Genomic DNA, 57671 nt, shown 5'->3' on the forward strand with positions numbered 1-57671 from the left:
TTGAGCAGATCCGCCCAATAGGTACGCTGCACCAAAGCCACGATCAAATCCTGTGACTGCTCGGCAGCGATGACCTTGGCATACGCCTCATCAAGCATCTCCCTCGTCACATGCGAGGACTGCTCGTAGCGCATGTTTCTGAACTGCCCCGGCAGGTCCAGCCGATCGGCAAGGCCAATGCGGTACGCCAACTGCACTTCTGCTTCATCGTAATGGAGCTTCAAGCGCTTGCGCAGTTTGATGAAGTCTGCGGCGATCGACTCGATTGTGTCGAGGCGGAACTGGGCCCTGCCAAGCCGGAACAAAACATTGGCCTGGTCCTGCACTGGAGCAGCCTTCAGAATGCCGCACTCGTAGACTTTCACCTCAATATCACTGAACACCAGGGCGTAACCGTCCGGACAGGTGTCAGAAACATTGGCCATTTCAAACAGCACACCCCTGAGGGTTTCATCTTCCTGGGCTGCCCTGAGAACATCCGCGACACGTAAACGCAGCTTGCCGGGTTGTAACTTGTACTCCGGTGTACCCAACAGCTTGTGAAGCATCTTGAAAAAAGCCGGGCTTGCGGGCTCTTGTTTGAAATTGCTCCATATCCCGCTCAGTTCATCAGCTGTGCTGGATGTCGAATCTATCCATTGCTCCCGGGCCACATCCCCTGTCGTGTCGACCACCACTTCTTCGTCACTCGTGTCGTATTCCGATCCGTCAGAAGTGGACTCGCCCTCACCAAACTCGTGCTCATAAGTGCGCAATGCCTGATCAAGACTCTCGGTGGTATAACCCAAGCCATGACCGGTTCGCTCCAGATAACTGCCAATCTCATTCAGCTCATCGTCATCCAGGCTGTTGTCCGTGAGATTGATACCCCTGACCAGCTCGCTCGGGACATCACTCAGAAGTCCCTCGGGCAACGCTTCGATCATGTTTTCGCTCAAATTCAGCGTCCTTAGCAAGGGAAGTTGCAGCGCGCCCTCCGGCCAGACGACCAGATTGTTCTCATGCAGGTCGAGCTCGCGCAGATTCCTCAGGGCCGTGACATTGAGTCCCTCCAGCGCGTTCGACGCCAGATTCAATGACTCCAGGGTGGTCAGGGCTGACACGCGAGCCTGCAAGTCCAGTGTGTTGATCATCTCGTTGCGAGCCGCGCTAAGCCGTTTGAGCTGACGAAAGGAGGTAACCGCCTCCGGCAAATTCAACAGGCCATTGGAATCGATCTCTAGGGTGTGGATATGGCTGAATGCGTCGACCAGTCCCTGCAAACCTTGCTCGCTCAGATAAACCCGGTTGCTTTTCAAAGTGCCAACATGGGCAAAATCACCCGCCAATGGCGGAAAACTTCCCAGCGGCATCGATGAAAAATCAAGGGTGTAGGCCCCGGCCGGATGCTCGCCCGCCGCTGCGCCGCGCAGGTTTTGCCGCCAGCACGTCAGCAGTTGATCGGCGGCCCGGCGCCGTTCCAGCGCCGACACCCAAGTCAAAGTACGCAAGTCCCCGACCTGATAGGGCGGTTGTTCGATCCAGGCGTTGAGGCTCTGAACCAGATTCTGGTGCTGCTGCTCCCAGTCCGCGATTTGCCCATCAACGTCTTCTGCGTTCATACCCTTGCTGGAAAGTGCCTCTATGCGTTGTGTCGCCTCCGACTCCAGTAACTGGGCATCCAGTCGCATCAGCCGTGCCACTGGCGCAATTTGTTGTAGTTCCTGGGCTGTGATCGACGGCACTTCAAGCAATAACGCCGGATTGTGCGACACAAACTCAGGAAAATACTCCGGCTCGCCCCCGGTTCGCCCCTCAAGCAATACCGTTCGCTCGATCCCCATTACCTTGGGAGCGGAAGTACTGGCCAGCAAATCCGTTCGCGCCCGGGGTGTCAGCGCACACCCGCTGACATCGACTACAGTACTGAAACCTTCGGTCAGCGCCTGCTCGGGAATGGTCGTGATCGCCGTACGGCTCAAATCCAATTTGCGCAGCCCCGGCAGATCGAGCGCGCCATTGGGCCATTCTTTGATGCCCGTGCGGCCCAGGCGCAAGGTATGCAGATGGGTCATCGCGGTGACATCCAGCGATTCCACCCGATTGAGCTGCAAGTTCAACTGTTGAAGGGCGGCCAGGCGATTCAAGTCGGCCTGCACCGCCGCCGTGACTGAAAGTTGATTGCGCGCCAGGTTCAACTCTGTCAATCGACCCAATGAGCTCAACCCCTGGGGAATCGTGGACAATTGATTGCCGCTCAGATCCACCGATCGCACCTCGGGAAAGTGCTGCACAAAACCGCTGAGATCTTCAGCCGACACCCGCAGGTCCGACAGACCCAACACCTGCACATGGGTAAAACCGGTGGTCGGCAGCGCCGGCAGCTCAGGCAACGAGCCCAATGGCGAGCCTGCCAGATCAAGGAAAGCCGCGCGAAGCGATTGCGCCTGAGGAGCCCCCCATGAAGTCGACGGCTGAGCGACCTGCGCAGTTTCCCCGCCATAACGTTTGCGCAGACCGGCAAGCCAACAACTTCTGATGTCGGAGCAAATACGCTGCGCATTCAGCACAGAGGCGTTAAAGCGATCGCCAGTGGCGAATGATTGATGCCACCGGGACAGCTGCCGCTCCAGACTCGTCTCCTCCAGGTTCAGTTGTGTGAAACGCTGCACCAACATGCGATTGGACATGCCCTCGGCGAGCAACTCGCGCATGACGCTGGCGGAAAATACCGAATCCTCGGAAAGGATGCGTTGCAAGGTCTTGCGGCAATAGCCGTGCACCATGGCGTCGACGTCAAACACGTGTGCAAGATGACTCGATACGTGCTCGAACGCCCGCATGAACTGCTCGGGTTCCAGCGCCATCCAATTGAGTTTAAGGGCGCGCCAGATATTTTCGTGCCCCGTAAACAACTCCTCCGGCAGCGTTGTAATCGAGGTTTGTTCGATGGACAACGCTTCCAGATCAGGTAAATCCAGCACCCCTTGCGGCCAGCCCATGTCCCCGGCCAGCGTCAGGGAGCGCAAACCGGTCATGGCGCTGACATCCATCCCGTGCACCTTGCCAAGCACGTACAAACGCTCCAGTTGCGGCATTGCACCTATCATTTGTTGCGCGCCATCGGCAAACAACGGTCCGTATCCGTAAATCGCGAGTTCGCGCACTTGTGGCAGGCCGGCAAGAACCTCGGCGACCCGTGCCAGATCGTTGGACTCCGTGTAAGTCAGATCAAGCATTGCGACGTTGGGAAAGGCTTGAGAAATGGCTTCGGGGGTTTGAGTGAGCAACAGGTCGGTATCCATGCACACACGGCGCACATGGGAGAAGTCGGCGGCAAGCGCCGGCAGGCTGTCGACGCCGTTCAACAAAATGATCGTGGAGGCCTCGCCATCGACGATACCCCTGGCTTGCCAGGCTTCCTTAATACTTTGCGCCGCATTCTGCAGATTGCGTGGCTCACCCTGCGCAGTCTCCAGCCAGCGGTCGAGCGTTGTACACAGACCCTCGTACTCACGTGCGCGCAGATTCAACAGGTGAGCAATCTGCGATTCGGTGCGCCCATCCAGTATCAGCCTTTCAATCATTTGCGACGCCTGTTCATCGGAGAAACGCGGATAAACATCACGTACTCTCCCGACCAGGGACTGGTTCACTGACGCGCCCGCACCTCTTCCGCTCAAGGGGTACCCGAACCTTGCGTCGGCCAGTCGCTGCGGCCATTTGAAGCGTTGCCTGGCAGCGTTTGGCACCAGCGTCTCGAGCATTTTCTGGCGATGCTGCGTAGCGTAGGCGGTGAGTGTCTCTTGCAGCGCGACACTCTGCCCGACGTGGGGCAGACCCAGCCCTTCGCGGGTAGCGTCGGGCAGAGCGTGCATGATCGAAGAGAAGAAGTTGTCACCCAGCTCCGGCACACTGTTCAGCGCGTTCTCTTGCTGGTCAAAAGCCTGAAACTGATTGGCTTTTCGATGTTGATAGCCATCCTTGACCAGGTACTTGACCTGCGTTGCCGACGGGCTGCCGATGCTGTCGAGCAAGGTGCCGCCGCAGTCGCCCTGGCGCAGCTCGATGCGCAGGTTCTTTGGCCAGCCAGGCAGATTCTGCAAGGCATGCAGGGCCAAACGCTGGCTGTCGGCCGACGCCATACTCTCCAGTGATAATCCGGCCATGGCCTTGTTCAGGCGAGCCAGACGCGCACGCGCTCGTGCCTTGAGTAACAGACTGCCGGGCAGTCGCGCCGTTTGCTTTAAGTGCAAACGCTCTCTGGTGGTCGCTCGAGAAAGTAGTTCTTGTACCGCGTCATTCGACAAGTCGGGAAAGCTGCGCTGCAAGGCCTTGAGTTCAGCCGTTTGCAGCTTTGTTGCGTTGGCGCCCTTTTCGATGCTGTCAAACATTGAGGTTTTATTGGCCGACAAATGATCGGCCAGCTGCTGTCGAAAAACCGCCTCTCGCTCGGCCTCGACCCGGGCGCCTTCGCCACCGAGCAAAGCGGTGATCTCACTCTCGTCCAGCGAGGAAAGCACCCGGTGCGGCAGCTTCCCGAGAGAAACATCCGCGTTTGAAATCCTGATGGCCGGCCTGGTCGGGATTGACGCTTTGCCATAAGTCAATGAAGCGCGACCCGGGTTTGCCTGATCGAAAATCTCGATGACTCGACCCTGCGGCCAACGCGGCATGTTGACCACGTGCGGCAAAGAAATATTAACGAGAGTGTCTGGCACTGATTCGCCCAGACGCACCCGCTCAATCAGTTCGGTGACTTGGCGGTCGGCTTGAAATTGCGCCAGGACATCAGAGAGCACCGATGGCATTGCCCGGTTATCGGTATGCACCTTGCGCAGTGCATTGTCGTCGATGCCACTGAGCTCTGCGATTTTATCCAGGGTTGCAACGTCAAGTCCGTCGGTTGCGTGGCCCAGGCGCCGTAGCATCATCGCTCGACCCCATTCCAAGGGGCGCTCGAAGCGATGACGCCAGGCGCCCTGACCATTGTGTTCCAGCACCGGGTGATAGGCGTGCGGGTTCTTCGGGTGCTTGAGACGCCACTTGCCCAAGGCCGGATCGAAAATTTTCTCGTATGGATCGCCATCGAGTTTGATGTAGGTCTTGCCGTTCAATTCATACTGCCCCGACGTGTTGGGCCTGAGCCCTTCAGGCAACACCACATCGCTCTTGTAAGGGGCCAGGCTGGGGCGCCACAGTTGCTCATCGCCAAACGGCAACTTGATATTGACCAGCCCATCGACAAATGGGTTTGACAGCACTTTTGGCGCTTTGCTGGCCACCGCGCCCATCGCTGCCATAAACGCCAGGTTCGCAGCGACCGACCCCAGGTAGTTCCAGGCCTGATCGGTATCGCCGATGCTCCAGGCTTCAACCCCATGATAAACATCCGTGGTTAGTTGCACGGCCATCACGGCCATCATCACCTCCCCCAGGCCGGGCACAAAAAATGCGCCCACATTGAGTATGTCGAGCCCCCATTCGGCATAGTGGACCATCCTTGCATGCCAGGCGTCGTGGTCGACCTTGACCGTCGGCACGGCGAGTTGTTCGGCCGTGTCTTTGAGGCGGGTCTGGTGCCGTGTGTACAGCTCGCCGAACGGCTGCGTATCAAAGAACGCCTCACTGATGTCCAGAGCCGGTTCGTCCCGGTAGGCATGTTGGTAGATTCCGTTACTGTGCCCCAGCAGGGTCTCCTGGCGGAGGGGGAAGTCAGGGCTCCATTTGAGCGTTTGCAGCGCCGTACTGATCTTGCTCAGAAACTTCCCCGCATCGCCGTGGGGAATCAACCGGAGGAACGCGCGCTGATAGGCCGCATCGCGCAGCCGGTAGCACAAGTCATTTTCAAATGCCTTGAGCGAGGCGTACTCCATGACCGGCGCCAGCGGATCGCCAGGAATGCACACGATGATTCGCGAATCTTCGTAGGTCAGGACGTCAATCAGGTTTACCCCTGGATTCGTCCAGCTGAGATCGATCTTTTTGTTTTTGCGGCGGCTTGCGCCAATGACAAACAATTCACTGACAGGCGAACCCAGCACGTGCAATTGGCTGCACGTGACGCGCTCACCGTCGAGGGTCGGCGATGCGTCGCCGTTGAGCACTGCCAGCAAAGTGTTATAAGCCGACGAAGTGATCAGCGACTTGAGATGGGCGATATGGGCATGCACGCGCAGGCTGTCCTTCCACGCCTGGATCGTTTGGTCTCGTACGGTAGAAACCCGGTCCGCGGCTTCAAACATCGCCGTCAAGTGATTCTGGTAGCGCTTGCCGATGTCCAGCTCACGGCAGAGGGCGGCGAAATCGGCGGGTTTTATCGAGAGCTTCTTGATCCGGTAACGGGTTGACGGCCCCTTTTGCGGGCGGTTCCAACCATAAGGCCCCTTACCGACCTCCAAATAGGGAACCAGAGCACCCCGCTCTGCAATGACGTCTTCGTCATCGAACGGTTGGCCGTCTGCAAAATTGCGCAGTGCCAACTCCAGCAGTGTCTGGTTGGTGGCGAGATCGTCGCTGAGAATCCTCTGATAGAACCAGGTCTGCGTGACATCCACGGTCAACCCGAACCTTTTTCTCAGCGCTGCCTCGAGCAAAGGTTGCGCGAATTCGGTGACCCCTTTGAGTCCTGTCAGTGTTTGCGCCAACGTCTGGTTGGACGTTCGACTCAACGTCTGACTATCGCGTACGCTTTGGCGCTGTTCGCTGGTCGCTTTCTCAAACCAGTCAGGCATAGCGTTTTCGGCCAGACCTCCCGGCGTTCTGGCCCGATCCAGAGCGCTGATATTTGCCGAGGAGAAATGGCGTATCCGCGAGTGCAGTTTTTTCTTGATGAAATGATTGTGCAGGCCTTTTTCCGTGGCCGATGACGTCCCATTCATTTAGCAATACCTGATGCGATTGGATAAGGCATCAGTCAATCAGCAGGTCCGCGACTCCAGGTGGTATATATCTATGGCGGATGTCACAGCCTGTGATCTTTTTTCCGCGGCTTGTCTATGCTTGCCTGAGTCACGCACACAATGAGGGATATATGGACGATCCAGCCGACAATAAACCGCCAACTTTCTGGCAAATGCTGCACAGCGTCCTGGCGGCCGCCTTTGGGGTACAGAGCGGGAAGAACCGGGCCCGGGACTTCACACACGGAAAACCCAGTCATTTCGTGCTGTTGGGCATACTGTTCACGGCAGTGTTTGCCCTGACGCTCTTTGGCATCGTCAAGCTTGTGCTGTTGCTGGCCGGGGTCTGAAACGGCTCAGCGCATCAGACTCTGCAGGTTGAACGGGTAACGCCCCGGTCGATCCCCCACAGAAGTTTCGACATTCGGCCGTCCGAGCCCCTGGAAAATTCGCTGCGCACTATGGCCAGTGAACATTCCCAGAGCGGTGTTTATTCCGGCTTTTGTCAGCCAATTGTCATCGCCGGGCCCGGACGGGGGTCATTTATTGATGGCTGACCCAGAATACCGCTGTCCCCACGACCAGAATGATCAGAAACAAAATCGCCCAGGCATCGACCGTGCTATCGCTTTTTTGTGCTTTGGTTGGGTTGCTCATTGCATCGCCTCTTGTCGGTTTTATCGGTGATTGCATAAAGACTCGATCACAGTAAAGACGACGATTGCCCTCACCACAAACAAGGGTAATGCAACGACGATATTCATTAGGCGATTTGGTTCTTTACATATTCTTAAACATCACTTTTGCGCATAACTGCAAACTGGTATCTTGCCCCGGCTCCGAAGGGAGTGCGCGGCCGTGCGCGCAGAATTGCAGAGGTTTTATCGGACTCCGGCAAGCACAAAAACGCAGCTGTATCCGAGCGACCCAGCCTGAGAACAGGACTTATATGTACGTATACGACGAATACGATCAGCGAATCATCGAGGACCGCGTCAAGCAGTTCCGTGATCAGACCCGACGCTATCTGGCAGGTGAGCTGAGCGAAGAAGAATTCCGCCCCCTGCGCCTGCAAAATGGCCTGTATATCCAGCGTTTCGCGCCGATGTTGCGGGTTGCCGTGCCTTACGGCCAGCTGACCTCGCGACAGATGCGCATGATGGCCAAAATTGCCCGCGACTACGACAAGGGCTATGCCCACATCAGTACCCGTCAGAACGTGCAGTTCAACTGGCCGGCGGTGGAAGACATTCCAGACATCCTGGCTGAACTGGCCACCGTGCAGATGCATGCAATCCAGACCAGCGGCAACTGCCTGCGCAACGTTACCACCGACCAGTTTGCCGGCGTCGCCGCCGACGAACTGATCGACCCGCGCCCATGGTGCGAGATCGTCCGCCAGTGGACCACCTTCCACCCGGAATTCGCCTACCTGCCGCGCAAGTTCAAGATTGCCGTGAACGGTTCGAGCGCTGACCGCGCCGCCATCGAAGTCCACGACATCGGCCTTGAGCCTGTGCACAACGCCGCCGGCGAACTGGGTTTCCGTGTGCTGGTCGGCGGTGGCCTGGGCCGTACGCCGGTGGTGGGTGCGTTCATCAATGAGTTCCTGCCCTGGGAACACCTGTTGAGCTACCTCGACGCCATCCTGCGGGTCTACAACCGTTATGGCCGTCGCGACAACAAGTACAAGGCGCGGATCAAGATTCTGGTCAAGGCGCTGACGCCTGAAGTCTTCGCCGAGAAAGTCGACGCGGAAATGGAGCACCTGCGCGGTGGCCAGACCACGTTGACCGAAGCCGAAGTCCAGCGCGTCGCCAAACACTTCGTCGACCCGGACTACAAGGCCCTGGACAACCAGACCGCCGCTCTGGCCGAGCTCGACAAGGAACACCCGGGCTTCGCCCGCTGGCGCACGCGCAACACCCTGGCCCACAAGAAGCCGGGTTATGTCGCAGTCACCCTGTCCCTGAAGCCGACCGGCGTTGCACCGGGCGACATCACCGACAAGCAGCTCGACGCCGTGGCCGACCTGGCCGACCGTTACAGCTTCGGTCAACTGCGCACCTCCCACGAGCAGAACATCATCCTGGCCGACGTCGAACAGGACAAGCTGTTTACCCTGTGGGGCGAGTTGCGCGAGAAAGGCTTTGCCACGCCGAACATCGGCCTGCTCACCGACATCATCTGCTGCCCGGGTGGCGACTTCTGCTCCCTGGCCAACGCCAAGTCGATCCCGATCGCCGAATCGATCCAGCGTCGATTCGATGACCTGGACTACCTGTTCGACATCGGTGAACTGGACCTGAACATTTCCGGTTGCATGAACGCCTGTGGTCACCACCACGTCGGCCATATCGGCATTCTCGGCGTGGACAAGAAAGGCGAAGAGTTCTATCAGGTTTCCCTCGGCGGCAGCGCCAGCCGCGACGCCAGCCTGGGCAAGATCCTCGGCCCGTCCTTCGCCCAGGAAGCCATGCCTGACGTGATCGAGAAGCTGATCGATGTGTACATCGAACAACGTACCGAAGACGAGCGCTTCATCGACACCTATCAGCGTATTGGCATCGACCTCTTCAAGGAACGCGTCTATGCAGCGAATCATTAAGAACAACGAAGTCGTCGACGAAACCTGGCACCTGCTGCCCAAGGACTTCAATATCGACGAGATCAGCAACTGCGACGACCTGATCGTGCCGTTGAAGTTGTGGCGCGAACATAGCCGCATGCTCCAGGCCCGCGATGGCGGGCTGGGCGTGTGGCTGGATGCCGATGAAGAAGCCGAGGAAATCGGCGATGACGTGGAGCAATTCAAGGTTATCGCCTTGAACTTCCCGGCATTCACCGATGGTCGCAACTACTCCAATGCCCGCCTGTTGCGTGACCGTTATGGTTTCAAAGGCGAACTGCGGGCCATTGGCGATGTGTTGCGCGACCAGTTGTTCTACATGCATCGCTGCGGTTTCGACGCCTTTGCCGTCCGCCCGGATAAAGATCCGTACGAAGCACTGGAAGGTCTCAAGGATTTCTCCGTGACCTATCAGGCCGCAACCGACGAACCGCTGCCGCTGTTCCGTCGCCGCTGATCAAACGAAGCCTTGACCCGTAACGGGTCAAGGCTTCGTTCAGTCGTTGCCTGTCATGCAGGCTGTCGGGCACAACGCCGGTTCAGTGCTCTATCGGAAACGGTTGCCCCAGCGCTACCCAGTCCCGGTAAAGCCTGGCGCGTTCCTCCAGCGCCGCGAATATCGCAAACGGATTGTCCGCATCCATCTCCGCCACCTCGACATCTTGAGTCAGTCGCGCCCAAAGCTGCTCAGAAGCATCTGCCTGGCCGAGCAGTTGCCAGACCCGCGCCTGCAGCGACAGATAATCCACCCGGAAATCCGCGGTCAAAACCAGGCCATCCAGCACTCTTAAAAAGCGCTCGCCCTGCGGTCTTGCTGCCAAACGCTCCCAGATCAATCGTCTGGCCTGCCGTTGTTCTTCGCTGCCCTCGCGCAACCAATCAACAACGTCGCCGTGGGAGAGGCCAAGGTCACTCAACCACAGATTGATTCCGGTGCGCTTGCGGTGTTCCACGATTCGCAACAACGTATCTTCGTCGCTCAACGGATTGCCCTGCAACAGAACGCGGTCACGGCTGATGGCCTGGTTGATGACGGCGGGAGGCACCCGGGTTATCCGGTTAGCCCGCAAGTCCAGCCGATTCAGATACGGCTGATCCATGCTAATAAGCGGACATGCGCTGATCCGCGTGTTTCTCAGGTTCAGCGAACGCAGCTCATTCATTCCCAGCACTACTGGCGGTACCATTAGCGGGTTTTCACTCAAATTGAGTGTCTGCAACTGAACCAACTCACAAAACTGCCCAGCCGTGCTCTCCCTCAATCGCATTTCGGTACTTTGCAGATTCAGCGAAGTGAGATGACGCAACTGCGCAATGGCGGGAGGCAACGAACTTTCCAGTTCGCCATCAATGTTCGGCAGTCGAAGATCGAAGCCTTGCAGATTCAAAGTGCGCAGATTAGGAAAAGACTCCAGGAAGCCATTCAGGCTTTCACGTTCGAACAGGTGAAAACCTTGCATCGTTAACTCGCTCACATCCAAGAGGCGAACATTGAGCGTGGGCAATCGATGGAAGTCTTCAAAGTCCATTTCCATCCTGAACCCGGTCAAGTGAGAGCCTGAATAGTGACTGCCCTGCTCCGGGTTTCGCTTTTGCCAGATGGCGATCATTTCATCTGCCAGTTCGGTTCGGGTCTCGACCTCGTACCTGATCACTTCCTGCAGCATCGCCACATTACGGGCTGAGATCTGCGCCTGGGTCAGCCCTTGCGTTCCTTCTTCGCCGGGAACCAGAAAATCAATGTCCATGTCGGCGGCGTCGTTTGTGGCCTGATCGACCCAACTGCTCAAGTCGGTGTGCAACTGCTGGAGTTGCTGCTTCAACCCATCGATGTGGGCCTGAGCGCCAGCACCTGCCCGTTGCAATACCTGATCGGCATCGGCACTGGAAAACTCGGGATAAACCTCCTTGAGTTGCAACCTCATCATTTCATGGTTCATCGATTCGCCCTGGGCTGTCTGCGGAAAGCCACCTCCCCTGAGCCCTTGGGGCTTGAACGGCAGCTTGCTATCCATGCGCTGCAACCCTTGCATGTAATCACTTCTGGACATTGCCCGATCAGCGAGCTTGAGTCGCAGTTCACTGGCCGGATCACGTGATGTCAATTGCAACGCCGAACGTTCATCGTCCGACAACAAGCCGAGCAGCGCCGTATACAAGTCGGTTTTCCGGTCCCGGAGCCGATAGTGCTTTTCGCTCTTTATCAACTGTCGGACATCCGTTGTAACGGGTGCTCCGATACGGTCCAGTACCCGCCCGCTGGCCGACTCGTCGAGGAGGTCGATTCGCAGACTTTGTGGCCAACCGGGTAGATTATCCAGTGAATGCAAGGCCAGTGTGTCCGACTCCGGGTTGAGCACCGAGCGCAGGTACAGCCCCTCATAGGCGCGATTGAGCCGCACGTGCTGCTGATACTGACGGGCCTTGCTGTCCAGGCGCTTGAACACGTGCCTGGCCTCGCTTACATCGGGCGCCGTGCGAATATCCACCCCATAGCGATCGAGCATTTGTTCGATCGCTCCTGTCGGCAACCCAGGGTATTGCTGTTGAAACAACCGGACCCATTCATTCCCTGATTGCTGGAGCAATTGATAACGGCTATCGAAAAGCTCGGGTTGACCGGCCAGGCCAAGCTCCTGATCGATCCTGAAGCGGCTGATCGTATCGGCCAGCAAAGGCGTCGGTGGGCGCCCTTGCTGCATCAGGCGCAGCATGTCGTCGTCGACCGCGCTGACCTTGGCGATTTGCGCCAGCATTTCATCACTGAATGAAGCCACCGACGGGCCGATGCCACGCAGGAGCGCCACCCGGGTCGGAACGGGAACAGCCGATGGCCGGGCGGGTTCCACCACTGGCGACACTGCCTCGGTTTCGCCCGGGCCCCGTGGCGGTTTAGCCAAGTCGTCGATATCAGCTGCCTCGCGCTCTACCAAAGCAGCGCCGCCAGCCATCGGCAGCGCATTGAGCAAGCCGAACACCGTGCGCGTAACGCCCTCGGACCGCTCATTGGCAGTTTTACCATTCACGGCCTGATCCAGTCCGTAGCCGGCATCAATCAGCCCGGCCAGCGCGAGCAAGCCCTCACCGCCCGGCACAAACAACGCCAAGGCACCGAAGCGGTTGATCCATTGCACAAGCGGCTCGACGAAGGCACTCAAGTTGTCACGGTTGACCTGGGCGTCGTCACGAATGGTTTCCACCCCTGCCTGCGCGGCGCGCTTCATGCAGAGCACCAGTTGCGCGAAGGGATCAGTGGCCGCGCCAGCCTGCTCGAAGCCTATGTACTCGGCCGGATCCCAAGGCCCGTCGTTGTTGAACCAGCCGGCGGTTTCTGTCAGCCAGTGAGTGTCCGGGTATTGAGCCATCGCTTCCAGCGCGGTCAGTACCCCGGCATGAAAATTGCCATCCGTACGATCGTTTTCGGCATAGTGCTGCGCCACGGCGTGCCTGGTGTCTTCGGACCTGCCCTGCGCCACCACCCAGCGTTGCATTTGCGCGGCGTCCGAAAACTCGTGAAAGGGTGATGAATTGCCGGGTATGTAGAACAGAATTCTCGAGCCATTGCGCTCGCGGTATGTCCAGATATCCGTTGCGGTGTAGCGATACACCTCAAGCCGCCCGGCCATGATCGAGCTGGGCATACGGGTCGCTGCCTGCATCTGTTCGAACGTCAATTTGTCCCAGGTTTGACCAGCCGGCAATCCCGCGGCTTGCAGGGCCAGTTCCAGGCCCTTCTGGCTCAAACTGTTTTCGTGGCGCTGCAAAAACGCATTCATGACAAACGCGGCCTTGACCGAAGTTCGCAGCGCATAGGCATGGCTGGCGGTAATTGCCGTATCCGATGGCCAGGCTCGGTCAAGGTACGCCTGATACAGATCCTTGAGTTCCAGGGTCCAGACCCAGTGCTTGAAGTCCGCGGGCCTCAGGGCGATTTGTGTTTGTGGTCCGTAGGTTTGCGGCACGGCGCGGCGATAGATGCCTTCATAGGTGCTGTGATTGCCGCTGCCGCGCAGGGCGAACTCGTCGACGTGCTCGACAATCCGCACCGAAGGCCCGATGTCGTGCGGGGTGACCAGGCCGAAAGCGTTTTCACCGAAGCGGTCGTCACCGACCTTCTGGTAATTGCCCAGCAGCGCCTGGATCAGGGTCTGGAATTTGAATACCTGACCTTGATGGATGCCATCCTGTGGCGGATGGCCCTGGTAGTTGTAATCAAGCGTGACCAGCACGGCTGTTTGCGGATCAATGTCGCGCCCCCATTTTTCATGGAACAGTTGCTTCGCAAAATCGGCGGGGGTTTGTGGTATCGAGCCGTTGAAGGCTGCCTGCAGTTCGTCACGCATCCGGGGCGCGGGAGCCGCGACAGAGCTGAGGGTCGGGTCAGGTACGGGGGTATTCATGGGCAGTCCATTGCAGTCATAAATGAATGACGACAGTAAACCTGCCCGAGTCGGCGGGAAGTCGGAAAGATCCTGAACCGGCGAGGAAAAAATCAGCAGAGCAGAAAGAAACCGCCCCTCCAGAACAAAGAAACCGGGATTTACCCGGTCTCAATGTGTTTCACGTCGCAGTGGCGCCTTCGCACGCCTGCTTGCCGTTACCAGAAGCGTTGCTGGGTCAACCGGCTCCACCAACTGAGCAGGACGCGATCGACCGAGCCACTGGCCGCCATGCCGATACGTTCCGGCAGGCTTTTGCGCTCGGCATAGTGCAAGTGATAAAGCTCGGACTGCTTTGCGCGCTCGGCGAGGTACTCGTCGCTGGTCTTGAGCTCGTCCACCAGTTGCTTGTCGAGCGCCGCGACGCCGAGCCAGATTTCACCGGTCGCCACTTCGTCGATCGCCAGTTGCGGGCGATAGCGGGACACGAAATTCTTGAACAGTTGATGGGTGATGTCCAGGTCTTCCTGAAACTTTTCCCGGCCCTTTTCGGTGTTTTCGCCGAATACCGTCAAGGTGCGCTTGTACTCGCCGGCGGTGAGGACTTCGAAGTCGATATCGTGTTTTTTCAGCAGGCGATTGACGTTGGGCAACTGCGCCACCACACCGATCGAGCCGAGGATCGCGAACGGCGCACTGATGATCTTCTGACCGATGCACGCCATCATGTAGCCACCGCTGGCGGCGACCTTGTCGATGCACACGGTCAGGGGCACGCCGGCCTCACGGATACGCGCCAGCTGCGAGGACGCCAGGCCGTAGCTGTGGACCATGCCGCCGCCGCTTTCCAGACGCAGTACCACTTCGTCCTTCGGTGTGGCCAGGGTCAGCAAGGCGGTGATTTCGTGGCGCAGGCTTTCGGTGGCTGAAGCCTTGATGTCGCCGTTGAAATCCAGCACGAACACCCGGGGCTTGGCCTCGGGCTTCTTCTTCTGTTTTTTCTCGGTTTTACTCTGGGACTTGCGCAGGGCCTTGAGCTGCTCCTTGTCGAGCAGGGTTTGCTCCAGGCGCTCGCGCAGCCCTTTGTAGAAATCATTGAGCTTGCTGACCTGCAACTGGCCCGACGACTTGCGCCGCCCCTTGCTGCGCAACGCCGCAAAGCTGGCCAGGACCACCAGAATGGCGATCACCAGGGTCACGGTCTTGGCCAGGAAAATGGCGTACTCGGACAAAAACTCCACAGGGACTCCTTAAACAATGCGCGGCTGGAACGCGCGGGATACCTCCAGCATACCCATGCACCGGCCTTGCGACCAGTCGTGAAACCTCTGGCAACAGGCCTGTAACGAGCATTTCAAACAAGCGTATGTTTTTTCATTGACAGCTCACCGCCATCCTCATAACCTCGCCAAACCTTCAACGTACCGGGACGACGCGGACGTGGGCAGCATCTACTTGATTCGACATGGCCAGGCCTCCTTCGGTGCAGACGACTATGACGTCCTGTCGCCCAACGGTATTTGTCAGGCAGAAATCCTTGGTCGACACCTGGCCGAACTCGGTATCAGCTTCGATCGCTGCCTGGCGGGCGACCTGCGCCGCCAGCAACACACGGCCACCAGCGCGCTGGAGCAATTCGCGGCGGTGGGCCTGCCGGTGCCGATCCTGGAGACCGATTCGGCCTTCAACGAGTTCGACGCCGATGCGGTGATTCGCGCCCTGCTCCCGGCGATGCTGCCCGACGAACCTGAAGCCTTGAACGTTCTGCGCAACGCGGTGCACAACCGTGCCGAGTTCCAGCGCATCTTCGCCCTGATCATCGAGCGCTGGCTCGCCGGTACCTACGACACGCCGGGCCTGGAAAGCTGGTTGGGTTTTGTCGAGCGCGTCCAGGCCGGCCTGCATCGTATCCTCGACCAGGCCGACAACACCCAGAAAATCGCCGTGTTCACTTCCGGCGGGACCATCACCGCCCTGCTCCACCTGATCACGCAAATGCCTGCACGGCAGGCTTTTGAATTGAATTGGCAAATCGTCAACACTTCGCTCAACCACCTGAAGTTCCGTGGTCGCGAAGTGGCCCTGGCTTCCTTCAACAGTCATGCGCACCTGCAACTGCTGAAGGCCCCGGAACTCATCACGTTTCGCTGAGTCCGGATTATTGTGACCCTGGCTGTAACCACTCAGCTCTAATAACTCAAGAAAGGATCGAACCATGACCTCCGTAGCTGATGCCGTACAAGCAATGAAAGCCAAGTTCAACCCAGCCGCTGCTGCCGGCCTGGACCTGGTCTTCGGTTTCCGCATCGACGACACCAAGAACTTCTCGCTGATCGTCAAGGACAGCACCTGCGAGCTGCAAGAAGGCGAAAACCCGGACGCACAGGTCACTCTGGTGATGGACGGCGAAACCCTGGAAGGCATCGTCAGCGGCGAAACCGACGGCATGCAAGCGTTCATGGGCGGCAAACTGCGCGCTGAAGGCGACATGATGCTGGCAATGAAACTGTCCGAGCTGTTCCCGGCCTAAGCATGCCGCTCCCGGTACCCGGGGGCATGTACGCTGGCAAACGAATCCCGCCCTGGTGGCGGGATTCGTCGTTTTCCAGCCTTGAAATACTCTTACAATGCCTGCACACCCCACACCGGCCAGCCCATGGACATCGACCTCGCCCGCACCTTCCTCGAAATCGTCCGCCACGGCAGCCTTGCCGCGGCCGCTGAAAAACTCCACGTCACCCAGACCGCGATTACCGCGCGGGTGCAGAAACTGGAAAGCCAGCTGGGCAGCACGCTGTTTGTGCGCAATCGCGCCGGGGCGCGCCTGACAGCCAATGGTGAAGCCTTCGTGGTGTATGCCAATCAACTGGTCGAAACCTGGGAAGCCGCGCGCCGGGATCTGCCGTTGCCCGAGGGTCTGCGTGACGTGCTGCACATCGGCGGCGAGGTCAGCCTGTGCAACCCGCTGATGCTCGGCTGGGCCGGCCAATTGCGTGAGAAAATACCCAGCCATGCCTTGCGCATGGAAATCCGTGACGGTGAAAACCTGTTGCGGCAACTGGAGCTGGGGGTTCTGGATGCAGCACTGGTCTACCAACCCGAATACTGGCCACGGCTGCAGGTCGAGCAAATTCTCGAAGAAAAGCTCATCCTGGTGCGCTCAGTCGAACGGCCCGATCCCTACGTGTACATCGACTGGGGAGCGGACTTCCGGCGCCGGCATGACGCCGCCCTGCCGGAAAAGGCCAAGCCGGCGCTGAGCTTCAATCTCGGCCCGCTGGGCTTGCAGTACATCCTCGAGAACGGCGGCAGCGGCTATTTCCGTACCCGCGTCGTGCAGAGTTATCTGCAAAGCGGCGTGCTGGAACGTGTGCCCCGGGCGCCCGAGTTCAGTTACCCGACCTATCTGGTCTACTCCCGCGACCGCGACTCACCCACCTTGCAACGGGCCTTCGACCTGCTGCGCGAGGTCATCGACTCGCACGAGGACTGGTCGCAACGCTGGGACCCGCTGAGCTGAATGCGCTGCGCACCGGAGCATGGCCGTTGTGTCGTCCAGGTTAGCGCAATCAATACGCCGGAATCGACTAATCTGCAGGAGAGAACAATAACGTCAGGTGATTGCAGTGAGGCAGACCACCGAAGCATTCCGCAGCCGCTACCGTGCCGACATTCATCCCCTCTACAACCCCTGGCTGCACGGCGCCTTTGTCCTGTTGTTCGGAGTGCTGGCCATCAGTGTTTTCTGGAGCACCGTGCATCAGGTACTGCCTCTGCAATGGCTGGCTGTGCCTGTAACCCTGTTGTTCTTCAACCTTGGGGTGTATCTGGTGCATCGTCATCTGGGGCATCATAAAAAACCATACGCCCGGCTGTTTTATGCCCGCCATGCCGGCGACCATCACAGTTTTTTCGCCCCCGGCCACATGACCTACAACAGCGCCCGCGACTGGCGGGTGATCCTGTTTCCGGCGTGGCTGATCGTGCTGCACACCCTCGTCATCACCCTGCCCCTGTGGTGGTTGCTCAAGCAACTGGATGCCAACGTCGCCGGGTTGGTCGGCGGTTGCCTGGTCCTCGGATACCTGGCCTACGAGGTGTTTCACGCCTGCGAGCACTTGCCGCCGCACAACCCGCTCACGCGGTTGCCGTGGATCCGCCAGATGCGTCGCCTGCATGAACTGCATCACCGTCGCGAGTTGATGCAGGAGCGTAATTTCAACATCGTTTTCCCACTGATGGACTATCTGTTCGGCACCCTCTATTGGGAGCCTGAACCCCTCGACCCGACGAGAACTCCCATGACCCGCATGCAGCACCAGACCGTCATCGCCGCGCCCCCGATCGCCGTGCTTGCCTACGCCAGCACCGTCGCCCTTTGGCCGCAGTGGCATCCGTCATCGCTGCGCATCGATGGGCCGAAAGGCCCGTTACATGCCGGGGCGCGCTTCGAGGAAGACATCCGCGCCGGCGGGCGCGATGGGCACCTGAGCTGGGAGGTGACGCAGTACCTGCCCGGACGGCGCTGGTGCGCGCGGGCGCAAGGTGATCATGGCCTGTCGCTGCTGCTGACTTACGAGTGCGAAGCCGAGGGCGACAACACCCGGTTTGTGCGCACCTTGCACTACCAGTTCAGCGGCCTGGCGATGCGGATTGCCAACCGGCTGCTGCTCAAGCGCCGAATCGATCACGAATCCGCAGCTTCCATGCTGGCCTTGCGCGAAATGGCGCACCAACACCTCAACGGAGTCAGCGCGTGAAGTGGCGCCACATCGTATTACCGGTGTTCATCGCCATCGGCGGCTTCCTGCTGCTGATGCCGACCAAGGTCAAGCCAGTGGCCTGGACGCCGCAACCGGCGCCCTCCCTCAGCACCGGAGCGTACGCCGACAACCAGCGCCTCAAAGCCGTGGAGCGCGTTGGCGCGGCCGACATCGACGGGCCGGAAGCCTTGCTCCTGGAGGGCGACACATTGCTCACTGGCCTGCACGACGGCCGCCTGATCCGCACCAGCCTGGACGGCAAGAGCACCAAGGTCCTGACCGATACCGGCGGCCGACCGCTGGGCCTGGCCCGACATCCCAATGGTTTGCTGGTGATCGCCGATGCGGTCAAAGGCTTGTTGTCGCTGGATGCCCAGGGGCAGTTGGTCGCGCTGAGCACCGAGGCCGGCGGCGTGCCGTTCGGTTTCACCGACGACGTGGCCATCGACAAGCCCGGTCACTACGCCTACTTCAGCGATGCCTCCAGCCGCTTCGGCTATGGCCACGACGGCGAAGCCATCCTCGAGCACGGCGGTGACGGCCGTTTGCTGCGCTACGACTTCCAGACCGGCAAAACCTCGGTCCTGCTGGATAAACTGCAGTTCGCCAATGGCGTGACCCTGGGCCCGGAAGATGCGTTCGTGCTGGTCAATGAAACCGGCGCCTATCGCATCAGCCGCTACTGGCTCAGCGGGCCGAAGGCGGGCACCCATGATCTGTTCATCGATAACCTGCCTGGCCTGCCAGACAACTTGTCGTTCAACGGTCATGACCGTTTCTGGGTGGCGCTGTATGCCCCGCGCAATGCGCTACTCGACGCCACTGCAGCGCATCCCTTCATACGCAAGACGATCGTACGGGCGATGACCGTGCTGCCCAAGCCCGTGGAGAAACGTGCCTTTGCCCTCGGCCTGGACCTTGAGGGCAAGGTGATTGCCAATTTGCAGGATGCCGGCAGTGACAATTACTCGCCAGTCACCACCGTGCGTGAGTATGGGGACTGGTTGTATTTCGGTTCACTCAAGGCAAGGTACATGGTGCGGTTGCCTTTGAGCAAGGCATTGCAGTAAAGCAACGCCCGTAGTGACGCCATCGCCGGCAAGCCGGCGCCTACGAGGGTTCGTTACCTTCATCCTCCGGCAATTCATCGATGCCCGGCTCCTCCTCGGGATTGACCGTGGTGTGCTCCGGGCTCAAGGGTTCGGGATGGGTGGGCATCGGGTCGTAACCACCGGTTTGTTCGCTGGGGAATTTGGGGTCGGTCATGGGGCACCTCGCATAGAGCCGTAAAATTGCGTCTCAGACCATTCGAGGTGCCGGTTTAGATCGCCGTTCCAACTTTTCAGTCACCGGTCGTCAGTGTCTGATGACGAAACGTCAGGAGCTGGTCTGGAGTTGCTGGACGATCTTGTCCTTGACCTGCAAGCGCCTTTCCTTGAGTTTTTTCAGGGCGTCATCGCTGGGGGCATCCGATGTCGCGGTCTCGGCCTTGACCACGTCGGCATCGGCCTGGGAATACTTGTTCAGCAGTGAATCCAGTAACGGATCCTTGGTGCGTTTTTGCTGGATCTCTTCCTTCGTGCAGCGTAAATCCTGATAAAGGTCATGGGTCACCGGCATGGAACACCTCCGTTTGTTGATCGGCAGCGAAACGCGATCAATTGCGTTCACCAACTATCAGAATGGCCTTGGTTAGCCGGTTCTGTCGACCACCTGTCAGACCAGCGGCCTCCGTTCGTCGTCCTGTCGCAAATGCGATAAAACCTTTAGCGGTAAAAACGCCTCCACAGCATAACGATCAATCGATCGGCCATAAAAACCTGTGTGGAGAATGACCAATGGACGGATTCAACTTGCGCCACCTCGCCCTGGCTGTCGCCCTGAGCACCAGCATGGGCAGCGCTTTTGCTGCCACTTCCAATGACTTCGTCGACAATGCCGCCGCCGGTGGCATCGCGGAAATCGAAACCAGCCGCCTGGCCCTGGAAAAAAGCCAGTCGGCCGACATCAAGGCATTCGCCAACATGATGATCACCGATCATTCCAAGGCCAACGATGAACTGGCGACCCTGGCGAAAAAGCACGACATCGAGGTTCCGGATACCACGACTCTGGTTAAGCAGGCCAAGGAGAAGCTACTCGACATGCGCGACGAGTCCTTCGATTCGGCCTACGCCAACAACCAGGTCAAAGCCCACGAAGACACTATCGAGTTGTTCAAGAAAGAAGCCAACACGGTGACCGACGACAAGACCAAGGGCGCCACCGAACTCAAGGCCTTTGCGCAAAAAATGCTGCCTGCGCTGGAGAAACACCTGGCCATGGCGAAAAAGCTCCAGGCCGCCCACCCGGACAAGTAGCGTCCCCCTGCACTAAAACAGCCGCCTGTTCTGGCGGCTGTTTTTTTCCTGGCGACTGAACATCTTCACTGGAAACAGCCCTTTGCGCCTGCGAAAGACTAAAAAAAACAGATCGCAGGCTTCACAAGCTCCTACAGTTGCTGTGAGCAAATTCAAATTCCTGCAAAAAACGAACAACTATTTCATCCGGCAAATGTCACTGCATTGCGCCGGCCGTTTTTTGGCAACCGGGCCCACACTTTCAAGGAGTTAAAGTCTCATGGCGGCACTGCAAACCAGCACTCTCGATGCGATGAACAAAAGCCAGGCGCAACTGATTGCCGAATGGTCCAAAAGCCTGGAAAACAGTGGGGCCACACGCAATCTCAAAGACGCGGACCTGAGGCAGCAGACCTCGGAGTTCCTGCAACTACTGGTTAGCGGACTGCAGGAGGGCAATGGACAGAACGTGGCAGCGCCGGCTTGGGACGCGATTCGGCAGTTCCTCGAAAAGCTCTCCCACAGCCGCGCCCTGCTCGGCCAGGATTCGCACCAAACCGCCAGTTTCATCTTTTCCCTCAAGGGCCCGGTGTTCGCCCTGCTGCAAAATCATTACCAGGACAGCCCGGCATTGCTGGCCGAACAGCTCTGGGAAGTCTCCCAACTGCTCGACGCCCTGGGCATGCACACCATTCGTACCTTCCAGAAGTCCCGGGAAGCGGTGATCAAGCGCCAGCAAGAAGAGTTGCTCGAGCTGTCGACCCCGGTGGTCAAGCTCTGGGACGGTGTACTGGCCCTGCCGATGATCGGCACCCTCGATTCGCAACGCACCCAGGTGGTGATGGAGTCGCTGCTGCAACGAATCGTCGACACCGGTTCGGAAATCGCCATCATCGACATCACCGGCGTACCGACTGTCGATACGCTGGTGGCTCAGCACCTGCTCAAAACCGTGACCGCGATTCGCCTGATGGGTGCCGATTGCATCATCAGTGGCGTGCGCCCACAGATCGCCCAGACCATCGTGCACTTGGGCCTGGACCTGCAAGGCGTGGTGACCAAAGCCAACCTGGCCGATGCCCTGAAGCTGGCCCTGACCCGCCTGGGATTGACTGTCGGCAAGGCGGGCTGAGCCCATGGAACGTATTCCCATATTGCAGATGGGCGACTTTCTGCTGGTGACCATTCAGGTCGACATGCATGATCAACTGGCCCTGACCTTGCAGGACGACCTGTCCGAACGCATCAGCAGAACCTCCGCCCGTGGCGTACTGATCGACATTTCGGCGCTGGACATGGTCGACTCGTTCATTGGCCGAATGATCGGCACCATCTCCGGGCTGTCGAGCATCATGGATGCCCAGACCGTTCTGGTCGGCATGCAGCCAGCGGTCGCCATTACCCTGGTGGAACTGGGCCTGACCCTGCCCGGCGTCCGGACCGCGCTGAATGTCGAGCGCGGGATGAAACTGCTGCAGGACCGAGTACAAGAACAATGACCGTGCGCAGCAGCGGCACCCAGCCCATTCAAATTGAGCAGGACGTCGTGCTGGCGCGCCAGACCGCGCGCAAGCTGGCCCAGGAGTGTGGCATGCGGCTGATCGACCTGACCAAACTGGTCACCGCGGTCAGCGAGCTGGCGCGCAATACCATGGTCTACGGCGGCGGCGGTGATATGGACTGGCAGATCCTCGACGAAGAATCACGCACCGGCCTGCGCCTGACCTTCCGCGATGAAGGACCGGGCATCCCGGACATCAAGCTGGCGCTGACCGATGGCTGGACCTCAGGCTCCGGCCTGGGCCTGGGCCTGACCGGTGCCAGGCGGCTGGTGGAAGAGTTCGAACTCGATACCGCGCCGGGCAAAGGCACTCGCGTAACGATCACCCGATGGACATGAATATCGGCAGAATGAACATCGGCAGCTCCCTGACCCAGGTGCTGGCGATCGAAGACAGTAGCCAGGTCGGTCACGCCCGCCGCACCGCCCAACAGCTGGCGCAAAGGCACGGTTTTGATGAGACCGACGCCGGGCGTGTCGCCCTGGTCGCCACCGAACTTGCCAGTAACATTCTCAAGCATGCGGCATGCGGTGAAATTCATCTGCGGGTCTTGCCCCGTGCATCGGGCGCAGGCATCGAGATACTGGCCGTCGACCGTGCCCAGGGCTTCGACCTGCAGGCCTGTCTGAGCGATGGCTTTTCCACGGGGGGTACCCAGGGTATCGGGCTGGGGGCGATTTCACGTCAGGCGCAAGTCTTCGATGCCTACGCCGATTCCCGGGGCGCCGTGCTGTTGGCCCGGCTGTATCCGCGCGAAGACAAGAGACCGGACCAACGCATGGGCGTCAGCCAGCATTCGTTACGCAACGATCCGGCCTGTGGCGATATCTGGCACGTAACTTATGACGGATCGCGCATCAGTGCCCTGGTGATCGATGGCCTGGGGCATGGCGAAGACGCTGAACTGGCGGCCCGGGCGGGGGAGAAAGTGTTCGCAACCTCATCATTCAATGCGCCGCTTCTGTTGCTCGAAGACATTCATCAGGCCATGAACGGCACGCGCGGAGGTGCCCTGGCCATTGCCCAGTTTGACGCCCATCGCAATGCGCTGAACTACGTCGGTATAGGCAACATCGGCGCCTGCCTGATAGCCCCGGACCGATCCCGTGGCCTGGCTTCCCATCCCGGCATCGTTGGCGGGCAATATCGAAAGGCGCAACCCTTTGACTATGCTCAAGTGAATGGACAACTTTTGATTATGTACAGCGACGGTTTGCAGTCTCGTTGGAACCTGCAGGATTACCCCGGCCTGGTGTACCGGCATCCGGCCGTGATTGCCGCTTTGTTGCACCGCGACTTCTGTCGCGGGCGGGACGATGTCACGGTGCTGGTGATAGCTCTGGAGGCCTCCCATGGCTGAGTCACCCCTGATTGAGCTTGCTGATCAAGCCGCACTCATTGCGCAGTTGCAGGGCGAAGCCGCCGCGTTGCGCGAAGAACTGGATGAAACCAACCAGGGCGTGCTGGCGCTGTATGCCGAACTCGATACCCAGGCCGAACAGTTGCGCCAGGCCTCGGACCTCAAAAGCCGGTTCCTGTCGTACATGAGCCACGAGTTTCGTACGCCGCTTGGCTCGATTCTGAGCATCGCCAGCCTGCTGAGCGATGAACTGGACGGTCCGTTGAGCCCCGAGCAGCACAAACAGGTAACCTTCGTCAGTACTGCCGCGCGGGAACTGAGCGACATGGTCGACGATCTGCTTGACCTTGCGAAGATCGAGGCCGGGCGCATCACCATCTCACCCGCCTGGTTCGACATGTTCGACCTGTTCGCCGCGCTGCGCGGGATGTTCCGGCCGATTGTCGACGCCAGCGCCGTGGACCTGATTTTCGAGGAACCGGTGGGCCTGCCGCGCCTGTACACCGACGACAAGAAGCTCGCGCAGATCCTGCGCAACTTCATCGCCAATGCGCTGAAGTTCACCACCCGGGGTGAAGTCAGGATTTCGGCGCAGCTACAAAACAACACCCACGTGCGTTTTGCCGTCAGCGACACCGGTATCGGTATCGCCGAGTCGCTACATGGTGCATTGTTCGAAGACTTCTCCCAGGTCGATTCACCGCTGCAAAAGCGGCTGCGCGGTACCGGGCTCGGATTGTCGCTGTGCAAACGCTTCGCCATCCTGCTCGGTGGCGAGGTCGGGATGCAAAGCGCTCCAGGCGTAGGCTCGACCTTTTTCGTGATCATCCCGCTGGCCATCGCCATGGAGCCTGCCGATGAAACGTGACCTGCGCCTGCTGGTCGTCGACGACAATGTTGCCACGCGCTACGCCTTGCGCCGGCGCCTGGAACGTCACGGTTACGAGGTACTCGAAGCCGGCACGGGTACCGAGGGCCTGGAACTGATCGCCAGCGTAACCTTCGACGCCCTGGTACTCGACGTCAACCTGCCGGACATGAGCGGTTTCGACATCGTGCGCAAACTGCGCGCCGACCCTGCCACCGCCCTGCTGCCGGTGATTCACGTGTCGGCGGCATCGATCCAGACTGGCGACATCATCACCGGCCTGGACGCCGGTGCCGATGCGTACCTGATCCACCCCGTCGACCCGGATGTACTGCTGGCCACCCTGCGCACCCTGCTGCGGGTACGGGATACCGAAAACGCCCTGCGCGAAAGCGAGGCGCGGTTTCGCGAGATTTTTGTCAACGTTTCGGCGCCCATTGCGGTGCTCGATGCTCAACTCAAGGTCCACGAATGCAATCACGCATTCACGCAACTGGTGCAGGACAACCGTGAACCGGACACCCTGCACGAGTGTTTTGCCGACGACCAGGATAGCGTGATCGAAGAGCTGCGCCTGCGCCTGGCCTATGGCGAGCGTTGGAAAGGCACCCTGAACATGCGGGTGCTGGGTGAAACCCGCGAAACCGAATGGCAGATTTCACCCTATCGCACTCCGGAACTGAGCCTGGTGTTCGTCGAGGACGTCACCGAGCACCGCCACCGCGAACGCTCGCACCTGGCCCGGCTGGACGACGCCACCACCCAGCTGGCCAGAGAAGTCGCTGAACGCGCGCGCACCGAAGCGCAACTGCTGCAAGTGCAGAAAATGGACGCCCTCGGCAAATTGACCGGAGGCATCGCCCATGACTTCAACAACTTGCTCACCGGCATCATCACCAGCCTGGAGCTGATCCAGAAACGCGCCGCCGAATCGCGCACCGACAAGGTCGGGTTCTACGCCGAAGCGGCACTGAGCTCGGCCATGAGCGCCGCGTCCCTGACGCATCGCCTGTTGGCGTTCGCCCGCCAGCAGCCACTCGATACCCGGCCCGTGGATATCAACGAACACATCCGCTCTCTCGAAGAATTGCTGGTGCGCACCATCGGCGAACGCATCACTCTGAAGCTGGAATTGACGTCCAAGCCAGCCATCGCGCTGGTCGATCCGATCCAGCTCGAAAGTGCCATGCTCAACCTGGTGATCAACGCGCGCGATGCCCTGCCCCAGGGTGGCAACATCTGGGTCAACACCTATGCCGCCTTCTCCCATGGCGACCCGAACCTGGCCGATGGCGCCTACGTTGCACTGTCGGTACGCGATGACGGCACCGGCATCGACCACAGCGTGATCGGCAAGGTATTCGACCCGTTCTTCACCACCAAACCTTTGGGCCAGGGGACCGGGCTCGGGCTGTCGAGCATCTATGGTTTCGCCCGGCAGTCGGGAGGCGATGCGCACATTCGCAGCGTGGCGCGGCGCGGCACCGAAGTGACCATCATGTTGCCGGCCAGCTCCGCCCCCACCGTGAGCCAGCTGGAACCCGTCAGCGTCGATCCCCAGGGTGCCGGTGAACATGTCTTGATCGTCGAAGATACAGCGTCGGTGCGTTTGTTCGTGGCTGAGGTGTTGGCGGATGCCGGCTACCGTTGCACCCAGGCGGGCGACATCGAGAGCGCCCTGGAGCGCCTGCAAAACGACCGGTCAATCGACCTGCTGCTGACCGATGTCGGCCTGCCGCGCATGAGCGGCCGCGAACTGGCGGATGTCGCGCGGGGCTGGCGTGAAACATTGCCGATCCTGTTCATGACCGGTTATGCGGAAACCGCGATCAATCGCCAGGTATTCCTCGGCGACGGCATGGAAATGCTGATCAAGCCGTTCCAGATCAATGAGCTGCTGGACAAGGTACGGCGCACGATTGATGGTGCATGACGGATAGCTTTCGCGAGCAAGCCCGCTCCCACACGGGATCTGTAGCGTTCCCGAATCCCTGTGGGAGCCGGCTTGGTCCGGACGGCGTTCCGACGATGAGGTGAGGAAGAAAACCTCCATTTCAAGCCAGTTCAAGAGCCTTGGCCAAAAACGGCGCCGTGCGGCTCTTCTTGCTTTTGGCGACTTTCTGCGGAGTTCCGGCGACCACCACCCTGCCACCCTGATCCCCCGCTCCCGGGCCAATGTCGATCACCCAGTCACTCTGCGCCACCACGCGCATTTCATGTTCGACGACAATCACCGTGTGACCCGCCGTCACCAGCGTATTGAGCTGTTCGAGCAACCGGTCGACGTCGCGAGGGTGCAAGCCGGTGGTGGGTTCGTCGAGCACGTATAGCGTCGCCCCGCGCTGATTGCGTTGCAGTTCGGTGGCCAGTTTGATGCGCTGGGCCTCGCCACCCGACAACTCGGTCGCCGGCTGACCAAGACGCAGGTAACCCAGGCCGATATCGCGCAGCACCTTCAGCGATCGACGTATGGACGCCTGCTCGGCGAACACCTCGACCGCTTCGTCCACCGTCAACTGCAACACCTGGGCAATGTTGCGTCCCTGCCAACTGATCGCCAGGGTCTGGGGGTTATAACGGGCACCGTGACAGGTCGGGCATGGCGCATAGACGCTGGGCATGAACAACAACTCGACGCTGACAAAGCCCTCGCCTTCACAGGTCGCGCAGCGCCCCTTGGCGACGTTGAAGGAAAACTGTCCGGCGTCATAGCCCGCCGCCTGCGCCTCGGCTGTGGCGGCATACAGCTTGCGCACGTTGTCGAACAGCCCGGTGTAGGTCGCAAGGTTGGAGCGCGGCGTACGGCCTATGGGTTTCTGGTCGACCTGGACCAGGCGCTTGATCGACGCCAGCCCGCCAGTGACCTGGCCACCACTGACTTGCGGCGAATCGTCTTCCAGACTCAACTCCTGCGCTTCGCTCTCGCTCGCCGGGCGCCCGAGATGGCTGCCGACCAGCTCCAGCAATGCCTGGCTGACCAGACTCGATTTCCCCGAGCCCGACACACCGGTCACTGCGGTAAAACAGCCAAGGGGGAATTCGACGCTGAGGTTGTTAAGGTTATTGCGGGTGACACCTTCCAGGCGCAGCCAGTCGCCGGGCTTGCGATTGCTCGCCGATTGGCTGCGCTGTCCGGCGAACAGATAATCGCGGGTCTGCGAGTCCGGCACATCCGCCAGCCCGGCCGGCGGGCCGCTGTACAGCACCCGTCCACCCTTCTCGCCTGCCGCCGGACCGACATCGATCAACCAGTCGGCGCGACGCATGGTTTCCAGATCATGCTCGACCACGAACAGGGTATTGCCCGCCGCTTTCAGGCGTTGCAGGGCTTCGAACAACGCTTCGCCATCCGCCGGGTGCAGGCCGGCCGAAGGCTCGTCCAGCACGTAGATCACCCCGAACAACTGCGAACCCAATTGCGTTGCCAGGCGCAGGCGCTGCAACTCGCCGGACGACAAGGTCGGCGTGCTGCGTTCCAGGGCCAGGTAACCGAGGCCAAGATCGGTCAGGGTGCTGACCCGCTCCAGCAAGTCCTGGGCGATGCGTTGCGCGGCCAGGCGTTTTTCCACGGACAGGTTCGGCGTGTGGCGCACATCCGGGGCGTTGGCGTGACCACTGGCCCCGTGGGCCACGCGCTGTTCACGGGCCTCGCGGGTCTGGCTGTGAGTCAAGACTTCGCCTGCCTCATCGCCTTGTTCAGGGTAGTCTTGAGCCGCCACCGGCCTGAGGACTTGCGCGACCTGCAGCAACGGCATTTGTGCCAGTTCGCCGATGTCGTAGCCGGCAAAGGTCACCGACAGCGCCTCGCGCTTGAGGCGTTTGCCATCGCACAGCGGGCAGGGACTGCCGAGCATGAACTGCGCGACGCGCTTCTTCATCAACGCACTCTGGGAGTGGCTGAAGGTGTGCAGGATGTACCGCCGCGCGCCGGTGAACGTGCCCTGATAACTGGGCTCCATTTTGCGTTTGAGGGCCACTCGGGTCTCCTGCGGTGTAAGCCCGGCGTAGACCGGCACCGTAGGAGTTTCTTCGGTGAAAAGTATCCAGTCGCGCTGCTTTTTCGGCAGGTCGCGCCAGGGAATGTCGACGTCGTAGCCCATGGTCACCAGAATGTCGCGCAGGTTCTGGCCCTGCCAGGCCAGGGGCCAGGAGGCGACGGCGCGTTGGCGTATGGTCAGGCTCGGGTCCGGGACCATCAGCGCTTCAGTGACTTCATACACCCGGCCCAGGCCGTGGCACTCGGGGCATGCGCCTTGCGGGGTGTTTGGCGAAAAGTCTTCGGCATACAGCATCGGCTGCCCCGGCGGGTAACTGCCAGCCCGGGAGTACAGCATGCGGATCAGGCTCGACAAGGTCGTCACGCTGCCCACCGAAGAACGCGTGCTCGGCGTGCCTCGCTGTTGCTGCAAGGCCACTGCCGGCGGCAACCCCTCAATGGAATCCACATCCGGCACGCCGACCTGATCGATCAGGCGCCGCGCGTAAGGCGCCACGGATTCGAAATAGCGGCGTTGCGCTTCGGCATACAGGGTCGAGAACGCCAGTGACGACTTCCCCGAGCCGGATACCCCGGTGAACACCACCAGGGCATCGCGGGGGATATCCACATCGACATTCTTGAGGTTGTGTTCCCGGGCGCCGCGCACCCTGACCATGCCGGAGAGAGAGTTGCCGGTACGTTTGGAAGTCATCGAATCGCCTTGTTGGAAACTGAAAGAACACGATCATAATGTGGGAGCGGGCTTGCTCGCGAAGGCGGTGTATCAGTCACTATGAGTGTTGAATGACACTACGCCTTCGCGAGCAAGCCCGCTCCCACATTTCGATCGTGGTCAACCTTTGAGCACTGTACGGATCATCTGTGTCAGTGCTTCAGGGCTATAAGGTTTGCTCAGCAAGTGGGTATCCGGGCTGAGCTGATGGTTGCGCGAGATGATGTCGCGGGTATGCCCGGAGGTAAACAGCACCGCCACCGGTGGCTCCTGCACTTTCGCCCAGGCGGCCAGCTCCGGACTCTTGATCAGGCCGGGCATGACCACGTCAGTGAAAATCAGGTCTACCTGCGCACCTTCCAGCAAGATTTGCATGGCGGCATCAGCATGGGTAGCCGTCAGGATCTCATAACCTTCATCGCGCAGTAACTCGACCACCGACACCCGCACCGCTTCATTGTCCTCGACTACCAGGATGCGCTCATGCCCGCCCCGTTGCTCTACGTTGGGGTTCGGCGCGTCACTTGCAGCCAGACGCAAGGTGCGGGGGAAATACATTTGCACCCGGGTGCCCTGCCCGACCTCGCTGGCAATCTCGATATGCCCGCCGCTCTGCTTGACGAAACCGAAGACCATGCTCAAACCCAACCCGGTACCCTGACCGTCGGCTTTGGTAGTGAAGAAAGGCTCGAACGCCTGGGCCAGTACCTGCGGCGCCATGCCGACACCGCTGTCGGCAATTGACACGCGCACGTAGTCCCCGGCGACGATGCCTTTGCCGGTGCAGAACTCGCGGTCGAGGGTGATGTTTTCGGTACAAAGATTGATCGTTCCTTCACCGTGCATGGCGTCCCGGGCATTGATGGCCAGGTTGAGGATGGCGTTTTCCAGCTGATTGCGATCGACAAACACCTGCCATGGCGCCTTCGGAGCGCTCATATGCACCTGAAGGGTTTCGCCCAATGCACGTTGCAACAGCTCTGCCAGGCCATCGAAAATCTGCCGCAGCGTAAACACGGCTGGCGACAATGGCTGGCGCCGGGCGAACGCGAGCAGTTGCGAGGACAGCTTGGCCCCGCGCTCCACCGCGGCAATCGATGCCGCGACCCGGCGCTGCACATTGGCGTTGTCGGGTTCATGGCGCGCCAACAGGTGCAGGTTGCCAGCGATTACCTGCAACAGATTGTTGAAGTCATGGGCCACGCCACCGGTCAAGCCGCCGATGGCTTCAAGCTTCTGTGACTGACGAAGCTGCTCTTCCGCCGTCAGGCGTGCCTCGACCTCATTGGCCACTCGCTGTTCAAGATTACGGGTGAACCTGAGCAGGGATTCTTCGGCGATCTTGCGTTCATGAATATCAATCAGTACGCCGGGAAAACGAAACGCTTCGCCCTGCTCGTTGAACTCGCAACAGCCACTGGCGAGTACCCAGAGATAACTGCCGTCCGGGCGCTGAATGCGGTATTCCACATTGTAGGGTTCGCCGGTATCAACCGACAGCTTGACCCGCTCCTGAACCCAGTTGCGGTCGTCCGGATGGATCCGCGCATCGGCGACTTCCTGGGACAGGTTGGCCAGGTCTTGCCCGGGTGGGTAGGAGAACGTGCGCACGAATCGCTCATCACCGGACAAGAGATTGGCCTTGATGTCCCAGACGAACGAACCGAGCAAGGCCCCGGCATTGAGCGCCAGGCGCACCCGTTCATTGTCGGCGCGATAGGCGTCTTCGGCCGCCTGGCGGCGCCGTTCGGAAATCACCCGTTCAGTGGTCTCCACCACCATGGCCATGACCCCGGCCGGATACCCCAGGTCATCGGAGACCGGGCTGTAGTAGAGGTCCATCCACACTTCTTCCGGCACCCCGGCACGCAGCAGCACCAATTCTTTATTGCGATAGGACAAGGTGCCGCCCGCCAGGCAGGTATCAACCACATGGCGGTTGAATTCGGCGACTTCCGGCCAACCCAGCTCTACCGGCGAACCCAACAGATAAGGATGACGGCCACCGGCGAACTTTGAATAGGCGTCGTTGTAGATCATGTACCCGGACCGCCCCCAGAGCATCACCATCGGCAGCGGTGACGCAAGCATCATCTGCACCGCGCTGTTCAGGCTTTTCGACCAGCTATCGAGCTTTCCCAGCTCGGTCCGGCTCCAGTCGAACGCACGAATGCGCCCAGCCATTTCGCCGCTCCAGCCGGCACACCCGTGGCTATCTTCTAGAAACTGCATCGGTTGCTTTATCCCGGTCATCCACACCCGTTTGATTCGAGCGTCGCGCACGCAATTCGTTTCATAGAGGTATAGCTGATTCACACCAGGTTCGAGGGTTGCGCGAATATTAAGGACTTCCTGTGGGCACTGGCTTTGCCACAAGGTCAGCGGAAGTCCCGGCTGCGCACGCTGATGCCATCCAGTAACGGGCTCAGGTCGCTCAAGCGCCCGGCAATCAAATGCCGCACCTCGCCCTCCTTCTCCCAGCGTCCATCGACCTTGAGCAACTGCGAGCCGACCAGGGCTTTGCGCTGGCGCTCGGCGAGGTCGCGCCAGACCACCACGTTGACGTTGCCGAACTCGTCCTCCAGGGTGACGAAGGTCACGCCACTGGCGGTGCTGGGCCGTTGTCGACCTGTCACCAGCCCGGCAACGCTGACCGGGCGGCCGTGCTCGACCTCCAGCAGTTCCTTCGAACTGCGACAACGCAGGGCTTTGAGTTCAGCGCGCAGCAACGCCAGCGGATGTGGCCCCAGGGTGGTGCCGACGCTGTTGTAATCGGCCAGCAGGTCCTCGCCAACAGTGGGCTTGGGCAACGCCACCGCGTCCTCTTCCTGACTCGGCAGGCCGGCAAACAAACCGAGCTGCCTGTGCACCCCCGCCACCTCCCAGCGCGCCCTGTGCCGGTCCCCGGCCAGGCCACGCAACGCCCCGGCATCGGCCAGCAGCTCGCGGGCACGGGCATCCAGGCAAGCCCGTTCACCGAGGTCGGCGACGTCGGCAAATGCGCCTTGGGCACGCGCCGCCTCAATGCGCAGGGCATCGTCCTCGCGAAAACCCTTGATCATGCGCAAGCCCAGGCGAATCGCCGGCTGCGCGCCGACCATCGGCTCCAGGCTGCAATCCCAGTCGCTGGCGCGCACGTCCACCGGGCGCACCTGCAAATGGTGGCGACGCGCGTCCTGCAGAATCTGGTCAGGGCTGTAGAAACCCATGGGCCAGCTGTTGATCAGCGCACAGGCAAAGGCCGCCGGCTCATGGCACTTCAACCAGCAACTGGCGTAGGTCAGCAAGGCGAAACTGGCGGCGTGGGACTCGGGAAAACCATAGCTGCCAAAGCCCTTGATCTGCTCGAAAATCTGCGCGGCGAATTCCGCCGTGTAGCCCTTTTTCTTCATGCCGGCGGTCAGCCGATCCTTGTGCGGTTCGAGCCCGCCATGGCGCTTCCACGCCGCCATGGAACGGCGCAACTGATCGGCCTCGCCGGGGCTGTAGTCGGCGGCGACGATGGCGATCTGCATGACCTGTTCCTGAAACAGCGGGACACCCAGGGTGCGTTTCAACACCTCGCGCAACTCTTCGGAGGGGTAGCTTTCCAGTTCCTCCTTGTTTCGCCGACGCAGGTACGGATGCACCATCCCGCCCTGGATAGGTCCGGGGCGGACGATGGCCACCTCGATCACCAGGTCATAGAACGTGCGTGGCTTGAGCCTGGGCAGCATCGACATCTGGGCCCGGGATTCGATCTGGAACACGCCGACGGTATCGGCACGGCCAATCATGTCGTAGGTCTGCGAGTCTTCGGAGGGTACTGTCGCCAGGCTCAGGTCGCGGTTGCGATGGCGGCGCAACAGATCAAAGCAGCGACGTATCGCGCTGAGCATGCCCAAGGCGAGGATATCGACCTTGAGCAGCCCGACCGCATCGAGATCGTCCTTGTCCCACTGAATGATGGTGCGCTCGGCCATGGCGGCGTTTTCCACCGGTACGAGATGGTCCAGCGGCTGCTCGGAAATCACGAAGCCACCAGGGTGCTGGGACAGGTGCCGGGGGAAACCGATCAGTTGTCGGGTCAGGCTCAATACCCGGCGCAACACCGGGCTTTCGGGATCGAAGCCGCCTTCGCGCAGGCGCTCCACGGGCGGCGCTTCATCGCTCCAGTGACCGCAGCAATCGGCCAGGGCATTGATCTGGTCCGGGGGCAAGCCCAGGGCCTTGGCCACATCGCGCACCGCACCGGCGGCGTGGTAGGTGCTGACCACAGCCGTCAGCGCGGCACGGGTCCGGCCGTAACGCTGGAATACGTACTGCAAGACCTCTTCGCGGCGCTCGTGCTCGAAGTCCACATCGATATCCGGCGGCTCGTTGCGCTCTTTGGAGAGAAAACGCTCAAACAGCATGTTCATCCGCTCGGGGTCGATCTCGGTGATGCCCAAGGCAAAACACACCGCCGAGTTGGCCGCCGAGCCCCGGCCCTGACAGAGAATTTTCTCGCGCCGGGCGAAAGCGACGATGTCCTGAACGGTGAGGAAATAACTTTCATACCCCAGTTCGGCGATCAGCCCCAGTTCCTTATCAATCAGCGCGCGTACCTTGTCGCTGGCGCCTTCGGGCCAGCGCTGGCGAATGCCGCGCTCGGTCAACTCGCGTAGCCAGGACGCGGCGCTTTGGCCTTGCGGCACCAGTTCCCGGGGATATTGATAGCGCAACTGAGCGAGGTCGAAGGTGCAGCGCCGGGCGATGTTCAGCGTTTCCTCGAGCAAGGCTTGCGGATAAAGCTCATGCAGGACGTCAAGACTGCGCAGATGACGCTCGCCATTGGGGTGCAGGCGCAACCCGGCATCGGCCACCGGCAGGTGATGGCGGATTGCTGTCATGGTGTCCTGCAGGGCACGTCGTCCACGGACATGCATGTGCACGTCGCCGCTCGCCACTGCTGGTATGCGCAGTTCACTGGCCAGGTTCAGCAAATCACTCAGGCGCTGGCTGTCGTCCTGGCCGCGATGCAACTGCACCGCCAGCCACAGGCGGTCGCCGAACACCTGTTGCAACCAGCGACCTTGCTCGAAGGCATCGACCGCGTCCGGTACCCACAGCGCCAGCAGCCCCGGCAGCGCTTCGCTGAAGTCTTCGCGCAGAATCTGGTACTGGCCCTTCTGTGTCCGGCGCCGGGCGCGGGTGATCAACCGGCACAGCGCCTGATAACCCTCGAGGCTCTCCGCCAGCAGCACCAGTTTCGGGCCGTTCTCGATCCGTACTTCACTGCCGATGATCAGCGCCAGCTCCACCGACTTCGCCGCCTGCCAGGCGCGCACGATGCCCGCCAGGGTGCATTCATCGCTGATTGCCAGGGCTTGATAACCCTGCTTTTTCGCCTGCTGGAACAGTTCCAGGGCGCTGGACGCACCGCGCTGGAAACTGAAATTCGACAGGCAGTGCAGCTCGGCATATTCGCGGCTCATGCAAACCAGCCCTGCAGCCACAGCGGGCCGTCCTCACCGACCGCCCGATAGGCCCAGCCTTGCTGGCCGGCACGGGTTTCGATCAGGTAATAGTCGCGGCGCACGTCATCACCGTCCCACCAGCCGGACTCTATACGTTCCGGCCCCATGAGGATGCGCGCCGAACCCTGGTGCACGGCCAGGGGTTCAGCCAGCAGCCAGCCCGGCCGCTTCACGGCGCCGAGCCCGGCACAGGGCTGGCTGTCGGCACGGGCCTGCCACGCGCATTCAGGGCGGTGATCGGCCTGGAAACGCAGACCATGCACGGCGTCATCGCCCAGCCGTGCGCGCAGGCGTTCGCGCAGTTGTTCCCATGGCAAGGACTGCTGAGGACGATCGTCGAACAGTTCCTGATGCTGGGGCACGAAGGTCGGCAAGTCTTCGGCGCGCAGGCGAAAACCCCGCACCGGGGCCTCGACCTGGACTTGCTCCAGCCGGCCCCGGGCCAGTTCAAACAGCATCGCCGGGTCACGTTCGGCGCTGAGCAGGCCGACCTTGATCAGCGTGTCCGGCAACCCGGCATGCTCCAGGTGCAGGTCAAACCGCTGCACGCCGCTGTCGCGCCCGCACAGAAACGCCGACAGGTCGCCGGTCAGGCGGCGCAGCGGGAACAGCAGGGCCTGATGGGACTGCACATCGAAGTTGAGTTCGATGCGCACATCGAAGCGGTCCGGTGGCAGGTAGAACGCCAGCGCCAGTCGCCGCATACCGAGCAAGGCGTCCAGGTGCTTGAGCACCGGGGCCTCGAAACGCCGGGCCAGGCTGTGCCGGGGCAGCGCCTGCACCTGACTCAAGGTGCGCAGGCCCATGCGTGACAAAGCGGTGGCGACCTGCGGCGCAAGGCCGATCCGGTCGACGGGCAATTGCCCCAGGTGATGCTGCAAGGCCTGGTCGTCAGGCACTACCAGACCGTCATAGGCGTTGGCCAGCACTCGCGCCGCCACCGGGTTGGGTGCGGCGACAATGCGGTGGCGAAAACCCAGTTCGTCGAGTTCGTGGCGCAAGCGCACTTCGAATTGTGCCCAGGTGCCGAACAAGCCCAGGCTGGACTCGATCTCGAACACCACGGCTCGCGGGTAATGCACGCTGACCTGGGAGCTGAAGCGATAGGCCCAGGCGGCGAGGAACTGCTGCCAGCGCTCGATTTCGGCGGCGTCGTATTCAGCCGTGGCAAAGCCCTTGCTCAAGGCCTGCGCGGCGCTCATGGACTGGCCGGAGCGCAAGCCCAGTGCCCGGGCCGGGCCATTGACCGCCTGCAATACCCGGCGCTGGGCCGGACCGGTCAGCAACGCCAGCGGTTCATCGGGATCGGCGCGCTGACGCAGTACCGCGTCCAGCGCCAATTGCGGGAAGAGAATGCACACCCAGCGCATGGCAACCTCAATGCCCCACGGGAAAGGCAATCGGCGTCGCACGGGCCAGGCCGCCCCGACACTTGAGCACGCGCAATTGCGCCGGCCTGGCATCGATGGCGATGCGCAGGGCCGCGGGCGAAGGGTTGATCGCTTCACTGAGGGGGCGATAGGCGAATGCCAGGGTCTGGCCGGTTTCCGCAGCCACCTGCAAGCGGCGCAAGGCGCGGTCATCGGCCTTGTGCGGCCAGCACAGCACGGCACCGCAACTGCCCGAACGCAGGCATTGTTCCGCGGCCCACAGGGCATCGCGCTCGCTGGCCTGGATGATCGACAGCTGGCGCAGATCAACCCCGGCGTTGTGCCACGCCTGGGGATACGGCACATAGGGCGGTGCCACCAGCACGATACGCTCGCCCGCCGCCGACAACCGCGCCAATGCTGGCCACAGCAGTTGCAGCTCACCCACGCCCTGCCCGGCCAGGAGGATCTCGCTCAGCGCAGCCTCGGGCCAGCCACCGGTGGGCAACGCCGCATCCAGCGCGGCATGCCCGGTGGGTTGCGGACTGGCCGTGGGCGGCGCAGGTCGGCCCCTCCAGACCTGGCCGCCATTGAACAGCGTATCCAGCGCAACGACGGCACCCATCAGCCTTGCCTCACCAAGCCGCAGAACACCCCTTCGATGGCCAGGTCCTGACCGGCTTCGACGATGATCGGCTGGTAGGCCGGGTTGCGCGGCAGCAGCCGCACGACGTCACCGACCCGTTCGAAACGCTTGATGGTGACCTCACCGTCGAGCCGCGCCACCACGATCTGGCCGTTGAGCGCCTCGGGGTTGCGGTGTACGCCCACCAGGTCGCCGTCGAGAATACCGTCCCCGATCATCGAATCACCCCGGACCCGCAGCATGTAGTCCGGCGCCCGCGAGAAAATCGCCGGATCAAGCAACAGACGGCTGTGCACCTCGGCATCGGCACCGATCGGCGCACCCGCCGCGACCCGGCCGAGCACCGGAATGTCCAGCAACTCGGGGCGTGGCGGCTGCCCGAGCAGGCGAATGCCCCGGGCCTGATGGGGATTGACCTCGATGAAACCGGCCTCGGTCAGCGCCAGCACATGCTTGCGCGCCACGCTGCGAGAGGCAAAACCGAACGCCTCGCTGATTTCAGCGAGGCTGGGTGGCTGACCATGCTCGGCGATGCGATCGCGGATAAAGGTCAGGATGGCGGTACGTCGGGGAGTCAGAGTCGTCATGGAGTACATTTGTACTCTTTTGGCGTTTTTCTGGCAAGGACTTGTAGGAGCAAGGCTGCGATCTTTGATCTTGTTCTTTAAAATCAAAGTCAAAAGATCGCAGCCTGCGGCAGCTCTTTGTATGCATCACAGTTCTGCCAGATACGCCCACGGATAAATCCCCCGCTCATGCCCATCACTGAACACCAGCTGCAAGCCATAGCCCTGCGGATTCAACCCGACCACCCGCAACCGGGCATCGACCATCGGCGTCATCCCCCGCAGACGAAACGCCCGGCACTGGGAACATGGGCACTGGCGGCGCAATTCGGCATGATCGAGCAACTGCTCGCGGCCATCGGGCCAGTTCAGGCGCAGCTGCTGTTTGCTCTGGGAGTTACCTGCCGAGAGCGGATTCATTGCAACTGACTCAAGGCGATGCGCACCGCCTTGCGCACTTCCGGGTCGCCGTCGTCTTGCGCGGCCTGCAGCGCCGGGATGGCGCCTCGATCATCGAGTTCGCCCAGTGCCAGCGCGGCTTCCTTGCGCAGGTTGCTGATGCGATGGCCGAGGGTTTCGATCAGCCCGTCGAGGGCCGGCACGTAGCGCAGGCGGCCGAGGCTGCGGGTGGCGCGCAGGCGCACTTGCCAGTAATCGTCGCTCAGGGCTTCGACGAGGGCCGGGCCGGCGTCGACGTGTCCGACCTTTCCGAGTGTGGTGGCGGCCTCCTCGCGCACTTGCCAGGCCTGATCCTGCAACGCCTGGCGCAGGGCCGGCAGCACCTGTGAGTCGGACGCCAGGCCAAGTGCACCAGTGGCGGCGCGGCGCACTTCGCTGTCCGGGTCGTCGCTGGCCAGTCGCGCCAGGGCCGGCAAGGCATCCAGTTGTTTGAGCCAGCCCAGTACACCAACCGCTTCACGGCGGACATTGGCGTCCTGATCTCCCAACGCCAGCAGCGCCGCCGAAGCCGCTTCTGGATAGCGCAACTCGCGCAACGCCCTGAACGCGGCGATGCGTACGCCTCTGTCGGCATGCCCGGTCCACGGCAGGATCACCCGCCCTGCCGCTTCGCTCTTGAGCAGACTGAGACTTTGCGCAGCGGCGGCCTGCACCGTTGCCGAGGGATCGGTCAGCGCCTGGCACAGCGCCTCGACCACCGGTTGATCCTCCCAGGCCTCGAGCAACCGTGCGGCTTCGGCACGCACCTCTTCGGTCGGGTCGTCAGCCAGCCGGTCAACCAGCCACAACAGGCCGTCCGGTTCCTCAAGGTCAGCCAGTTCGATCAGCGCGATCCGGCGTACGCCGGGGTCGGCATCGGTCAGGCGCGGTTGCAGGGCAAGAATGTCGTCGTTGTCGGTTACATCGAATAGTGAGGTCATAGGGCAAATCGCGGCAGTTTGTTTTCAGGAGGCAGTCCGAGAGGGTTCAGGCGTGGCAATTGCCGCCCGTCTTCGTGACGCAGCAGTTCGAGGCAGTGGCGTTTCAAGCGGGAAAACTCATGGCTTGTCACCAGCTCAGTGGTACGCGGGCGCGGGAAGTCGAGGCGCAGGTCCTCGATGATCCGCCCCGGTCGCGTACTCATCACCAGCAGCCGGTCGGCGAGGAACAGCGCCTCATCGATGTCGTGGGTGACGAATACCACGGTGGTGCGGATGCGGGTCCAGATATCCAGCAGCAGTTCCTGCATGTTCAAGCGCGTCAGCGCATCAAGGGCACCGAAGGGCTCGTCCATCAGCAACAGCCGCGGTCGATTGACCAGCACCCGGGCGATTTCCACCCGTTGCTGCATGCCACCGGAGAGCTGGTTCGGCCAGCGTTCGGCAAAGCCTGCGAGCCCCACCAGCGCGAGGATTTCGTCGGCAGCCTTGTGTCGCTCGGCCTTGCCGATGCCACGCATTTTCAGACCGAAAGCGACGTTGTCGCGCACCGTGCGCCAGGGGAATAGCGTGTGTTGCTGGAACACCATGCCGCGCTGGGGCGATGGGCCGGATACCGGGGCGCCATCAACGTCAAGGGTGCCGGTACGCGGTTGCAGGTGACCGGCCAGTGCGCCGAGCAAGGTGGATTTGCCGCAACCGGACGGCCCGAGAATGCACACGAACTGGCCGGGTTCGATCTGGCAGTCGAGACCCTGCACGGCTTCGAAAGCCGCGCTGCCCTCGCCCAGGCTGATCGACAAGCCACGGATGTCGATGCGGCCTTCAGGATGTTGAAAAACGCTCATCAGGCTTTTCCTCGTGGTCGATGCCAGGGCGTGAACAGTCCGCCCAGGCGCTTGATCAACAGGCTGCTGCCCATCCCCAGGACGCCGATCAGCAACATGCCGACCACGATGTCGGCGTAGTTCTGGATGGTGTAGGACTCCCAGGTGTAGTAGCCGATGCCGTATTGGCCGGAGATCATTTCCGCCGTCACCAGGCAAAACCACGACGTGCCCATGCCGATGGCAAGGCCAGTGATGATGCTCGGTGCGGCACCGGGCAGAATCACTTCGAGCAGAATCGCCCGGCGCCCTGCCCCGAGGCTTCTGGCCGAAGCGATCAATCGCGGATCGACACCTTCGACGCCGTGCACGGTGTTGAGCAGGATCGGGAACAAGGCGCCGGTGAAGGTGATGAACACCATCGACAGTTCGGATGAGGGGAACATCAGGATCGCCAGGGGAATCCAGGCCACCGCCGGGATCGGACGCAGGACTTCCAAAGGCGGCAGCAGCAAGTCTTCGGCCCATTTCGAGCGACCGATGGCCAGGCCCAGGGTGATACCGATGAACAGCGCGGCGAGGTAACCGGCGAAGACCCGGCCGAGGCTGCTGCTCAGGTGTTGGCCGAGCTTGCCGGAGTCGCCGAGGCCCAGCGCGGCTTCAATCACCGCCAGCGGTGCCGGTACATTGGCGAAGGTCACCAGGCCGAGGTTCCAGTGATGGCTGGCGGCGAGTTGCCAGAACAGCAGGCAGAGCAGCAGTGAGGCGGCTCTTGATAACCAGCGGGTGGTGGGTATTTTCATGGATCGGGTTTCCAATTGTGCAACTGTGTGTTGGCGAACATTTACCCCCTCACCCCAGCCCTCTCCCCCAGGGGGAGAGGGGGAAAGGGAGCCGATCGCTGGTGTTTTCCGAACCTGAGTTCAACTCGATATCAAAGGCCACCGAATGACCAGCAATCACCTCGGCCAGTCCTCTCCCCGGCAAGGGGTGAAGGAACAGGGAGCAGGTCTGGTGTTTTCCGAACCTGAGTTCAACCCAAATATCAAAGGCCACCGAATGACCAGCATTCACCTCGGTCAGTCCTCTCCCCGGCAAGGGGTGAAGGAACAGGGAGCAGGTCTGGTGTTTTCCGAACCTGAGTTCAACCCAAATATCAAAGGCCACCGAATGACCAGCATTCACCTCGGTCAGTCCCCTCTCCCTCGGGAGAGGGTTAGGGTGAGGGGCAGCCCTCAAGTCAGGCACCTAACTCAGCGGCTAACCACGGACTGGGTGGTGGCGTCGGTGAAGTCGAACACCTTTCCGCCCTGGGCCGTGGCGAACGCCTGGGCCTGCCCTTTGAGCAGAAATGCACTGAGCCGCCCTTGGGCATCACTGGCAAACCACGCTTGGTCGGCCAGCAACTTGATCCCGCTGTCACTGGCCTGGGCGTACACCGCGCGGATGCTTTTGCCTTCCTGCTTGAGGCTGGCCAACGCAGCGAACGCGGCTTGCGCCGAAGCGTACTGGCGCACTTTCGGTTCGCCGCGCACCCAGATTTGCGCCACATGGTTGAAGTCGGTGATGGCTTTGCCGGTCGTCGCATCGACGGCCTTGAGTGGCGTTTGCCCGTAGTCGGCCAGTTGCGCGCTGTAGTCCAGGTTCGAGGCCTTGAAGGCGGCGCGGATGTACTGGTCGTCGATGAAATTGTTGAGATCGAGACCGCGATCGGCTTTCTTGAGCAATTTGAGGGTGTCGATGGCGGTGCCGACGGCCTGGCGGTATTCCGGCTTCCAGCTCAGGTCGCGGGTCTGCACGCCAAGCGGGCCGTGAAACAGGTAATTGACCTCGGCATCGACGCCTGTGACCTTGGCGATCAGTTCACTGTATTTCTCAGGCTCCGCCGCCAGCAATTGATTGGCCTCGATGCTCGCGCGCAGGTAAGCGACGACGATTTCCGGGTACTTCTTCGCATACGCCTGATCGACCAGCGCACCATGGAAAGTCGGCGCACCGGCCTGGGACCCGTCATAAATCTTGCGCGCGAAACCACGGCTGGGGAACAGTTCCGCGAAGGGTACGAAGTCGGCATGGGCGTCGATCTTGCCGGCCTGCAACGCGGAGCCGGCGACTTCCGGTGGCTGGGCAACAATGTTCACATCCTTGAGCGGGTCCCAGCCCTGGGCCGCCACGGCGCGCAGCAACATGCCATGGGCGGTGGAAGCGAACGGCACGGAAATGCTCTTGCCCTTGAGCTCGGTCAGGGACTGCACGCCCGAGGCGCTCGGCACCACGATGCCGTTGCCACTGCCCTTGATGCTGCCCGAGAGCACACTGATAAACAGGCTGTGCTTGCCCGCTGTTTCAAACGCCACACCATTGAAGGCACCGGGGAAATCGGCCATGGCGCCGAAGTCGAGTTTGCCGGCGACCATCTCGTTGGTCAGGGGCGCGCCGCTGGTGAAGTTCTTCCACTGCACTTCATATTTGGCGTCCTTGTAGGGGCCGTCGTGGGGCAGGTATTTGTCCAGCAGGCCCAGCTCCCGAATCAACAGGCCGCCGGCGGCGCAGTTGATGGTGGTGTCCTGGGTGCCGATGGCAATGCGGATGGTTTCGGCCTGTGCCGACAGGGTGAAGGAAGCCAGTACCAGACCGGCGAAAGCTGCACGCAACATGAGTGTTTCCCCTCGAATCATTTATAGGATGTTCGTCTCCGCCACGATCAGGGCGCGGTGGGAAACGAGGGGTGTCTAGAATCTGGCGTCCGGTGGTTGCCGGATGGCGTTTTGGAGTTGTCTGTTCTGGCCTAATCGCGGGCAAGCCCGGCTCCCACAGGTTTCCTTGGTGTCTGTAAAACTTGAGACCCACCACAAATCCCTGTGGGAGCGGGCTTGCCCGCGAAGGCGTCCTGTCAGTCGATGGAGATGCAAGCTGTGCCGACCTCATCGCCAGCAGGCTGGCTCCCACATTCGGGCTAGTGTTTCAGCGCAGCAGGTACGGGATCTCGACTTTCACCGCCCCGGTCGGGCAATCCTTTTCACACGGCATGCAATACCAGCATTCGTCGAAGGCCATGTAGGCCTTTTGCGTGGCCGGGTTGATCGCCAGCAGGTCCATCGGGCAGACGTCGACGCACACCGTGCAGCCTTTGTGGGCGATGCAAAGATCCTCGTCGACCGTGACCGGCGCATTGGAACGGAAAAATATTTCCTGGGGTTGATAGGCCATGGGGCGAACTCTCCTGGGTTTAATCGTCAGGCCGCAAAGGCGCCGACCCGTAACCGGTCGTAGGCCTGCATTTCATCGGCGTCGAGCGGGATGATGTAAGGTTCGACCGCTTTCTTGAAACTGCTCATCTGGCCGTTTTCGTCCTTCTTGAGGTGGCAGTGGCAGAACCAGTCGCCGTCATTGCGCTGCGGGTGATCGACCCGGTAGTGGTAAAGCCCCCAGCGACTTTCCGCGCGGAACAAGGATGCGCGGGCGGCCATTTCCGCGCAGTCGCGGATCATGCTGACTTCCATGGCGCGCATCAGCTCGTGGGCGTTGTGGGCCTTGATCTGATCCAGATCGCGCTGGATGTCGCTGAAGCGTTGCAGGCCGATCTGCATCTTTTTGGTCACTTTCGGCGGTTGCAGGTAGTCGTTGACGAAGCGCCGCAGCTTGTACTCGACCTGGGCGGGCGGCAGGCCGTGTTCGCGGTCCAGGGGCGCGTAGACCCGCTGTTTTTCTGTCTCGATCTGCTGTGCGTCCAGTGCGGAAAACTCGCGACCAGCCACAAAATCCGCCGCGTTGGTCCCGGCGAACCAGCCATAAGTAAAAGCACCGAGCATGTAGTTGTGCGGCACTGCGGCCATGTCACCGGCCGAGTACAGCCCCTTGACCGACGTCTCGGCCTTCTCGTTGACCCACACCCCCGACGCCGAATGCCCGCTGCAAAAACCGATTTCGGAAATGTGCATCTCGACCATTTGCGTGCGGTAGTCAGTACCGCGATTGGCATGGAACTGGCCGCGGCTCGGGCGCTCGTTGCTGTGCAGGATCTCCTCGATGTTCTGGATGGTTTCCTCGGCCAGGTGATCGAGCTTGAGGAACACCGGGCCGTTGCCGCTTTCGAGCTCCTGGTGGAACTCCCACATCATCTGTCCGCTCCAGTAGTCGCACTCGATGAAGCGCTCGCCCTTGTTGTTGGCGGTGTAGCCGCCCAGGGGGCCGGTGACGTAGGCGCAGGCCGGGCCGTTGTAATCCTTGATCAAGGGGTTGATCTGGAAGCACTCCAGGTTCGCCAGCTCGGCGCCTGCGTGATAGGCCATGGCATATCCGTCGCCAGCATTGGTCGGGTTTTCATAGGTGCCCATCAGGTAGCCCGAGGACGGCAGACCGAGTCGCCCGGCGGCGCCGCAGCACAGGATCACCGCCTTGGCCTTGATCACGTGGAAGTCGGCGGTGCGGCAGTCGAAGCCCATCACGCCATTGACGGCACCCTCGGCGTCGGTCAACAGGCGCGTGCAGACCAGGCGATTGGTGATACTGACCCGGGCCCGCTTCAGCTGGCGGTACAGGACCTTCTTGATGTCGTGCCCTTCCGGCATCGGCAACACGTAGGCACCCATGTGGTGAACCTTTTTCACCGCGTAGTCGCCGGTTTCGTCCTTCTCGAATTTCACGCCCCAGCGGTCCAGTTGCTCGATGGTTTCGAAGCTGTGCGTGGCATAGGCATACACCGCCGCCTGGTTGACGATGCCGTCGTTGGCGATGGTGATTTCCTTGGTGTACTGCTCCGGCGTCGAGTGGCCGGGAATGATCGCGTTGTTCAGGCCGTCCATGCCCATGCTGATCGCTCCGCTGCGCTTGACGTTGGCCTTGTCGATCAACAGCACGCGCAGATCGCGGTTGCGCTCCTTGGCCTTGATGGCCGCCATGGGCCCGGCGGTACCACCGCCGATGATGACGATGTCGTATTCCTGTTCGAGGGTGCTTCGAGTCATGCCTGATCCCCTTTTTGCCGGTCGATCCGCAGGCGGTACTGGAAGGCGTCGCCACGGTAGTAGAGGTGTTCGAAGTCCAGTGGACGACCTGCGGCATCGTGGGTCAGTCGCTCGATGCGCATGATCGGCGAGCCGGGCTCGACGCTAAGTGCCTGGGTCAGGTCGCTGTCGGCCAGTACGGCATCGATGGCCAGGTCGGCGTGCCCGAGGGCCAGGCCGCAGTCGTTCTCCAGGATCAGGAAAATGTCGCGGGTGACCAGATCGGCTTTCTCCAGGCGCTCGCCGATGGCCTTGGGCAGGTAGGTGATTTCCAGGGAGATCGGCTCGCGGTTGATCAGACGCACCCGCTTGATCTGCGCCACGATCTCGCCTTCGGCGACCTGCAAGCGCTCGGCGACCAGCTTGTCGGCGGCGATGAATTTGAAACTGCGCAGGCGGTTGATCACCTCGTAGCCGCGACCGGTCATGGATTCGGCCAGACCTTGCAGGGTGCTGACGTTCTGGAAGGTTTTCGGTTTGGCGACGAAGGTGCCCTTGCCGTGAATCTTGAAGATCAGCCCTTCCTTTTGCAGATCACCGAGGGCCTGGCGCACAGTGATGCGGCTGACTTTGAACAGCGTGCCGAGTTCGCTTTCGGAAGGCATCTGGCTGTCTTGCGGGTATTCACCGTCGAGGATGCGCGCACGCAGCACGTCCCGAAGCTGGGTGTGCAGTGGGACGCTGCTGAGGGATAGAACGTTATCGGTCATGGCAGATCACTTGTTATAACGAGTTATGACGTGATCTTAGAGAGGCTATGCGAGGATTGAGAAATACTGTTTGAGCATAAGGTTATATGCGCACCGATATCCTCTGTGGGAGCGAGCCTGCTCGCTCCCACTGGATCACCTGCAGCCTGAGGTTTTAGTGTCGCTTGAGGATCTGATCCATCACCCAATCGGTTTTCAGCGCTTGCGCCGCCACCGCCGGATGCTGTGTTTCACCACGAATGTGTGCATTCATGCCTAATACGTGATGCCACTGGATGTGTTCATGATGGGCAATGTGCAGGCTGAGACTTTCATCCGCTTCAAGCTGCACCGGGTGTTCATCGAACACCGAAAAACTGATCCGCCCTTTACTGCCGATCAGCTCGACACGGTCTTCGCGACGATCAGCGACGAAGTTCCAGCAGCCCATGCCCAGCGCCCCGCAGGCGAATCGCCAACAGGCACTGACGGCGTCTTCGGCGGCATACAGGCCGGCTTGGCGCGCAGTCAGTCCGCTGACTTCATCGATGTCGCCCAGCAGGTACTGAAACAGGTCCAGGCCATGGCTGGCCAGGTCGGCGAAGTAGCCACCGCCGGCAATCGCCGGGTCGGTGCGCCAGTTGGCGCGGCCTTCCTGATCCGCCGCCGACGGGGCTTTGGTCAGGGTCCAGGTCAAATGCCGAACCTCGCCGATCCGCCCCTCCTCCAGCCACTGTCGCACTTGTTGAAAGCGTGGCAGCGAACGTCGGTAATAAGACACGAACAGGTGCAGCCCGGCATCGGCGAAGACCTGCTGCATTTCGCGACTTTGCCCGGCGCTCAGCGACATCGGCTTTTCCACGCAGCAGTGCTTGCCGGCGGCAGCCACCTGCAAGGCATAGGCACGATGGCTGTCGGGCGGTGTGGCGATGTACACCGCGTCGACCTCGGGATCGTTGATCAGCGCATCGACATCGGTATACACCCGAGCGATGCCGTGGCGCGCGGCATAATCAGCGACGGCCTCCCGGCGCCGCCCCATCACCGCCACCAGCGCCGAGCCCGGTGCCTTGTAGAAGGCCGGCCCGCTCTTGCGTTCAGCGACACTGCCACAACCAATCATGCCCCAGCGCACCACGTTCATAGTCACTCCCTGATTGTCAGCCGATGCGCAATGCGCGCAAGTCCAGATGGCCGTCCTTGAGCGGCGGGCACCAGTAGTAACCACCGGTGATCGGGCGGCTGATGCGGTACAAACCATCGGTGATGCCGTCTTCCAGACCGCTCATGCGCCGTAGTTGTGCTTCGAAGGCGTCGAGGGAAAAACCGAAGGCCAGGAACATCAGGCCGGCGTGCTCACCTTCGATCCATGGCATCGAACGGCGCACCACAAAGGCTTCGGGGGCGAAGCTTTCCTGGGCGGTGCGCTTGACGTGAGCCGAGACCGGCGCGTCATCGATTTCTTCGTTGTCGCTCAGGCGCCGGCCCATGATGTTGTCCTTTTCCCCGGACGACAGAGCGTGGAAGCCCTTGAGGTCATGCTGCCACTGCTGGATCGCGGCAAAACTGCCACCGACCAGGCCGTCAGCGCCCTCACCCACTAGCGCAGCGGCCACGGCAGCTTCGTCATGGGGGTTTTCGGTGCCATCTTCGTAACCGGTCAGGTCGTGGCCGGTCATATGGCGGAAGGTTTCGTTCATCTGCACCAGGCGCAGGGCCGGGGCCAATGCCGCGGCGATGGCGTTGCTGCGGTTGAGCAACTCGCCACGGTCGACACCGTGCAGCCAGCACCACAGCGCATGTTGCGTCGACGGGTTGTCGACACCGACCCCAGTCAATGCCGGGAACGCGCGCAGGCCTTCGATCTGGCCGTGCAACGCCTTGACCAGCGACTCGCCGAAACCGACGACAGCCGACTTCCCGTCCACCAGTTGCATCAAGTTGTCGAGCGCGGTCGGCAACGCTTCGGCGCATTGGAGGGCGAAGAACATATGACGGGCTTGAGGCGGAACGGGGGTGGCGAGAATGCCCGGCTGGTAATGGCTCATATGAACTCCTTGAAAAAGAGCACCGAGTTTAACCGCAGCACGAGGATTTGTGTGGTTTGAGAGGTTATGAAGCCAGGGTGAGGGGGCTACCTGCGGCCAGGGAGCTACTGCAGCCAGGGAGCTTTTGTGGCGAGGGGGCTTGCCCCCGCTGGAGTGCGAAGCGCTCCCCTGCATTCTCCAGTCATACCGGGTAGGCGGGTTTTGGGGCTGCTTCGCAACCCAGCGGGGGCAAGCCCCCTCGCCACAGAAGCCCGCTAGCCACAGCCCTGCGCAGTACAAAAAGATTAAACCACGCTGGGGCTTTCATGGCGGAACGCGCTCGGGCTCATGCCGGTCCAGCGCTTGAAGGCGCGGCGAAAACTGCGCACGTCGCTGTAGCCGACCTCCTCGGTGATGCGTTCAATGGACATGTCCGGGTTGGCCAGCAGGCTCATGGTACGACTCTGGCGCACCTGTTCCAGCAGCGTTTCAAAAGTCAGTGCGTGCTCAGTCAGGCGGCGGCGCAAGGTGCGGCTGCTCATGTTCAGGTCGCCGGCGATTTTCTCGATGTGACTGCCCTCGGTCAGGTCCCGGGCAATCGCCCGCTCCACCGCCTGGATCAAGTCGATCTTCTGGTGCACCTGCGTGGCTTCCAGCTCCAGCAGTTGCACCGCCTGACGCAACGCCAGGGAATGGTGATTGGGCAAGTGCACATCCAGCCAGTGCGCCGAGATCACCATGCGGTTCTGCAGGCAGCCGAAACGCACGTCCGGGCCCAGCAGTCGCGCATACTCGCTGAGATAATCCGGCGCGGCGTGCATGAATTGCACCGCCACCGGCTTGAAATCGGTCCCGACCAGCGCCCGGCCATACACCAGCAGGCTGGCGAAAAACTCCTCGACCGCAAACAGCTGCACGTCGGCGAACGGCAAGCGGCACTCGACGTCGACAAACACCCGATCACCCGCCTCCTCCACACTCGACACGACAATGCCGCCAGAGGTGTGTTGATGGCGAATGCCCAGTTCAAAGGCATCGCGCAGGGTCTTGCACAGTGACAAGACATGCCCCAGCAGCCCCAGGGTGCCGAGCACATTCTGCGCGCCGACCCACAACCCCAGCCCCTGATTGGGCAAGACTTTGAGCGCTCGCTGAATCATGGTCACGGCCTGGCGGTAGGAGATGCGTTGCGCCGGGTCCTGGAGGTCTTCCAGGGTAAAGCCCAGCCCTCGGCACAGGGTGTCGGGGTTGACGCCTTTTTGCTCGGCGACTTCGGCCAGGGTTTGCAGGAGAAACGGCGACACCAGCGCCAGTTCAAAGGTGGGATCGATCACTTTCATTTGCATGGGGCATACATTCCGGGGCGAGCTGCATTCTTATTTTTGTAACCGGTTATGTCGAAGGAAGTTAGCACAGGGATTACAGACTGTCCGCAGAAGTCCCCCTAAATGGCCGCCAATACCCTGCCTTGCAGGGCGCAGACAGCTTATTTCTATGTTGCGGCCCTCGTATGGACGCTGGAAAGCCCGCTAACAATAAGAATGAGTATGCCCATGATCCCGATCCGCACGACAATTCCCCTTCTGGTCATCAGCTTGGCCTGCGTCTGCGCCATTGAACCGGTACTGGCCACTGAGGCTGGCGTGGACAACATCGGCCCCGGCACCGACGGTTTTTTCATGTTGCCGCTGTCGCCCGACAGCCTTCCGGACAACATGCTGGCGTTCAACGTCTACTACAACCACTACAAGGCCAGGGAGCTGAATATCAGTTCGCTGGGCGGCAAGGTGCCGAACGTCGAGATCGAATCCACGGCGGTCATTCCGCGCCTGGATTACCTCACCCCGCTGCGGGTATTCGGGGGGCGACTGGGGGCTTACATCGCCCAGCCCTGGCTCAAGCAGGAAGTCTCGGTATTCGGCTTGCAGGACACCCGCGAAGGCATGGGCGACACCACATTCGCGCCGATCATTCTGTGGGACATGGGCCCGAACCTGACCCTCGGTGCCGCCGTGGAAGTCACCGTACCGACCGGCGAATACAGCATCGATCGCCTGGCCAACACCAGCAACAATTTCTACACCTACAAACCGCTGTTCTCCTTCACCTGGCTGCCGACGGATAAAACCGAGGTGTCACTGAAGACGACGTACAGCTTCAACGAGAAAAACAAAGACACCGATTACAAGTCGGGGCAGATTTTCCACTTCGACTATTCGGCCAGCTACAAGATCACCGACGACCTGATGCTCGGGCTGAACGGCTACTACCTCAAGCAAACCACCGACGACAAACAGTTCGGCCACACCGTGCAGTTCAATGGCGAAGACGTGGACGACGGCGTGCGCGGTCAGGTGTTTGCGATTGGCCCGGCGTTGCACTGGACCTTTCTCAAGTACGCCAGCGCGGAGATTCGCTGGGCCAAGGAGTTTGATGTAGAAAACCGGCCCAAGGGCGAGATGCTCTGGGCCAAGGTGAGCATTCCGTACGCGTTTTGACTGAACTGACGCCATCGAGAGCAAGCCCGCTCCCACATTTAACCGCACTCCCCCTGCCAGGACTCGGTCAAATGTGGGAGCGGGCTTGCTCGCGATGGCGTCAGAACAAGCGCCAAAATACCTTCAGGAATACACCGGCCAGCTATCCACAATCCGGCCACCCCGAACCGCCAGCAAATCGCCAAACTGCAACAGCACCGACTCAGTCTGGGTAGGCCGTAAAAACACCTGATCCTCAATCCCAAGCCCTACCGCCGCCGAACCATTCACCATTTCCTGGTTCGAGCTGCGGCCATACACTCCGTTACTCTGCAACCCAGCCGGCGATTCAAACTCCGCCATCCAGTTACCGCCATAGATAAAAAACGTCTCGCGCTGATTGGTGTCCCACCAGGAAAACAGCCTGGACTTCTCATCCAGCGCCGGAATGTTCACCGCCCCGGTGCTTTTCAACACCGGCGTGGCGATGTACGCCGCCGGCACATGTTCCACCAGGGACGGCAAATCATAGTGCGTAGGCTTGAGCATTGCCGTGCCCACCGAGACTTCACTGCTGAGCTGTTCATGCTCGTGCATGCGATAGCTCGGGCTACCGGCGGTGTTGAGGGTCAGCCCTTCGTGCCACAGTCCGGGGTATTGCTGACGAGTGAAGTCGACGCAGCGGTTGTAAATCACCATCACCCTGGCGAACAACTCTTCAGAGGAGCCGAGTATCCCCGGCACGCCCATGCCCACGAACGGGTCATACCCCATGAACCCGGCGAACTCCAGGTGCTGCGGGTGCTGGCTGATCAGCGCGAGCATCTGCCCGAGTACTGCCACATCGCTGACACCGCCGCGATGCAGCCCGACATCCAGCTCGATGTTGATGCGCAGTCGCGTACCCAACCCCTGCGCCAGCGCCAGGTATTGCTGCAAGCGTTGCGGCGTATCGAGCAGCCATTGCAGTTGCTTCGAAGGGTCAAAAGCCCCCTTGTGCGACTGATAGAACAACTCGGCCGAACGCACCGGCAGCGGCTTGCCCAACAGGATGTCAGACTCGGGATACAGCGCCGCATCATGGTTCAGAAACGGTTGATGAAACGACATCAGCCGCTGGGTGCCGGCGCGCTTGCCGATGTAGCTCAACAGCCCCGGCGCCGGCAGCGACTTCTCCACCAGCCGCAGATGCTTGCCACCACGCTTGACCGATTGCATCACCACATCAATGTTGTGATCCAGCCGGTCGAGATCGATCAGCATCACCGGCCGCATCGGCCCGTGGTCCTTGAGTTCGCGGTTGAGCGCGCGAAAATAATCACTGTAGGGCGCGCCTCTATCACCCGGCCGCAGCCACACCCCGACTCCCGCCAGCAACGCACCCACGCCCACTGTCCCGATCAGGAAATTGCGCCGATTGACCGCCATCAGCTCACCCCCAGAATCGATGACAAATGCCCATTGAGAAACTTGCCACTGGGGTCCAGCGCCTGCCGCACCTCGATGAATTCCTGCCAGCGCGGATACAGTGGCTGCAGATTTTTTGCATTGAGGGTATGCAACTTGCCCCAATGGGGCCGGCCGTTGTACTTCCAGAAAATCGGCTCGACCGCAGCGAAGAAGTTGTGATGGTCCATCTGATAGTGCTGGTGGACCGAAATCGAGCAACTGTCACGGCCCTCGAACATGCTCAAGGGAATGTCATCGGCCTTGACGTAGCGGTACTCGATCGGAAACCAGGTGCGCAGGTCCTTGTCCTGAATCAGCTTGAGAATCTCGCGCAGGCACGCCGGGCCATATTCGGCCGGCACTGAATACTCCATTTCGTTGAAGCGTACCGTGCGCACGTTGGCGTAGATGTCGAATGAGTCACCGATCCGGTCGTCGAAACTGGCGAGGTGGCGCAGGTTATTGAGCATGGTGCGGCGCAGGTCCGGGAAGTCGCTGCCGTACTTGTCGATTTTTTCGATCAGGGTGACGAACTCGTTGCCGCCCTCCTCATCCGCCGGGATCGGCGGTGTCGCCGGGTCACTGGTTTCGTTGAGGGCAATCGACAAGGCGTAGTCGGAATGGGTCACCACGAGCATTTCCCAGTGCTGGTTTTCCCGGGTGTTCTTGTCCAGGTCCTCCAGCAACTCTTCGGTTTTGGCGATCCACTGCCGCTCTCTCAAGCGATAAGCCGGGCGGTTTTGCAGACGGATCTTCGTGGCCACCCCAAGCGCACCGAGGGACACCCGCGCCGCGTTGAACACCTCTGGATGTCGCGTGCTGTCGCAGTCCAGTACCTCGCCAGTGGCGGTTACCAGTTGCAGGCCGCAGACATGGGCCGAATAGGACTGGAAGTTTTTCCCGGTGCCGTGGGTCGAGGTGGAAATGGCCCCGGCGAGGGTCTGATAGTCGATGTCGGCCATGTTGTGCAGGGCCTGGCCGATGTCCTTGAGCGGTGTGCCCATGCGCGACATCGGCGTACCGGCGGCGAACTCGGCTTGCAGGGTTTTCGCGTCGTGGTCGAGCAAGCCGGTGAAGTAACTCAGCGACAGCAATGTGCCGTCGGTGGGCACCAGCGCGCTGAAGGAATGCGCCGAGCCTACCGGGCGAATCTTGCCGGGGGCCTGGCGCACCACCTGGGTCAGTTCATCCAGGTTCTTTGGCGCCAGCCGCGCCGCCGGCAGGCAACTCTGGCCACCCGACCAGTTGCGCCAGGGAATCAGCCGCGGCGCGCGCAGCAGTTCGGCCAACGCCGGCGTGGAGCCGAGCGCGGTAAAGGCACCAATGACACTTGCCCGTTGCAATAACTGACGCCGTGTTAAGTCCATCGTCATGAATCGCTCCCTGCCGTTCTTATTGTTGGAGTGGCTGGCCGGACATAAAGGCAATCAGCGCCAGGAACTGCTCCTGCGAGCACTGCATGCACATGCCCATCGGCGGCATGCCGTTGTAGCCGTTGATCGCGTGATCGAGCAGCGTGTCGGCGCCCTGCAATAGCCGTGGCTGCCAAGCGTTCTTGTCGCCGGTCAGCGGCGCACCGGCTGCCGGGTTGGCGTGGCAGAGCTTGCAACTGTTGTCATAGACCTGCGCCAGTTCGGCGTCGGCGGGCCTGGCAGTGGCAGCTTCCGCAGGAGTGGTCGGGTTTTTCGGCTCCTGGCCACACCCCGCAAGCAGGAAGGCGCAGACGCAGCCCACCAGGGCCAAACAAAGGCTAGGCTTTTCAATGAATCGGCGTGCCCGCATAGCTGTCCTCTCATGTGGCGCCCGGCCAGCCGGGTACACCTGTTTTTGTTGTGATCAAGGAGAGGTCAACACTAAGGCACCAGCGCACGCCGGTTGAGGGCATTGGGGGCCAACAAGGGGGGCTTCTGAGGCCATGACCGAACGCACCGCAAAGTCCGCACGCTGTCACGTTGCCGAGCAAAACCCTGAGATGAATCATGACAAGCGAGGTCGAGGTCTGCTAAAACGTTTCATCAGCGCATTTTTTTAAATCCAGAGAGGCTAGCGACATGACCACAGCCAACATTCTCGACAACCTGTTCCCGAGCCACGACGGCATCCCGGAAAAGTACCGCCTCGACGGCCAGACCGAACAGCGCGAGTACCTGGTCGATGGCCAGTTGAAGATCTGGAACGGCCCCCTGGCACAGGTGCGCAGCCCGGTTTACCTGAGCGGCGCGGATGGCGATGAGCAAGTGATCCTGGGCAGCACGCCCTTGCTGGATGCCGAGACCGCATTGACCGCCCTGGACGCCGCCGGGCGCGCTTATGACAGAGGTCAGGGCTTGTGGCCGACCATGCGGGTGGCCGAACGCATTCAGCACGTCGAAACCTTTCTGGGTCGCATGCGCGAACAGCGCGAGGCGGTGGTGAAGTTGCTGATGTGGGAGATCGGCAAGAACCTCAAGGACTCGGAAAAAGAGTTCGACCGCACCTGCGATTACATCGTCGACACCATCAATGCCCTCAAGGAGCTCGACCGCCGTTCCAGCCGCTTCGAGCTGGAACAGGACACCCTCGGCCAGATCCGCCGCGTGCCGCTGGGCGTCGCCCTGTGCATGGGCCCCTATAACTACCCGCTCAACGAAACCTTCACCACGCTGATCCCGGCGCTGATCATGGGCAACACCGTGGTGTTCAAACCGGCCAAGCTCGGCGTGCTGCTGATTCGCCCGTTGCTGGAAGCGTTCCGCGACAGCTTCCCGACCGGGGTGATCAACGTGATCTATGGTAGCGGTCGCGAGACCGTCAGCGCGCTGATGGCCAGCGGCAAGATCGACATCTTCGCGTTTATTGGCACCAACAAAGCCGCCAGCGACCTGAAAAAACTCCACCCCAAGCCTCACCGCTTGCGTGCGGCCCTGGGCCTGGACGCAAAAAACCCCGGCATCATCCTGCCGGAGGTTGATCTGGACAACGCCGTGAGCGAAGCGGTGACCGGCTCGTTGTCGTTCAACGGCCAGCGCTGCACCGCGCTGAAAATTCTCTTCGTCCATGAAGACGTGGTCGAAGCCTTCATCGACAAATTCAACGCCAGACTCGCCAGCCTCAAACCCGGCATGCCGTGGGACAGCGGCGTGGCACTGACACCACTGCCGGAGTCGGGCAAGGTCGATTACCTGCATGCGCTGGTGGCGGACGCTGAAAGCAAAGGCGCCAGGGTGGTCAACCCCAACGGCGGCCAGGCCCGCGCCTCGTTCTTCTACCCGGCTGTGCTGTACCCGGTGACCCCGCAAATGCGCGTCTACCAGGAAGAACAATTCGGCCCGGTGATCCCGATCGTGCCGTATCGCCATCTGGACACGGTAATCGACTACGTCCTGGAATCGGACTTCGGCCAGCAGTTGAGTATTTTCGGTACCAACCCGGTAGCGGTCGGCCGGCTGGTCGACACCTTCGCCAATCAGGTCGGGCGCATCAACCTCAATGCGCAATGCCAGCGCGGCCCCGACACCTACCCGTTCAACGGCCGCAAGAACTCGGCCGAGGGCACATTGTCGGTGCATGATGCGTTGCGGGTGTTTTCGATCCGGACACTGGTCGCCACCAAGTTCCAGGAAACCAACAAAGACCTGATCAGCGAGATCATCAGCGGACGCAGTTCGAGTTTTCTGACGACTGACTACATCTTCTAAGGGCAGCGTACGTCAACCATCGGTACAGCGCCGGTCCCGTACCGGCGCTATCGCCCCGCCAGGCTGATGCTGGTATCGGCGAGGTACACAGCACCAGGCCAGGACCGCGCCATGCTGGAACATCTGACTTATTGCGCCACCAGCTTGCGCGGCTTGAAGCCCCAGCCCTGTTGCATGCCCGCAGCAGCCAGCAAAATTGCAGCCACGCCAATCCACTGCAGCGGTTCCAGGCGATGGCCAAAGGCAAACCAGTCGACAAAAATCGCCGCGATCGGGTAGATAAACGACAACGCGCCGGTCAGTGCCGTCGGCAGTTTTTGAATCGCGCCATACAGCAACACGTACATCACCCCGGTATGGAAGATGCCCAGCGTCACCAGACTGGCCCAGGCACTCGGCGCTTGCGGCAACGCTGAAAAGTGCGCGAACGGTGCGAGCATCAGCACCCCGGTGCAGACCTGAATCAACGCGATCAGGTGCGGCGGCGTACCGATCAGGCGCTTGATGATCAACGCGGCAATGGCATAAAGCAATGCAGCGCCCAATGCCAGGGCGATCCCCATCAGGTAATCATTACCGCTCTCGCCCTGCCCGCCATGGGCGCTGACAATCGCCAGCATCCCGAGAAACGAAATGCCCAGCCAGAACAGTTTCTGCAGGGTGATTTTTTCGTTGAGGAACAATGCGGCCAGGCCCACCAGCATGAGCGGCTGGACGTTGTAGACCGCCGTGCCGATGGCAATCGAGGCGCGGGAATAGGAGGCAAACAACAGCACCCAGTTGCCGACAATCGCCACGCCACTGAGCACCGCCAGCAGGAAGGTGGTGCGGGTCAGGATGCCCGGGCGCAGAAAGCCGAAGGCTGCGCAGATCAGCAACAAGGTGCCGGCGCCGAACAGGCAACGCCAGAACACCACGTCCAGTACCGGTTGCCCGGACACCAGCACGAACCAGCCGATGGTCCCGGAGATGAGCATGGCGGCGGTCATCTCGAACGAGCCACGACGTATTGTTTTGTCCATCATCAGACTCCTGTGTTTGAGCGCAAAGTATGCCAAGCCACTCGGGGGCTTCTCCAGCGCAAAAAGCAGGCTAAACTCGACTTCTGCCTTTTTTATAAAGGCACTTTCAATTAACTGCCTTACAGGGGTTCTGCCATGACCGACGACATCGACCAGGTGCTGATCAAGGCGTTGATGGAAGACTCGCGCCGCTCGCTCAAGGCCTTGGCGAACATCAGCGGCCTGTCCTCGCCCAGCGTAGCCGAGCGCCTGCGCCGGCTCGAAGAACGGGGTGTGCTCAAGGGCTACACCGTTGAAATCGACCCGAAATGCTTCGGCTATCAACTCCAGGCCATCGTGCGGATTCGCCCGCTGCCGGGTCAGCTGCAGGAAGTGGAACGGCAGATCCAGGCCATCCCTGAATTCACCGAGTGCGACAAGGTCACCGGCGACGACTGCTTCATCGCGCGCTTGCACGTGCGCTCGATGGAACAACTGGACACCCTGCTCGATCGCCTCAACACCCACGCCGAAACCAATACCGCAATCGTCAAGAAGACCCCGGTCAAACGCCGGTTGCCGCCAATGGCATGAGTGCTGTTTGCAGCGAATCGGCGTAGATTACTTGTTTTTCGGCTAAGGACAGGCGTTATGAAAATTCAGCTACTGCTGTTGGCGACGCTATTGCTTGCAGGGTGCGGCACCGTTCAAACGGTCGTGCGCGGCGACGACGTGGCGGTCAAAAGCCTCAAGGAGCAAAAAAGCTACTGTGGCGCAGTTCCACGAATCTACAGCGGTGTGACCTACGATTTTTGCAGTTTGAATGCGCCGCTGGGAACAGGGCTGGATCCACAAAACCACACCTTTGCTCCTGCCATCGTGCTGATCGATGTGGTCATCTCCGGCGCGTTCGATACCTTGCTGCTGCCCTACACCATCTACCGTCAGCAGGCCGATGGCAGCATTGTCATTAACTGACCAGCATTTGAGGCAATAAAAAACCCGCCGGAGCGGGTTTTTTACTCAAGGCCTTCGATCAATCATCGCGGCCCATGATGCCGAACAGCTGCAACAGGCTGATGAACAGGTTGTAGATCGATACATACAGGCTGATGGTCGCCATGATGTAGTTGCGCTCGCCGCCATGGATGATGGCGCTGGTCTGGTACAGGATGCAGACCGAGGAAAACAGCACGAAACCTGCGCTGATCGCCAGTTGCAGGCCGCTGATCTGGAAGAAGAAGCTCGCCACCGTCGCACCCAGCAGCACGAAGAAGCCCGCGGTGATGAAACCACCGAGGAAGCTCATGTCCTTGCGGCTGATCAGCACATAAGCCGACAGGCCACCGAACACCAGCGCCGTCATCGCGAAAGCCGAGCTGACCACTTCAGCGCCGCCCTGCATTCCCAGGTAACGGTTGAGGATCGGGCCGAGCAGGAAACCCATGAAACCGGTCAGGGCAAAGGCAGACACCAGGCCCCAGGCCGAATCACGGAGTTTGTTGGTGAGGAAGAAAAGGCCGTAGAAGCCGATCAGCACCACGAAAATGTTCGGGTAGCCAACACGCA

General features: G+C 60.9%; 47 protein-coding genes (2 of these 47 cut by a window edge). 19 read left to right on the forward strand and 28 right to left on the reverse strand.

Annotation, left to right across the window (positions count from 1 at the left end):
- Positions 1-6860 carry the 5' portion of an NEL-type E3 ubiquitin ligase domain-containing protein gene (locus KW839_RS01800; RefSeq protein ID WP_218423205.1) on the reverse strand. 196 nt of this gene lie to the left of the window's left edge, so 6860 of the gene's 7056 nt are visible here — the first part of the coding sequence; it begins with the start codon at positions 6858-6860; its stop codon lies beyond the left edge, outside the window.
- Positions 6861-7012: 152 nt separating this feature from the next.
- Here KW839_RS01800 and KW839_RS01805 point away from each other — a divergent pair, with 152 nt between their 5' ends.
- The 3 genes from KW839_RS01805 (at position 7013) to KW839_RS01815 (ending at position 9967) form a co-directional block, all read left to right on the forward strand.
- Positions 7013-7231 carry a DUF2970 domain-containing protein gene (locus KW839_RS01805; protein WP_060540608.1) on the forward strand — a complete coding sequence of 73 codons (219 nt, stop codon included), beginning with the start codon at positions 7013-7015 and terminating at the stop codon, positions 7229-7231.
- Between the two features lie 599 nt (positions 7232-7830).
- On the forward strand, positions 7831-9489 hold the full coding sequence (locus tag KW839_RS01810; protein ID WP_218423206.1) for a nitrite/sulfite reductase: 1659 nt from the start codon (positions 7831-7833) through the stop codon (positions 9487-9489).
- The gene (locus KW839_RS01815; RefSeq protein ID WP_060540606.1) at positions 9473-9967 is read left to right on the forward strand and encodes a DUF934 domain-containing protein; all 495 of its coding nucleotides are present in this window, start codon (positions 9473-9475) and stop codon (positions 9965-9967) included. The genes KW839_RS01810 and KW839_RS01815 overlap by 17 nt, the downstream gene beginning before the upstream one ends.
- Positions 9968-10049: 82 nt before the next feature.
- Here KW839_RS01815 and KW839_RS01820 read toward each other — a convergent pair whose 3' ends face one another.
- Both KW839_RS01820 and sohB read right to left on the reverse strand, forming a co-directional pair.
- Positions 10050-13910 (reverse strand): dermonecrotic toxin domain-containing protein, encoded by a 3861-nt coding sequence (locus tag KW839_RS01820; RefSeq protein WP_218423207.1) that lies wholly within the window; start codon positions 13908-13910, stop codon positions 10050-10052.
- A gap of 197 nt (positions 13911-14107) precedes the next feature.
- Positions 14108-15130: a protease SohB gene (gene sohB, locus KW839_RS01825; RefSeq protein ID WP_060540604.1), complete on the reverse strand. Its 1023-nt coding sequence runs from the start codon at positions 15128-15130 to the stop codon at positions 14108-14110.
- 199 nt (positions 15131-15329) lie between these two features.
- Here sohB and KW839_RS01830 point away from each other — a divergent pair, with 199 nt between their 5' ends.
- The 5 genes from KW839_RS01830 to KW839_RS01850 all read left to right on the forward strand — a co-directional run bounded on the left by KW839_RS01830 (position 15330) and on the right by KW839_RS01850 (position 19722).
- Positions 15330-16040 (forward strand): histidine phosphatase family protein, encoded by a 711-nt coding sequence (locus KW839_RS01830; protein WP_218423208.1) that lies wholly within the window; start codon positions 15330-15332, stop codon positions 16038-16040.
- A gap of 64 nt (positions 16041-16104) precedes the next feature.
- A complete protein-coding gene (locus KW839_RS01835; RefSeq protein WP_008154977.1) occupies positions 16105-16419 on the forward strand; it encodes an SCP2 sterol-binding domain-containing protein in 315 nt (104 codons plus the stop codon).
- Positions 16420-16545: 126 nt separating this feature from the next.
- The gene (locus KW839_RS01840; protein ID WP_218423209.1) at positions 16546-17409 is read left to right on the forward strand and encodes a LysR family transcriptional regulator; all 864 of its coding nucleotides are present in this window, start codon (positions 16546-16548) and stop codon (positions 17407-17409) included.
- Between the two features lie 106 nt (positions 17410-17515).
- Positions 17516-18649, forward strand: coding sequence for an SRPBCC family protein (locus KW839_RS01845; RefSeq protein WP_218423210.1), 1134 nt, complete (start codon positions 17516-17518; stop codon positions 18647-18649).
- The gene (locus tag KW839_RS01850; protein ID WP_218423211.1) at positions 18646-19722 is read left to right on the forward strand and encodes an SMP-30/gluconolactonase/LRE family protein; all 1077 of its coding nucleotides are present in this window, start codon (positions 18646-18648) and stop codon (positions 19720-19722) included. Before KW839_RS01845 ends, KW839_RS01850 begins: the two co-directional genes overlap by 4 nt.
- Before the next feature lie 40 nt (positions 19723-19762).
- On the opposite strand, the gene KW839_RS01855 is transcribed toward KW839_RS01850, so the two are convergent.
- Entirely contained in the window at positions 19763-19918 is a 156-nt protein-coding gene (locus KW839_RS01855) for a hypothetical protein (RefSeq protein ID WP_218423212.1), read from the reverse strand.
- A 111-nt stretch (positions 19919-20029) separates the two neighbouring features.
- The gene (locus tag KW839_RS01860; protein WP_218423213.1) at positions 20030-20272 is read right to left on the reverse strand and encodes a DUF465 domain-containing protein; all 243 of its coding nucleotides are present in this window, start codon (positions 20270-20272) and stop codon (positions 20030-20032) included.
- Positions 20273-20490: 218 nt separating this feature from the next.
- On the opposite strand from KW839_RS01860, the gene KW839_RS01865 reads away from it, so the two are divergent.
- The 7 genes from KW839_RS01865 (at position 20491) to KW839_RS01895 (ending at position 26714) form a co-directional block, all read left to right on the forward strand.
- A complete protein-coding gene (locus KW839_RS01865) occupies positions 20491-21012 on the forward strand; it encodes a DUF4142 domain-containing protein (RefSeq protein ID WP_218423214.1) in 522 nt (173 codons plus the stop codon).
- Positions 21013-21271: 259 nt separating this feature from the next.
- Positions 21272-22123: an STAS domain-containing protein gene (locus KW839_RS01870; RefSeq protein ID WP_218423215.1), complete on the forward strand. Its 852-nt coding sequence runs from the start codon at positions 21272-21274 to the stop codon at positions 22121-22123.
- A 4-nt stretch (positions 22124-22127) separates the two neighbouring features.
- Entirely contained in the window at positions 22128-22490 is a 363-nt protein-coding gene (locus KW839_RS01875) for an STAS domain-containing protein (protein ID WP_218423216.1), read from the forward strand.
- Positions 22487-22891, forward strand: a complete 405-nt coding sequence (locus KW839_RS01880) for an anti-sigma regulatory factor (RefSeq protein ID WP_060540596.1) — start codon at positions 22487-22489, stop codon at positions 22889-22891. Before KW839_RS01875 ends, KW839_RS01880 begins: the two co-directional genes overlap by 4 nt.
- An 11-nt stretch (positions 22892-22902) precedes the next feature.
- Complete coding sequence (locus KW839_RS01885) at positions 22903-23913, forward strand: ATP-binding protein (protein ID WP_218423399.1); 1011 nt, start codon at positions 22903-22905, stop codon at positions 23911-23913.
- Positions 23906-24781 carry a sensor histidine kinase KdpD gene (locus KW839_RS01890; RefSeq protein WP_218423217.1) on the forward strand — a complete coding sequence of 292 codons (876 nt, stop codon included), beginning with the start codon at positions 23906-23908 and terminating at the stop codon, positions 24779-24781. Before KW839_RS01885 ends, KW839_RS01890 begins: the two co-directional genes overlap by 8 nt.
- The gene (locus KW839_RS01895; RefSeq protein WP_060540593.1) at positions 24771-26714 is read left to right on the forward strand and encodes a response regulator; all 1944 of its coding nucleotides are present in this window, start codon (positions 24771-24773) and stop codon (positions 26712-26714) included. The genes KW839_RS01890 and KW839_RS01895 overlap by 11 nt, the downstream gene beginning before the upstream one ends.
- 121 nt (positions 26715-26835) lie before the next feature.
- Here KW839_RS01895 and KW839_RS01900 read toward each other — a convergent pair whose 3' ends face one another.
- The 18 genes from KW839_RS01900 to KW839_RS01985 all read right to left on the reverse strand — a co-directional run bounded on the left by KW839_RS01900 (position 26836) and on the right by KW839_RS01985 (position 48844).
- Complete coding sequence (locus KW839_RS01900) at positions 26836-29472, reverse strand: excinuclease ABC subunit UvrA (RefSeq protein ID WP_218423218.1); 2637 nt, start codon at positions 29470-29472, stop codon at positions 26836-26838.
- Between the two features lie 141 nt (positions 29473-29613).
- Complete coding sequence (locus KW839_RS01905) at positions 29614-31725, reverse strand: PAS domain-containing sensor histidine kinase (protein WP_218423219.1); 2112 nt, start codon at positions 31723-31725, stop codon at positions 29614-29616.
- A 146-nt stretch (positions 31726-31871) separates the two neighbouring features.
- Positions 31872-34970, reverse strand: coding sequence for an error-prone DNA polymerase (locus KW839_RS01910; RefSeq protein ID WP_218423220.1), 3099 nt, complete (start codon positions 34968-34970; stop codon positions 31872-31874).
- On the reverse strand, positions 34946-36361 hold the full coding sequence (locus tag KW839_RS01915; RefSeq protein ID WP_218423221.1) for a DNA polymerase Y family protein: 1416 nt from the start codon (positions 36359-36361) through the stop codon (positions 34946-34948). Before KW839_RS01915 ends, KW839_RS01910 begins: the two co-directional genes overlap by 25 nt.
- Positions 36362-36368: 7 nt before the next feature.
- Positions 36369-36986, reverse strand: a complete 618-nt coding sequence (gene imuA / locus KW839_RS01920) for a translesion DNA synthesis-associated protein ImuA (RefSeq protein WP_218423222.1) — start codon at positions 36984-36986, stop codon at positions 36369-36371.
- Positions 36986-37603: a transcriptional repressor LexA gene (gene lexA / locus KW839_RS01925; protein WP_060540587.1), complete on the reverse strand. Its 618-nt coding sequence runs from the start codon at positions 37601-37603 to the stop codon at positions 36986-36988. The genes imuA and lexA overlap by 1 nt, the downstream gene beginning before the upstream one ends.
- Before the next feature lie 117 nt (positions 37604-37720).
- A complete protein-coding gene (locus KW839_RS01930; protein WP_218423223.1) occupies positions 37721-37993 on the reverse strand; it encodes a DUF971 domain-containing protein in 273 nt (90 codons plus the stop codon).
- Complete coding sequence (locus KW839_RS01935; protein WP_060540585.1) at positions 37990-38952, reverse strand: HEAT repeat domain-containing protein; 963 nt, start codon at positions 38950-38952, stop codon at positions 37990-37992. Before KW839_RS01935 ends, KW839_RS01930 begins: the two co-directional genes overlap by 4 nt.
- Entirely contained in the window at positions 38949-39797 is an 849-nt protein-coding gene (locus KW839_RS01940) for an ABC transporter ATP-binding protein (RefSeq protein WP_060540584.1), read from the reverse strand. Before KW839_RS01940 ends, KW839_RS01935 begins: the two co-directional genes overlap by 4 nt.
- Complete coding sequence (locus KW839_RS01945) at positions 39797-40579, reverse strand: ABC transporter permease (protein WP_060540583.1); 783 nt, start codon at positions 40577-40579, stop codon at positions 39797-39799. The genes KW839_RS01940 and KW839_RS01945 overlap by 1 nt, the downstream gene beginning before the upstream one ends.
- 49 nt (positions 40580-40628) lie before the next feature.
- Positions 40629-40961 (reverse strand): hypothetical protein, encoded by a 333-nt coding sequence (locus tag KW839_RS01950; RefSeq protein ID WP_218423224.1) that lies wholly within the window; start codon positions 40959-40961, stop codon positions 40629-40631.
- A gap of 68 nt (positions 40962-41029) precedes the next feature.
- Positions 41030-42454 (reverse strand): ABC transporter substrate-binding protein, encoded by a 1425-nt coding sequence (locus KW839_RS01955; protein WP_218423225.1) that lies wholly within the window; start codon positions 42452-42454, stop codon positions 41030-41032.
- Between the two features lie 286 nt (positions 42455-42740).
- The gene (locus KW839_RS01960; protein ID WP_007946457.1) at positions 42741-42986 is read right to left on the reverse strand and encodes a ferredoxin family protein; all 246 of its coding nucleotides are present in this window, start codon (positions 42984-42986) and stop codon (positions 42741-42743) included.
- A 26-nt stretch (positions 42987-43012) separates the two neighbouring features.
- Positions 43013-44743: a fumarate reductase/succinate dehydrogenase flavoprotein subunit gene (locus tag KW839_RS01965; RefSeq protein ID WP_218423226.1), complete on the reverse strand. Its 1731-nt coding sequence runs from the start codon at positions 44741-44743 to the stop codon at positions 43013-43015.
- Positions 44740-45492: a GntR family transcriptional regulator gene (locus KW839_RS01970; protein ID WP_060540580.1), complete on the reverse strand. Its 753-nt coding sequence runs from the start codon at positions 45490-45492 to the stop codon at positions 44740-44742. Before KW839_RS01970 ends, KW839_RS01965 begins: the two co-directional genes overlap by 4 nt.
- Before the next feature lie 154 nt (positions 45493-45646).
- The gene (locus KW839_RS01975; RefSeq protein WP_218423227.1) at positions 45647-46615 is read right to left on the reverse strand and encodes a Gfo/Idh/MocA family protein; all 969 of its coding nucleotides are present in this window, start codon (positions 46613-46615) and stop codon (positions 45647-45649) included.
- A gap of 16 nt (positions 46616-46631) precedes the next feature.
- On the reverse strand, positions 46632-47519 hold the full coding sequence (locus KW839_RS01980) for a Dyp-type peroxidase (protein WP_218423228.1): 888 nt from the start codon (positions 47517-47519) through the stop codon (positions 46632-46634).
- A 284-nt stretch (positions 47520-47803) separates the two neighbouring features.
- Complete coding sequence (locus KW839_RS01985; RefSeq protein WP_060540577.1) at positions 47804-48844, reverse strand: AraC family transcriptional regulator; 1041 nt, start codon at positions 48842-48844, stop codon at positions 47804-47806.
- A 207-nt stretch (positions 48845-49051) separates the two neighbouring features.
- On the opposite strand from KW839_RS01985, the gene KW839_RS01990 reads away from it, so the two are divergent.
- Entirely contained in the window at positions 49052-49996 is a 945-nt protein-coding gene (locus KW839_RS01990) for a transporter (protein WP_060540576.1), read from the forward strand.
- A gap of 123 nt (positions 49997-50119) precedes the next feature.
- Here the strand turns inward: KW839_RS01990 and KW839_RS01995 are convergent, their stop codons facing one another.
- From KW839_RS01995 to KW839_RS02005, 3 genes are all read right to left on the reverse strand, one after another.
- Positions 50120-51328, reverse strand: a complete 1209-nt coding sequence (locus KW839_RS01995; protein WP_162237385.1) for a DSD1 family PLP-dependent enzyme — start codon at positions 51326-51328, stop codon at positions 50120-50122.
- Positions 51329-51402: 74 nt separating this feature from the next.
- Entirely contained in the window at positions 51403-52797 is a 1395-nt protein-coding gene (locus KW839_RS02000) for a D-arabinono-1,4-lactone oxidase (protein ID WP_371318030.1), read from the reverse strand.
- Between the two features lie 19 nt (positions 52798-52816).
- Positions 52817-53206 carry a cytochrome c5 family protein gene (locus KW839_RS02005; protein WP_256352456.1) on the reverse strand — a complete coding sequence of 130 codons (390 nt, stop codon included), beginning with the start codon at positions 53204-53206 and terminating at the stop codon, positions 52817-52819.
- Between the two features lie 269 nt (positions 53207-53475).
- Between KW839_RS02005 and KW839_RS02010 the strand changes: the two genes are divergently transcribed.
- Positions 53476-55101 (forward strand): NADP-dependent glyceraldehyde-3-phosphate dehydrogenase, encoded by a 1626-nt coding sequence (locus tag KW839_RS02010; protein WP_218423229.1) that lies wholly within the window; start codon positions 53476-53478, stop codon positions 55099-55101.
- Between the two features lie 128 nt (positions 55102-55229).
- Here KW839_RS02010 and KW839_RS02015 read toward each other — a convergent pair whose 3' ends face one another.
- Positions 55230-56123, reverse strand: coding sequence for a DMT family transporter (locus tag KW839_RS02015; protein WP_218423230.1), 894 nt, complete (start codon positions 56121-56123; stop codon positions 55230-55232).
- 135 nt (positions 56124-56258) lie between these two features.
- Between KW839_RS02015 and KW839_RS02020 the strand changes: the two genes are divergently transcribed.
- Positions 56259-56696 (forward strand): Lrp/AsnC family transcriptional regulator, encoded by a 438-nt coding sequence (locus KW839_RS02020; protein WP_060540570.1) that lies wholly within the window; start codon positions 56259-56261, stop codon positions 56694-56696.
- A gap of 57 nt (positions 56697-56753) precedes the next feature.
- On the forward strand, positions 56754-57080 hold the full coding sequence (locus tag KW839_RS02025; RefSeq protein ID WP_060540569.1) for a YceK/YidQ family lipoprotein: 327 nt from the start codon (positions 56754-56756) through the stop codon (positions 57078-57080).
- Between the two features lie 58 nt (positions 57081-57138).
- Here the strand turns inward: KW839_RS02025 and KW839_RS02030 are convergent, their stop codons facing one another.
- Positions 57139-57671, reverse strand: the 3' portion of a protein-coding gene (locus KW839_RS02030; protein WP_218423231.1) for a Bax inhibitor-1/YccA family protein. Its footprint extends 139 nt past the window's final position; only the last 533 of its 672 coding nucleotides appear in the window; its start codon lies off the right edge, out of view; the stop codon is at positions 57139-57141.

It is taken from the genome of Pseudomonas sp. PDM31 (assembly GCF_019218965.1).
GTDB lineage: Bacteria > Pseudomonadota > Gammaproteobacteria > Pseudomonadales > Pseudomonadaceae > Aquipseudomonas.

What these genes read in the sequence shown, in the direction of transcription:
- KW839_RS01805 (WP_060540608.1), top strand. Translation starts at nt 7,013, where the DNA reads ATGGACGATCCAGCCGACAATAAACCGCCAACTTTCTGGCAAATGCTG.
- KW839_RS01810 (WP_218423206.1), top strand. Translation starts at nt 7,831, where the DNA reads ATGTACGTATACGACGAATACGATCAGCGAATCATCGAGGACCGCGTC.
- KW839_RS01815 (WP_060540606.1), top strand. Translation starts at nt 9,473, where the DNA reads ATGCAGCGAATCATTAAGAACAACGAAGTCGTCGACGAAACCTGGCAC.
- KW839_RS01820 (WP_218423207.1), bottom strand. Translation starts at nt 13,910, where the DNA reads ATGAATACCCCCGTACCTGACCCGACCCTCAGCTCTGTCGCGGCTCCC.
- KW839_RS01835 (WP_008154977.1), top strand. Translation starts at nt 16,105, where the DNA reads ATGACCTCCGTAGCTGATGCCGTACAAGCAATGAAAGCCAAGTTCAAC.
- KW839_RS01840 (WP_218423209.1), top strand. Translation starts at nt 16,546, where the DNA reads ATGGACATCGACCTCGCCCGCACCTTCCTCGAAATCGTCCGCCACGGC.
- KW839_RS01855 (WP_218423212.1), bottom strand. Translation starts at nt 19,918, where the DNA reads ATGACCGACCCCAAATTCCCCAGCGAACAAACCGGTGGTTACGACCCG.
- KW839_RS01860 (WP_218423213.1), bottom strand. Translation starts at nt 20,272, where the DNA reads ATGCCGGTGACCCATGACCTTTATCAGGATTTACGCTGCACGAAGGAA.
- KW839_RS01865 (WP_218423214.1), top strand. Translation starts at nt 20,491, where the DNA reads ATGGACGGATTCAACTTGCGCCACCTCGCCCTGGCTGTCGCCCTGAGC.
- KW839_RS01870 (WP_218423215.1), top strand. Translation starts at nt 21,272, where the DNA reads ATGGCGGCACTGCAAACCAGCACTCTCGATGCGATGAACAAAAGCCAG.
- KW839_RS01875 (WP_218423216.1), top strand. Translation starts at nt 22,128, where the DNA reads ATGGAACGTATTCCCATATTGCAGATGGGCGACTTTCTGCTGGTGACC.
- KW839_RS01880 (WP_060540596.1), top strand. Translation starts at nt 22,487, where the DNA reads ATGACCGTGCGCAGCAGCGGCACCCAGCCCATTCAAATTGAGCAGGAC.
- KW839_RS01885 (WP_218423399.1), top strand. Translation starts at nt 22,903, where the DNA reads ATGAACATCGGCAGCTCCCTGACCCAGGTGCTGGCGATCGAAGACAGT.
- KW839_RS01890 (WP_218423217.1), top strand. Translation starts at nt 23,906, where the DNA reads ATGGCTGAGTCACCCCTGATTGAGCTTGCTGATCAAGCCGCACTCATT.
- KW839_RS01895 (WP_060540593.1), top strand. Translation starts at nt 24,771, where the DNA reads ATGAAACGTGACCTGCGCCTGCTGGTCGTCGACGACAATGTTGCCACG.
- KW839_RS01900 (WP_218423218.1), bottom strand. Translation starts at nt 29,472, where the DNA reads ATGACTTCCAAACGTACCGGCAACTCTCTCTCCGGCATGGTCAGGGTG.
- KW839_RS01905 (WP_218423219.1), bottom strand. Translation starts at nt 31,725, where the DNA reads ATGCAGTTTCTAGAAGATAGCCACGGGTGTGCCGGCTGGAGCGGCGAA.
- KW839_RS01915 (WP_218423221.1), bottom strand. Translation starts at nt 36,361, where the DNA reads ATGCGCTGGGTGTGCATTCTCTTCCCGCAATTGGCGCTGGACGCGGTA.
- imuA (WP_218423222.1), bottom strand. Translation starts at nt 36,986, where the DNA reads ATGGGTGCCGTCGTTGCGCTGGATACGCTGTTCAATGGCGGCCAGGTC.
- lexA (WP_060540587.1), bottom strand. Translation starts at nt 37,603, where the DNA reads ATGTACTCCATGACGACTCTGACTCCCCGACGTACCGCCATCCTGACC.
- KW839_RS01930 (WP_218423223.1), bottom strand. Translation starts at nt 37,993, where the DNA reads ATGAATCCGCTCTCGGCAGGTAACTCCCAGAGCAAACAGCAGCTGCGC.
- KW839_RS01935 (WP_060540585.1), bottom strand. Translation starts at nt 38,952, where the DNA reads ATGACCTCACTATTCGATGTAACCGACAACGACGACATTCTTGCCCTG.
- KW839_RS01940 (WP_060540584.1), bottom strand. Translation starts at nt 39,797, where the DNA reads ATGAGCGTTTTTCAACATCCTGAAGGCCGCATCGACATCCGTGGCTTG.
- KW839_RS01945 (WP_060540583.1), bottom strand. Translation starts at nt 40,579, where the DNA reads ATGAAAATACCCACCACCCGCTGGTTATCAAGAGCCGCCTCACTGCTG.
- KW839_RS01955 (WP_218423225.1), bottom strand. Translation starts at nt 42,454, where the DNA reads ATGATTCGAGGGGAAACACTCATGTTGCGTGCAGCTTTCGCCGGTCTG.
- KW839_RS01960 (WP_007946457.1), bottom strand. Translation starts at nt 42,986, where the DNA reads ATGGCCTATCAACCCCAGGAAATATTTTTCCGTTCCAATGCGCCGGTC.
- KW839_RS01965 (WP_218423226.1), bottom strand. Translation starts at nt 44,743, where the DNA reads ATGACTCGAAGCACCCTCGAACAGGAATACGACATCGTCATCATCGGC.
- KW839_RS01970 (WP_060540580.1), bottom strand. Translation starts at nt 45,492, where the DNA reads ATGACCGATAACGTTCTATCCCTCAGCAGCGTCCCACTGCACACCCAG.
- KW839_RS01975 (WP_218423227.1), bottom strand. Translation starts at nt 46,615, where the DNA reads ATGAACGTGGTGCGCTGGGGCATGATTGGTTGTGGCAGTGTCGCTGAA.
- KW839_RS01980 (WP_218423228.1), bottom strand. Translation starts at nt 47,519, where the DNA reads ATGAGCCATTACCAGCCGGGCATTCTCGCCACCCCCGTTCCGCCTCAA.
- KW839_RS01985 (WP_060540577.1), bottom strand. Translation starts at nt 48,844, where the DNA reads ATGCAAATGAAAGTGATCGATCCCACCTTTGAACTGGCGCTGGTGTCG.
- KW839_RS01990 (WP_060540576.1), top strand. Translation starts at nt 49,052, where the DNA reads ATGATCCCGATCCGCACGACAATTCCCCTTCTGGTCATCAGCTTGGCC.
- KW839_RS02000 (WP_371318030.1), bottom strand. Translation starts at nt 52,797, where the DNA reads ATGACGATGGACTTAACACGGCGTCAGTTATTGCAACGGGCAAGTGTC.
- KW839_RS02005 (WP_256352456.1), bottom strand. Translation starts at nt 53,206, where the DNA reads ATGCGGGCACGCCGATTCATTGAAAAGCCTAGCCTTTGTTTGGCCCTG.
- KW839_RS02010 (WP_218423229.1), top strand. Translation starts at nt 53,476, where the DNA reads ATGACCACAGCCAACATTCTCGACAACCTGTTCCCGAGCCACGACGGC.
- KW839_RS02015 (WP_218423230.1), bottom strand. Translation starts at nt 56,123, where the DNA reads ATGGACAAAACAATACGTCGTGGCTCGTTCGAGATGACCGCCGCCATG.
- KW839_RS02020 (WP_060540570.1), top strand. Translation starts at nt 56,259, where the DNA reads ATGACCGACGACATCGACCAGGTGCTGATCAAGGCGTTGATGGAAGAC.
- KW839_RS02025 (WP_060540569.1), top strand. Translation starts at nt 56,754, where the DNA reads ATGAAAATTCAGCTACTGCTGTTGGCGACGCTATTGCTTGCAGGGTGC.